The organism is Haliscomenobacter sp., from assembly GCF_041740695.1.
Classification (GTDB): domain Bacteria; phylum Bacteroidota; class Bacteroidia; order Chitinophagales; family Saprospiraceae; genus Haliscomenobacter.
Genome location: NZ_JBGSLK010000029.1, coordinates 1 through 57,671, shown reverse-complemented (window position 1 = coordinate 57,671; position 57,671 = coordinate 1). Strand labels below are relative to the sequence as shown.

Here is a 57,671-nt window from a genome sequence, read left to right as displayed (position 1 = left end):
GTAACTCGCTTCTATTTTAAGGATACCTGATAGTTTATTTACGTCATTTTCAACGTGGGAAGCACAAGCATTGCAGGTCATCCCTTTTACATCAAAAGTAACCGCTTGAATATCCGAGGCATCGACGATGAGCACTTCCTTTTTGTCATTAGAAGGGTAGAAAATAGGTGCGTATTGTGGAAATGCCAGCATCAAGGCCGAAAACACTGTTACAATACCCAGGAACTTCTTGGTTTGCCAAAAACTGGGCTTTTCATCTTCTTCACAAGCGCATTGAATTTCTTCGGCTGTTCGTGGTTTGAGCTTCTGATACCAGGCAAAGCCCAAGACCAAAACCGTAATTCCGATGAGATAAGGTCTGGCTGGTTCCAGCCACGAAAAGGTGGAAGCCATACCCGATGCCCCGGAAATAAAGGCCAATACAGGGGTGATGCAGCAAAGTGAAGCTGCGATGGCCGAAAGCACTCCTGCTCCAACGAGTGAGTTGTTTTTCTTGTTCATGTTGTTACTTTTTTTGAATGATGAACGATGTGTTTAAAAAATGGCCTGAGCAAGCCGAGTTGTTCGACCTTGAGTGAATAGAAAATGGTTTGCCCTTGCCTTCTGGCTTCAATGACGTTTCCATCCTTGAGTTTTCTCAAGTGCTGCGAAATGGCAGGAATACTCATCTTGAGAATGTCCGAAAGATCACATGGACAGAGTTCGTTTTCTTCTTCCAATAGGAATAAAATCTTCAACCTTACTTCATTCCCGGCTAGGGCCAATAAACTGCTCAATTGATTGAATGCCTTATCATTGGAATCAAGCACTTTTCGGCAATTTTCTATCTGAACTTTGTCGGCAAGTATTCTAATGCAAGATTGATTGTTTTCCATAAAATACCTGGTTAAGACTGAATCTTTCAAGAGCCATGTTAAAGGAATGGCTATATAACGACCACAAGGTATCATTATTTAGTTATTTAAGCAAATACTTAAATGTTTTTGAAATTGCTTCACTTTATTACCGACAATAGTTCGTTTTTTGCCAACTCCCTATAAAACGCCAAAAACACCACCCCATATTCCACCCCCAAAAGCCAGTAGTTTTCTTTGAAAGCCACATTGCCATAGGCCGAATAGCTCAGCATCACACTTAAACTCCAAATAAGTACAAATCGAAAAGGTGTAAAAATACTCAGCACCAGAGGCGTAATGACATACCAGGGATGAACCGTGGTGGACATAAAGAAATAAAGGGAAAGCACCAGCAACATGTTCTTGAATACAACCTCAAGGCTGAGGTTGTCCTTGGATTGGGAAAAACGCAGGATCATCCACATGACCACGAAAGGAGTAATCCGCCCAATGACCGGGATGAGATTGTACCCGGTGAGTACATAACCGAGCCCTCTCAAAAGGTAATAGATACTGGCGTTGAACTCAAAATTGACAAACCACAACGCAATGGTATTGGCATAATTTAAAAGAAAAGCACCGGACAAAAAAGGTAAAAACAGCAGCATTAAAGTGATTCCAATTAGGGCATAAAATCGGATTATTTTCTCCCGACTGAAATAATGCCACAAAATAGGGAGTAGCATCAAAGGCACCAGTTTGACTGCAATGGAAAAAGCCATGCTGATGGCGGAAAGGGACTGCTTTTGTTTGACCATCCAGTAAAACGACAGCAACAAAAAGAAAATCATCACGCCTTCAAAATGTAGATTTCCACTGAGTTCAATGATGACCAGCGGGTTCAAAAAGTAGTAAAAAAGGTTGATTTTAGGCAGATTAAAATGCTGCAAGATTTTCTTTCCAAGAAGGTAAGTCCCCACATCCGCTCCAATGATGATGATTTTGAATACCATTACACTGCTCATGATGCTTTTCCCGGCCAACAGTGCTGCAAGAGCAAAAAAGAACTGGTTGATGGGGGGATAATTGCTGTAATGGCCTGCACTGAGTGTACCCATCCCTTCGTGAAGGATTTGGGCTTCAGGCATCAGAAAACCACTGGTATGGATAAGTTCATTGGGTAAATGCAAATAGGGGTTGTAACCCTGTAACAACAATCGGCCATCCCAGATGAAGCGGTAAAAATCCTGGGATAGATTGGGTACAGCGCCGATCAGCAATATCCTGAACAGGATGCCAAGAGCAAATAAAGGGTTGGGGTCTTTGGGAAAAGCTTTTACCAAAAACCAAAAGCATAAAAACAGGACGCAGTATAGACTGATCAGCCCCGTAAAGTTGCTTCTTGGCAGCTGATAAGCAAACAGATAGTAGCCCATAGCACTGACTATGAGAAGTATTGATCTAGCCATTTTCACCAAGAAAAGGATTGTGTGTGACTACGATTTACCAACCTCGATACTTCGGTGCTTTGATCCCATTCAGGCGTAGATATACGAGCAACTGGCCCCGATGATGGGTGTGGTGATCGTGCATCAACGCAATGATTTGTCTCCGACTCATTGGTCCGGCAAAAAAACTTTTGGTGACGGACAGAGAGTCTGGAGAGGTATGGGCAATCGCTTCTTGCGCAAATGCGAGCGATGCTTTAAGCAATTCAATGATTTCAACAGGGGTAAGCTCTTTTTTACCCTTCAACGGATGATTGAATTTTTGCTTTGCCAGGTAATCCCCAGCCAGCCAGGTCATGTTTTCTCCAATATGGACCAATTGTTGGCCAAAGCTGCGTTCTTCGTCCATTGGTTTAAAATCAAATTTTTCTAAGGGCATCGCTTGAGCAACTTCAAGTGTATAGCTTGCCGCGTTTTGCCATTTTTGAAGGGTTTCCTTCAGAAAAAGCGAATCCTGAGCATACAGTTGGAAGCTAAAAACGGCAAAGAGTGAAAGGAATACCGTGTTTTTCATGTCTTGATTATTTAATGCCCATTGGGGCGGGTACGTAGTTCTTTCAAAATGATCCCAATTATTTTTAGGCCAGCTAAAACCGAGCCTTTTATCGTTCCCGATACTTTACTTTTTCCTGCTGCTCTTTTGCGATAGCTTACCGGGACTTCGGTACAAGATAAGTGCTTTTTTGCCGCCTTGACTTGCATCTCTACCGTCCAGCCATAATTAGGGTCTTGCATTTTCAGTTGTAATAAATCAGGCCATCTGATGGCTCGGAATGGTCCCAAATCTGTGAATCTTACCCCATACAACCATCTTATTAGCAGTGGGGCTAACCAGTTTCCGAAGCGTTGAGGAATGGTCATTGCTTGCGATTGGCCTTTTTTGAGCATGCGGGAGCCTATAACCAGTTGTTTTTTTTCCTTGATGATTGGTGCAACAATTAGGTACATCTCTTCGGGATAATCCGAAAAATCCGCATCCAAAAAGACAATGATGTCTGGTTGTGCTGCCTTCGGGAGCTGCTTTAGGTAGTTTATACCCATTAAACAGGCATTGCCATAGCCTGGCTTGGGCTGCTCTACTACTATCGCACCCAGCTTTTGGGAGATAAAAGCAGTACGGTCAGTAGAACCATTGTTACAGACAATGACCTGACGGACTAAATTCCTGGGAATGGCCTTCAATACCAGCGGTATGGACTCCTCCTCGTTGTAGGCCGGGATCAAGACGTCGATAATGAAGGGAAGATGTGGTTCTCTGTTCAACTTAGTGCTCATCTTCTTTCGGTAACGTCTCTGGATACAATTCACTATACGGTACCATACTATTGGGACCTGTTCGGTGCAAAATATGCTTTCGTTGCAATTGCTCTGGCCGAGTTAATCCAGCCGCAGCCAATAGCTCAACCAAACTGTGGACGGTGTTTTTATGAAAATTTGCCACCCGTACTGCTTTGTCTCCTACATCCAGCCCCTTCATTAAGCTTTTATTTTGAGTAGCCACGCCTACCGGACAGGTATTGGTGTTGCATTGCAACGCTTGGATACACCCCAGCGCCATCATCATTGCGCGGGCACTGTTGCATAGGTCTGCACCTAATGCCAGCACTCGGGCCAGGTGGAAACTGGAAAATATTTTGCCGGAAGCGATGATTTTGATGTCCTTTTTCAGTTGATAAGCATTCAGCGAATCACACACAAAGGCTAGGCCATCGCGCAGAGGTAGGCCCATCGAGTTCGAAAACTCTACTGGAGCTGCGCCTGTACCGCCTTCTCCTCCATCCACAGTGATGAAGTCGGGCTTTATTTTTGTTTCTTGCATCGCCTGGCACAAGTCAATGAACTCGGTTTTGTCACCAATACAGAGTTTAAATCCGATGGGTTTGCCTCCTGATAAATCCCGGAGAAGCTGAATGAAATCCATCAACCCTTTGGCGTCACTAAAGGCAGTGTGATAGGGTGGCGAAAAAACGTCTGTAAATGGTTCCACATGCCTGATCTCAGCGATTTCTTTGGTGTTTTTTGACGCTGGCAAAATTCCCCCATGCCCCGGCTTTGCGCCTTGAGACAACTTGATTTCGATCATCTTGACATTATCAAGCAGGGCGTATTTTTTAAAGGTATCGGGGCAGAATTCCCCGTTTGAGGTTCGACAACCAAAATACCCTGTCCCGATCTGCCAAATCAAATCCCCTCCTGGTTCAAGGTGATAAGGGCTGAGTCCGCCTTCACCAGTGTTGTGAGCAAATCCACCCATCTTTGCCCCCCTGTTCAGAGCCAGGATTGCATTTTGACTCAATGCTCCAAAACTCATAGCGGACACATTTAAGATGCTTGCTGAATAGGGTTGTCTGCATGCCAGTCCTCCAATTAGTACTCGAGGATTGTGCTCAGTCTCCTCTAGCTTTTTAGGGTACATTGAATGGGCCATACACTCATAACCAATTCTATATACATCAGCTTTAGTGCCAAAAGGAGTGGTGTCGGTAGTGTTTTTAGCCCGCTGATAAATCAGGGACCGGAAGATTCGATTGATAGGAGTGCCCTCCGTGTCTGTTTCCACGAAGTACTGCATGATTTCCGGCCTGAATTTCTCCAGAATGTACCGAAAATGGCCAACTACCGGGAAATTGTTTCTTATGGTTTGTTTTTTCTGAACAATATCTCCGATTCCTATGATGATTATAGGCCCCAAAACGACCAAACTCCATAGAATGGGGCGCCAAAAAAAAGCTACACTCGAAACAAGTATTACCATGAAGATCGAACTGAAGATAAATATTTCTCTTGGTTTCATAGGAAAGGTTTGTTGGTGAAATTGAACGTTTGTGCTGGAATGGAATAGTGAATGTCCCTTCACCAACCCCATTTCTCCCAGTCTTCTATCGTGTCAATATCGCTTAAGATTGGCAGCAAGAAACAAGATTTTTTCTGTTCATGTATGCGTTGTAAAGTCATTTCAGTAACCTTGTCGGTGCTCCATTCCATTTTGTGAAACAACCCAGGGCAAGGTTCCCGCATGCCCAGGAGATAATATCCTCCATCCTGAGCAGGGCCCAACACGAAGGGGTGTTCTACTAAGGCTTGAAAAGCATCCCGGAGTAGATCAGCCGTCAGTTGAGGACAATCGCTACCAATGATGACTGCTCTATTGCCCTGCTTTAAGGAATCTTGAAAAGCTTGGTTCATACGAGCCCCCAAATCTGAACCTACTTGCTGATGCTTTACAAATTGCTCTTCCTTCCAGGCATCATGGCGATCAATAAAATCACTGTAATAGAGTTGTCTGTCTACTTCTACGCCCAATACAGTCTGACGTGTATGCTGGCACAGTTTATGGTAAACGGCCAGTGCTGCATCGGCACCAATACTTGCCGCGAGTCGAGTTTTGACCTTCCCGAGCTGAGGATTTTTGATAAAAATGATCAGTTGGTTCATTACTTCTTGGGATTGCCTAACAAGTTACGATAGGTTGATTTGATTTTTTGCGGTTTGGTGCCAACCCGAAACAAAAAAAAGGCAACCATATTGGCAAGCTGAACTTTGAGCCAACTCCTACCCTCATATTTGCGTGCCGACACCACTGCCTCTTTGGGCAGGATGACCATCCGATATAGTGGCCTTGAGCGTCGGATAAAATCATATTCTTCCATTACGCAATATTGCTCGTCATACATGTTGAGGCGAAAAAAGACCTCGCGTTTGATGAAAAAGGTCTTATCTCCGCCTTGGCACCATAGCCAAGGAAAACGGGTGAAAGCTGCATTGATACTCAACATTAAGTTAGGAGAGTCAAAGCGGTATCGATAACAACCCATGCTGTAACCCTGTGCAATGCTGTCTTCAATATCCTGCAAAAAGGTGGGTGGAGGAATGGTATCAGCGTGGATGAAATAAAGTACTGATCCAGTCGATTTTTTTGCCCCTTGGTTCATTTGTATGGCTCGATTAGAAGCGGTAGTAGACCATACTTTTGCACCTGAGTCAATGGCAATTTTTACACTGCCATCCTGACTCCCTCCATCAATTACTATTATTTCCAATAAGCGTTCATCGCTGTGTTGTTTCAAATATTGAATTAGGGTCTCGATTTTTTGTGCTTCATTCAGCACCGGAATGATGATTGAGAAATCCATACGTCCACTGTTAGAACCGTTCCTGTATATAGGTTATGGCCTGGCTAAATGAATAGTTAACTGAAGAAGGTCCATTGCGAACAAAGAAGTATTCAACTGCAGTGCCAGGGTCAACGACAAAAAATGGACGCGAGGAAGGGTCGCAATCGACCCTCAATACCATCTTTTCATGTATTTTAACCAGGTCGTAATGGATGTATTGATTGACATTGCTACCCAGGCGACTTTCTAATAAATTGCTGAAATGCAGCAAATATTTGTCGGCATTAGGGAATTCGTCGGGCTCTATTCCAATGATCTGACCACTGTCCTCCACTCCCACCAGGAGAGTTCCTCCGCGTCCATTTAAGAATGCGGCAATCGTTTTGAGCACGGCTACCTCGATTTTAGGGTCTCTGGCATTCGTTTTGAGGTTTTTTCGCAATGTCGATTTAAATTCCACATGTTCATTCTCACCTTGCTCAATCAAAATTTTTGTCGATACCTGACTCCGGGATTGTACACGCTGTATCAGTTTTCGGGCAATACATTTAACCACCTGTAAGCTGATAGCTGGAGCTATCAATGTAGTGTCGAAAAAACCTGTGGCGTTAATTTCCAATACGGAAGAATGGTTTTTTGACACTGCCGTTGCTAAACGTACCGTGTTGTTGATTACTGCCCAGTCACCAAACAACTGCCCTGGATGTAGTTCTACAGGGTCGCGTCGACTAAAATTTAGCCGCACAATCCCTTTTTCTAGAATAAAAAAGGATTGTGCGGGCTGTGATTCGGAAAAAATGACCTGACCGGGCTGAAACGCTGAAAAAGTGGCGATCTTGGAAAAGGTTTTTAGCTCCTGATCGGATAAACCACTACACTCTTCGTTAAGCCGAAGTAAGTCAACAATCCGATGTTGATGCAGTTGAGTTGGGCTCATCTCAATGACCTTTCTGATTGAGGTAATTCCGTACATGATAGGCCGCGATTACACCTTCGCCCGTGGCTGCGGCTACTTGTGCGGTTGCCCCTTGACGACAGTCCCCCGCAGCAAATACCCCCTCCGTTGAGGTTTCAAAGGAAGGATCCTGGGTTTTAATGAATCCAGCTTCGGTCAAAGTCAGGATTTTTTTCAAAAAACCAGTGTTTGGGCGAAGCCCCACATACACAAATGCTCCATCAGCAGGGATGAGGGTCGTTTCAGCCTGATCGGCCAGTTGAACGTTCAAACCCTGGAGTGAACCGTCCTCGTGCTGGCTGAAACTATGGGGAACGGCATGGTCGATTAAGGTAATGTTTGGGGTGTCGGCTGCTTTATCCAGGTACGTTTTGGATGCACTGAACGCAGTACGGGCAACAATGGTAATCTTTTTGCAAAAGCGGGAAAGGTAGAGCCCCTCTTCTAAGGCACTATTTCCCCCTCCAATGACCACCACTGCTCTATCCCGATAAAATGCACCATCACAAGTTGCACAGAAATGTACGCCATGACCAATTAGGTCGGCTTCACCTGGGATGTCCAGTTTTCGATAGGTGGATCCTGTTGCAATGACAATGCTGCGGGCTTGAATTTCTCCTTCGGTGGTGTCAATGGAAAAAAATGCACCCGTGTGGTTAAAGCTGCGCACTTCACCGCCCACGCGAATGTCTGCCCCGTAGAACCTGGCCTGCTCTGCCATCCGATTCATTAATTCCGGGCCTCCAATATCAATGAATCCAGGATAATTTTGGATTTGATGGGTCAGTGCGGCATTTCCGCCAATGTCTTTTTTTTCCAGAATAATGCTATTAAAATGGTCGCGCTGTAGGTAAATGCTGGTCGTCAAACCCGCAGCACCGCCTCCAATGATCGCGGTATCGTACAGTTGATGATTATTCGGGAGCTCAATCCCCAACAATGCCCGCAATTCGGCATTGCTGGGATTGGCATGGGGCTGTTCATCGATTACCACTGTTGGAATGATCCTTTTACCGTTGTTGACTTTTTCAAGATAGTCTACAGCTGTATGTACTTCATCGATGTCTACTTCGTGAAAAGTAATGTTGTTTTGGGTCAAAAATGCTTTTGCCCGTTTGCAATCAGGACACCATTTAGCACTGTATACTACAATATTGTTTGACATAAACTTGGTTTTATTGATTAGGGCTGTGGTTGCGGCGGGGTACGGCACAACTGCCACCCATCAGGCACATAACATTGAAGGTGGCCTGGGCGATGAGTAATACGCCAAAAAAATAAAACAGGACTTCACCCGTAGTATATCCCTGGAAGAGACTGTAAGCCCCGACGAGAAAGTAGAGGATTCGCTTGATGTTGAGCGTACGAATAAGCATGCTGGTGAAATTTATTGCCGTTTACTGTTTTGGGTCAAGGAATTTTTTGAACTGCCGTTGTCGAATCGAATAGGCGTGAATCGCATACAGCACATTAAAATGGATGGCTATGCCAAAAAGTGTGATGGCTATAAAAATGAGCACCTTATCGTTTTTGGGTGACAGCACCCCATATCCTGATAACAGTGCATTGACAACCAACAGCATCAAACTTATATTCAAAATGACAATCCCCCTACTCAACCGTTTGATTTGTTGCACTTTTAAGGGGATGATCTCCCGGTATGCATCAGGGTTAAGCGAAAGTCTTTGGTTGATTTCGTCAGTTATTCCCAATACCATCCGATTGGAGCTGCTCAGAATGACTGCCATGCTGGGTATAAGGGAAATATTGAGCTGCCAGGTTTCCATCTGCTTTGCCGTTTGTTTCACCTATGTCCGTGAGAAAAACTGAACCGCCTTCCGCGCTACTTTGAATACCGCCCATTCACGCATTTTGAACGGAGCGTCCAATGGGGTCTGGAATAAATGATTCGAATAGTTACTGATTGTTTTTACGGCAATAGCCAAAATGATTTCTAAGATATGATTTTCGCTATACCCTGCTTCCAGAAAAATGCGCACATCCGTTTCCGAGGGGTGGCCTCTTTTGTTGACCATAATCGAAGTGAAATCACTCAGCGCTTTTAGTTTAGGATCAGGTATAATCTTACCATCGCGGATTGCATTGGTGACTTCTACCGGAACCTTAGAAATCATGTCCGCTAACATACTGTGGGCAGCCATGCAATATTCACAGCCGTTTTCGTAGCTGATGGTCAGAAAAATTACTTCCTGCTCAGCTTTGCTAAAACCACTATTCTTTCGAAAATGATCGTAGCCAAATTTGTAGGTGGCCAGCAAACCCGTTGAGTTGCCCATATTGCCGTACATATTGGGCACCATGCCTAGGGAAGCTTTTGTGCTTTCAAAAATGGCCTTAACTTCTTCGTTGGCATCTTGAAGTTTTTTTGGCTGAAGAGCAATTTGATAACTATTTTCCATCCTATGGTTGTTTTTTTTGATTGATAATTTCGGAAGCAATTAAGCTTCTTGGATGGTAGTCTGTTAAAACTGGGAAACCTGACAAAGGTTTGTACTCTTTTTTCAAGTGGATGCCCGGACGAACCAGTAATCGAAGACTGGGTAAGAAATATATTTTTGATATTCAGTTTTTTATACTCAATTGCTTGAGTTGAATCAATGAAGTTTATTTGAAATTTGTACTTGGTTGGTTTGTGCTTGATTCTCATTTTTGCATTGGATAATCTTTCAATTCATCTAGAACTATCTACAGGGTGTCTCCACTGTTTGTGCTCGTGATAGGTTGACTCAACCATGGTCGTTGGTCTTCCTACTGCAATATTTTTTTAACCATACAAGTACTCTAACATGAATTTTACAGTTAAACTCAAACACCTTCTCTGTTTGCTGCTTATCCTCGGTCTTGGATTAGTCAGCAGTTGTAGCAGAGATGAGGAGGATGATGTCCTATCTGCCGACAAGATCACTAGTGCCTTTAGCGCTAAAGTACCGCTTGAATGGAATAAACTTCTGCTAGACATTGACCGTTATTCACCTGGCTATCGACCACCCGCAGTCGCACGCATGATGGCCTATATGGGGCTTGCCGCTTATGAAGCAGCAGTCCCTGGTATGCCCAATAACAACTCAATGTCTACTCATTTCACTGGCCTGTCGGTACCAACTGTTGAGCCAGGAAAGGAGTACAATTGGCCGTTGGCGGTGAATGCGGCATATGCTACGATGTTCAAAGTGTTTTATCCCCATGTTAACACCTTTTACATCGACAAGATCAATTCCTTGGAAACCGTTTTGCAAGTTGAAAATGCAGCCAATGTTTCTAAGGAAGTAAGCACACGTTCGATTGCTTTTGGTAAAGCTGTTGCCGAGGCGGTATACAGCTGGAGCAAAACTGACGCCCAAGGGCACGATGCATTCAAAGACCCTCGCCCAAGCTCTTACATTCCTCCTGCAACTGGTGCCAATGGTGAGAAACTGTGGCAGCCTACTTTTCCTGATTATACGCCAGCATTGTTCCCCTATTGGGGTAAAGTGCGGACTTTTGCATTGAAGGAAAGTGAAAAAATGGCCAAGCCACCACTTACCTGGAGTGAAGACCCCAATTCTAAATTTTATAACCAAGCCAAAGAAGTAAAATTGTGGGTAGACAATGCGACTGAAGAGGATAAGTGGATTGCAGAATTTTGGAGCGATGATATCTTCGAATTAACCTTTGAACCAGCAGCTCGATTGATTGCGATTGCCAATCAAATGGTAGTTGATGAAGAAGTAAGGTTAGATGAAGCTGTTGAGATTTATACCAAATTGGGCTTGGCGCTTAGTGATGCAGCGGTGGCGGTTTGGCATTCTAAGTATGCTTATAATGTAGAACGGCCAGTGACCTATATCCGGCGGGTGATGGACCCCAATTGGAAAACCCTCTTGAATAATCCTCTCAAGAATGTAATTGGAATGTCTCCGGAGTTTCCCGCTTATCCTTCTGGCCATTCTGGGTTTGGAGGAGCAGGGGCTGCTATTCTTACGCATATGTTCGGTACACATGAAATGACCGATGAAAGCCACAATGGCCGTACGGAATTCATCTCAAAAGCACGGACTTTTACAAATTTTGCGGAATTAGGAGTAGAAGATGCTTATAGCCGCTTGCCATTGGGCGTACATTATCGAATGGATTGTGATGAGGGCTTGCGCTTGGGATATCTTGCTGCCTTAAGGGTAACTCAATTGCCATGGAAAAAGTAAAAGCTTTTGTACTAAGTAATTTTTTGCGTCATACTAATGCTTTCTTTTGAAAATAGCCAATTGCTCTACATCTCTTCCTTTCTCAAAAGGGGAGACTGAGTTTAGTGGGTGTCGCTTGTGCATGTTGTTTATGGCTTGCTGTTCCTATTTATGGTGTTAATGAGTAGTAAAACAATCCCAAAGCAGTTCAGCCAGAAACGTGCGACATGCCAAGCGGCTCATCTTTCTCAAGGTGAAACCCATCTAATAGGCTTATTGGCCGAGGATTCATCAACCTAATATTTCTACCTCGTCCACCTCCCAAATGACTGCGAGTGTTCTTCATAGATTGCTTTTCCTGATGCCAATAAGGCTTGAACATATTGTGCTTGAGTATTTAACCGGAGCAAATAACTCTGTAGCTCTTCTTCTGTTGCCAAAGATTTGGCATCAACTTCTAGTTCTTGAACTAAATCATCTAGATTTTGAGTCAATATGTTGAGATTATTTTTATTTTTTAGCGCTTCAAATTCATTCACTTTTGATAAGCTATCCTGTTTTATCTGAAATAAGGGAATATAGAGATTGCAGGAGTCTATAACACTTTTGGCATACACTACTTCTGGTACTTTGTTCCAATTTTTTTCTTTGGTTGAAATGGTATTACAGTTCCAAAGGAGTAAACATAAGAGTACGGAAATTCTGGTTTGTCGTTTCAAGCTCATGGTTTATTTTGCTTAAATTTGTATCCTAAACTTACAACACAAACTCCCTTTTCCATAATATCTTACCAGCCTCTTTTTAAATTTTTCTTTAGGAATAGTTAGAAACATGAATCATCCCGAATTTTTGAAATTCAATCGCTCCGCTATTAGATATTAGTCCGATTTTGGCTGTTCAAAAATTCGAGATGGCTCATTTTTTACTCATGACTTAGCTCAAAAACCGCACTACACTCACGCCAAACACAAGGTGCCCCAATACACTCCCTACCATCATCATGGCCATTGATCCCTCCACCGCTGGCATGGGAAAAATAGCGCCCAGTACGCCCATGGCTACTTGTGCAAAAATGAATGCCAAGAGGCCAAACAAAGCCCCCTTGAGGTAAACGTTGCTGATTTTTTTGAATAGACGGGCAACGAATAAGGCATAGCCTATCGCAAATGTTGCGCCAATGGCAAAATGCATGATCCAGCCCACTGCAGTGGGCACACCCAACATGCCGGATAACATTGCAGGTGGCGACATCTTAGGGACACCCATAGTGGTTGAAAGTAACATAAACAAAGACATAATTGCCGTACCGATTACGCCCGCTATAACGGGCTTCGTGATTTGGTTCATTGTAATGATTTTTTGGTGAATTAATGGGTATTTAAATGTACAATGCTATTGATTGGAGGCTGATTGATGTAGGCCACCTCCCCGCTCAAATATTGGATTCGAACCCTGACGATGGACTTGGCCTGGCCCAGTCCAAAATGTAAAGCAGCGGTTTGGTCGCTAGCCAGCCCTTCTCCGACCAATAAAAATTCAGTCAATATTTGACCAGAAGATAGCTCTACCTGGACTTTGGCCCCGATATTTTGAGCATTTTTAGGCAAAATAACTTTCAGGTAATTCCCTCCCTGACCCTGGTTCAAAAAAGCCAGGCTAGGAGAGTTGATATTGGTCCAGATCAAATCTAAATGACCATCTCCGTTAAAGTCGCTTACGAGTGGGGTGATGCCAAAGTAGAGGTTTTTTACGCCGCTGACTTTTTCGGTTGCACCAAAGGTATGATCCGGACTTTGAATGAGTAGGCGACTCGGTAGCCGGAAAAATTTATTGGGTAAGAGGTCTACGTAATTTTCGGCTACCATCAAGTCCTGAAGCCCATCATTGTTCATATCGGCAAAAACGGCACCCCAACCAAATTCATAATTGGCGATTTTTCTAACTTGGGCTACGTCTTGAAATTTGAAATTGCCATTATTTTGGTACAACAACCACTTTTCATTGAATCGACGAGCATCCTTTATGTCTCCTTTGGCAAGGAATCTGGGTAAGGTGCTCCCCGTGTTGGAAAAAGCAAAATCTATCCGTCCGTCGTTGTTGTAGTCTCCGGCAGCAATCCCCATCGGATAGGCAAATTTCTTGGTAAGTGGATTTTCTTTAAGGGTGAAGCTAAGGTTTCCATTGTTGCGATAAGTTCGAACTTCGCCAGTGTCGTGGGCTACAATCAAATCAAGATTTCCATCGTCATCGATGTCAACCAGGATGGCCATAAAAGTATTGTGTACATAATCCAGGCCTGCGGCGGTCGTAATGTTTTTGAAGCGCTCCTTTCCTTCGTTGAGTAGCAATGCACTGGTCGAACCATAGGCGTAATCTTCAAAGATGGTTTGGCCTTCCATCAGCTCTTTTTTCAGATAAGTCGATAAAAACACATCAAGGTCTCCATCCTTGTCAATATCTCCCAAGGTGATTCCTGTAGGGGTCGATTTCTGATTGATTGGGGTAAGAATGGCTTGATGACGAAATCTGCCTTGTTCATTGTAATACAAGTGCAACCCATCTTCTCGACTTACCATGATGTCCTGAAAACCATTGTTGTCAAAATCAGCAGTGGCCACCCCAATTGAAGTGTACATGCCTTTATCTTTAAAGTTTACTTGTTGGGTTATATTTTGGAAGCCTTTTTTGCTGAATTTAAACAGTGCATCTGCTTGATGTAGACCTCCTCCCAAAAATACTTCATCATGTCCGTCATTGTCAATGTCAACTGCTGCCGATGGCACCAGGGGGATCGACTTTTTGGATGCATATTCATGCGCAAAGGAAAGTGCTATCGGTTCGAAGATAGGGATGCTTGATGCTTCTACCTCCAGCTGGTACTTGGCGACATTGGCATCCCGCCAAAAGAAGCTTGCTCCGAACACCAGTACGAATGCGACTATGGCAAATAAGATGAGAAGTGCTCGTTTAATCATGGTGGGATGGGTTGTACAAGATAATTTGAAATAAAGACAAGCCAAATAGAACTAGATGCGTTACATTCATCAAAACGGGCAGGATATGTCGACCAATTGCAGGTATACTAAAGCCAACTGCGATCCAAAGCAATAGAATGATTGCAGGATTGAATATAGCCATCCATTTTTTGTACGCGGTATTGCCTTTTAGGATAGCCATGCTAAAAAAGATGGAGACCAATCCAATCACTCCACGCAGGATATATACCAACACTTCAAGATGCGTTTCATAATCTCCTAGAATGGATTTGTAAGCTGAGGTTTCGATCTGATCCTGATGTTGAACGATGCTTCCTAAAAATGCTCTAGAGCCAATCCAGACTCCCCCTAGAGCAAAGGCGATAAAGCCTAACCCTAAAACCGCTTGAGCCAAAAGCTTATTTCCCGGCCGCAGCATGTAGTAGATGTGTAGGTAACCTGCAAAGTAAAAAGGTAAGCCTGACAATACCAGGATGTGCCCAATCTGTAAGTGGCTTTTTGGGACATAAATAAAAAAGTGAAAATCGACAACTTGATCTAAAATGTGCTCCGAGTAATGCAAATAATGCTCTCCTAAGCCAACCAATATGCTGGCCATTAGTCCCAAACATCCTAGGAATAGGATCATTTGCTGCTCTTTCATTATTCCTGATTTTTTGCTGATCCTTGCTGTAAAAGGCACTAACAGCCACGATGCAATAGATTGCTCGTGGCCGTCAATGTCCGATAACTTCCTTGTGCATTAACTCTTTTTCCGATTCAACTCCATGTGGATGTTTACATCTACGTCATCGCCTACAACCATGGTAGCTGCCCAGTTACCAGTACCTACCCCATAATCGGTTCTTTTGATCTTCAGGTTTGTGGAAAGCCCAAGGATGAGATTACCCTTCATCATTGGATGTTCCATTTCTCCCGTGACTTTTAAGGGTAGGATAATGTCCTTTGTGGTATTGCGAATGGTCAGTTTCCCGTGAACGAGGTATTCATTCTCCGATTTTTTCACAAATTTGCTGGAAACGAATGACATCTTTGGGTAAGTAGCTCCGTCAAAAAAGTCATTCGATTGTAGGTGCTGATCTCGTTTCTCTTCACCAGTATTTACACTGGGAACCTCTACATTAAAATCAACCTTTGATCCTTTTAAGTTGGCTGGATCAAAATGAACCATGCCATCAAATTTGGAAAATTTACCAGTCACTGTTGAAAAGAAATGGTTGATCGAAAAATTGACAGAGGTATGTGCTTTGTCTACCATCCACATGGTTGCGTCTTGTGCATTAACAGCATACACACTAGAAATGGCCAATAAGGCTAAAAAGGCAATTTTTTTGATTGCTGAAGTCATGATACAGAATTTGAATTGTTTGAAATACAAATGGCACGCTGAAAATGTGCCATTTGCTGAATTGGCATAAACTTTTATGGTGTGAACACCAGGGTGCAAATTGTGTTATGATTCACCGCAAATTTGAGGAGCAAATAGGAAACAGGGGCCTTGGATTGCCCCCATTTCACTATAAAAACACCTAATGGTTAACTTTACACCCTACTTAGCTTCGTTCAAACTCCATTGATAGTCTAAATAACCCAATGGAGTACTTTCCGCTATTTTTATCGCGGCGTAGCGGTTGATAAACGCCTTAACAGACCCCGCATCCCGAACAAAGTCTCCACTGAACCATTTAAAAATCTCGGAGATTTGTACTTTGTCTTTGGTGACCTTGTTCCGAATCGGATCGTTAACAAACTTGCGCATCGCATCGGTTAGTTGAGCGTCTAAGTTCTCCGCTGTAAATGCTTCGTTGCGCAAGGCTGGACATGAATAAGAAGCGCAATTGACCGCTGCATGCACCCGGGCATCCTTAAAGTCTTTGCGCAAAATACCGTGTTCTATGTTGTTCAAGTCGTATACCTTTCCTTCAATCTTGATGAACTTGATGTCCCAAACCGAGTTGACAAAAGCAATGCCTTTTTTAATGTCTTTGATGCTTTTGACAGGATAATGTTGGACAATTAGCTTGACAGTGTAAGCATTGTAGGCATTAATCCAGTACGCCATTTGTTCATCCTTAGACCAGTTTTTATTATTGGGGTGGGCGGACTCAAGTACACTGAGGTATTGATTTAAAGTTAAGCTATCGCGGACAAAACCTTTATAATCGACCCAGCCATTGGGCTTGACGTGTTTTGCGAGCAACGTATTCCATATTTTGTGGGATACAGGCTTCGATACGGAGTTCGTTTTTGAAATTTGACAAAAGGCACATGTCATCGAAAAAACGAGTAGTGTGCTTACTAGAGCACCAATCAACAACTTTCTCATGCTTCTTTTCTTATTGGTTTGCAAGGATAGTCGTTGACTGGGCTTAGTCCTGACAATTTTTTTATGCAATTAATTTTACTTCGCCTTCTTGAATGTGTATCGTCCGCATGGATTCTCCCCGATCGTTGATGTCAACTAAACTTCCTTCCAAACGTAGGACCCCTCTCGGACACACTGCCGAACAAATTCCACATCCTACACAGGAAGCACGTACAACATCCTGGCCTTTTTGCGCATATGCCCTTACATCAATGCCCATTTCACAGGAGCTTGAGCAGTTCCCGCAGGAAATACATTGACCACCATTTACGGTTATTCTGAATCTTGATTTTTTCCGTTGCCAGATACCCAACCAGGCAGCCATTGGACAACCAAAACGGCACCAAACTCTACTCCCTAACAAAGGGTAAAAACCGACCCCCACCACACCGGAAAAGACGGAACCAATCAGGAAAGAGTACATTCCATAAAATCCTTGGGAATAGGAATGCAAAATACTTCGCCCAGTGGCCACATTGATCCACAATAGTGCCGTCATCAAAACGGCGAAAATTAGGACGCTATGAATCATCCATCGCTCGATTTTCCAAGCCTTGAGGCTTTTATCGGATAGATGACGAAAAGGGTCTCCTGCGGTTTCGGCCAATCCACCACAGCCACATACCCAGGAACAGTACCATCTTTTACCAAAAAAATAAGTCAATATGGGGGTGCCAATAAAGAACATCGCCAAGCCAAAAAAGAAAAAGATCGTCCCAATCGTCGTTGCAGAATGACCATTAAATGCCATGGGTGTGCCGTGATAATAGGACAAAGGCCAGAAGTAGGTAAAGTACAATTCTGGTTGTTGGAGCCGAACCATTAACCCTGGTATGATGAAGGAAAAACCGAGTTGGAAAAACATCACGGAAAAGGTGCGGAACTGCTGATAACGATTGCCTCGGTATTTGAATAAAAATTTGATTCCCATCCACAGCACCGCTACAGTGTAGAGTGTACCGTAAACAAACCATTGATTCGATTTTGTGCCCCGCAACCAATGGCTTAAGGGGTCAAATAGTTCAACCAAACCTTTTAAGTATTGAGGAAACCAGTAAAGACAAACATAGAAGCCCGTAATCACAATTCCCGTAAGCCAACCCCATACGCCTCGGGAGCTTAGACTCCTAAACCAAAGTCCGTTGTTCTTAATGCCTTCGGGACGGTTGAGGTATTCTTCGCGTACAAAAATGACCACGCCGCTTAGACTAAAACCTAGTGCAGCTAAAAAAACGGGTACAGGGGCTATCGCAGTGCCTGCTGCCCAGGTAATGAGTAATAAAAGAATACCTACTCCTGCCAGACTTATCGCCAGCTTTTGTTTGGGAGTGGTAAACATAGGACTGGGATTTGCTATCGAGATGGATGCATTTTTCATGATCGCTTTGGATTAATTTGGAAAAAATGGAATGTCAATTGGGCTGCCGCAAAAACTGGAGCACTGAAGTTAGTCCACGTTTTTGTTTTAATCGAAGGTCTTTGCCCGTAATGTGGTTGTAGGCAGAAACCAAATCGACTTCGTGTTGTGGATAAAATTCTGGATCAAAATTGGCGAGCCCCAACTGCTGCAATACTGTCTCGATGTGGGCTTTTGTGCGCAGCCATTTTTCGCATACCTCTTGCCGGTAACGTACACCCATCAGATTGAACCCGACTACTTGCCCCGTCTCACGCTGGTATACAATTCGGATACTTTTTTTTCCATCGCTGTGCTCCCAATACACTGAGGTGTAATGTTCAGGGAAAATTGCTGGAACATCGCCATATACCTGATATTCGATATCCAGGAATTTTGCGGAGTTGAACCAAATGCCCGGATTATATGCTGTGGGTTTTCGACAGATGGTATGTGCCAGCGCTTCCCCCATCATCCGCCCAGTATACCAAATCGCTTCAATGGGTCGACGACCTGCATAGGGCTTACGCATTTCGGCACAATCACCAATGGCGTACACATCGGGAATGTTTGTGCGCAGATAATGGTCAACCAGGATCCCTCGATTGATTTCGAGTTCAGTCTTTTTTAGAAAATCGATGTTGGGACTAACTCCAACGGTCAGTCCAACGTAGCCACACTCGATTTTTTCGCGGGTATTGGTTATAACCGCACAACAACGGTCTCCTTCATCTGGTAAGATGGCCTTTAGCTCAGTATTTAACCTCAAATCAATTCCATGTTCCTTGATGTGCCGATTGATCATGGCCGACTCTTCTTTGGGCAATACAATGTCCCAAAAACTGTTTTCGCGAACGAGTAGGGTTACAGGGATATGCCTGGAATGAAACATTTCCGCCATTTCAATGCCAATCAGGCCTCCGCCCACAATCACTGCCCTTTTTAAACCTGAACTAAATTGCTCCATTTGTTCCAGGTCTTGCCAGTGGTACAGCCCCCCTACGCCTTGTAAATTTTGACCTGGCCAGTCAAATTTATTTGGCTTGGATCCCGTGGCAATAATCAGCTGATCGTAGGTTATTTTTTGTTGCTCTTGGGTAAGGAGTATTTTTTTAGAAAAATCCACCTCCTCGATTCTGGCTCGTACCAGTTGAATGCGATTTTTCTCCCAAAAGTGCTGCTCGTAAGGCTGTACATCTCCTGGTCTTAAATGCCCCATGTACACATACATTAGAGCAGTTCGACTAAAAAAATAATCTCCTTCATCCGAGATTACGGTAATGTTGTGGTTGCTGAGCTTGCGTATAAAACGTGCTGTAGTAATCCCACTGATTCCATTACCAATGATGACAATGTTTTTCATGTAGAATGAGTTAATTTTCCTGTTCCATCTGTTTGGCTAATTTTTCTTTGAACTCATCAGTCAACTTCAGATCTTTTAAATCTTGAGGTTGATCTTTGAGCATAAATTTTTTCATCGCATTGCTAATCATGATGGTCTGTTGTGCGTAGGCATGACAAGCATCGCACATTTTGAGGTGCAACCAAAGGCGAAAACCTTCTACCCTGTTCAACCCAAATGAGTGCTTCTTTTCTACCAGTTCAGTGGCCTTTTTGCAAGACAGCATCAACATGTTTCTCAATCTTTTCATTTCATCCTTGTTTAAACCAAAGTTGTTCTAGACAATAACGGAGCTGTAATTTAGCGCGATGTAAAATTTGCCAATAGTTGGACGGTGAAACCTCCAATTCCTGACAAATTTCATTGCTGTCGCGATCATCGATATACTTGGAGTTGACGGCTACTTGCCAGCGTGGAGGCAGTTCATCCATACATTGCCTGAATACTTTATTAAAATGTACATTGTCCAGCAGATGTTCTGGCTCATCTTGCCAGCTAGATGGGCGATATCTTTGGTCCCAGTCTCCAAATTGATCAAAGTATTCGCCCGGAATTCCGTCGTTGTGATTGGAAAGATCAACAAATGCCGTTTGCCGGAATCGCTGCCGGAAGTAATCGGCAATTTTATTTTTTAAAATAGCATAAATCCAGGTCTTGGCACTACTTCGGCCATCAAATTTAGCCGAATTCTGATGCGCGGCAAGGAAGGTGTTTTGAACTATATCTTCGGCCTCTTCACGGCTCGGAATTCGGCTAAAAGTAAAGCGAAACATCTCGTCCGCATACTCGTAGATCAAAGTTACCAGGTGATTGTTGGATGAATTGGGCATTCTTTTTTATTCAAAGGTAAGGTTTGACGCTCAAAATAAACAGAAAGAAAAGTGGGGCGGATGAGTAAATTTCCAATAAGTCTTAACTACTACAGTTTGTCGAAATCCAGACAACCTGATGCTTTGACCAAAAAGCCGCGCTGAAGTCAAAATAATATTCAGTCCTTTAGTCGTAGGTGCCTCTTGCCCCATTCCTCCAATCCCGCTATCTTTGCTCCCAACAACCAAGCCACTTCAGGCACTCATCTCCACAACCAAGTTTCACCAACCTTAATAATTTTTCATAGCAAAGCACGTTCGGTCTTACCCACCGCAGCCCCCATTCATCATTTATGACTCATCATTCATCACTATTCATCATTGCTATGAAAACCAAATTTCTTTTCCTCCTCTGCCTGGCCACCACCGCCTGCACTCTCGACGAGCGCACCTACTTCATCCCCGTCACCGTCCACGGCCACTGGGCCCCGGCCGACGGTGTCACTTGGTCCCCCGGCTCCACGTGGGTTGACCCCTGGCTCGACTTCGAGGGCATGGAATCCCCCAACTGGTGTTGCAGCACCAGGCTCCAGCTCCAGGCCATCCGTATGCCAGGCTATCGCTATTACGCCGAAGTCTCTCGCCCCATCCCTACCCTACTCCAGGGCTGCGTCGATGTCTACGAAGAGCGCTACGCCGCCGCCTTTGATTTTGAAATCGATCTCCGTGTACCCGAAACCCTCGTGCCATGAAAATGATCTTCCTAAGCATCAGTTTGCTTACCCTGCTCCTGCTGCCGAACCTCTCCGCATCCGGCGCAGCCCTCCGCCAACCCAAGGATTTATCCGTGGGAGGCCACCATACCGCCTCACCCCATGGCTTTAGCCGTGGGAAAATATCCTGGGAGGCATCCCCGCTCCGGGAACCCTCTCGGCCCCAAGAGGCATCTCCCCGTCATACCCATAGCTGCCTTGATTCGCTACCTCCTATCTCCCTCCTCCACGCCTCCATCGACACCTTCCACGCCCACGCCGCCCATTCCTCTCTCCTCGAGCTCCAGGAATCCCGCCGCGGCAACTGGCTCAAGTACCTCCCCACCCTCGGCCTGGCCTACACCCCCACGGGCGCCCCCCGCCCCGGATTCTCCTACTCCACCGCCGTCATCTACCAGGCCAAGAAGGACAAACAAACCCGAGCCGCCAAGCGCCTGGCCATCCTCGAACAAGCCCAAGTCGCTGCCCGCCGCGACAAGGAGGCCCTCCTCCCCTACCTGGAGCGCCACCTCAGCCTTCGCCGCGAACTGGCCGCTGCCCTCCAACTCCTGGAACTCGACCGCGAGCTCCTCTCCTACTGGCAACAAGAACTGGCTGCCAAAAACATCGGCCCCGTAGAATTTCTAGGCAAACGCAAAGACTTTCTGGAAAAAGAAGCGGGCATTGAGCGGCTACGCGATCGGCTCCGGGAGCTGGAGGCCGAGGTGCTGGCAAAGGCACACTTTTTTGAACAATAATTTGCAATTTGTTGGAATTGCAAGTGCTGAAGCATAATTGTTGCGGCGGGACAATAGCGGCTCCTACCGCGACAAACCTTTCCTAAAGCCCAAGGAGAAAGTTTTTTAATGCGACTTTTAAACAAAAAATTGCAGCATTGGGCTGTATTGTATATCTTTGGCAACAAAAGCTAGCATATATGGCAGAGCCATTATTCATCAATCCTTTCACCGATTTTGGTTTCAAGAAAATCTTTGGCGAAGAGCAAAACAAAGATTTACTAATCGATTTCTTGAATGAACTGCTAGCGACTCAAAACCAGCACATCAGCGATTTGGTATTCAAAAAAAACGACCGATCGGGGAGTGATGACCTGGATCGGAAAGTTGTGTTTGATCTGTATTGCGAAAACGAGCAAGGGGAAAAATTCACTGTCGAGTTACAAAAGGCCAAGCAGGCATTTTTTAAAGATCGGATGTTGTATTACAGCAGCTTTTCGGTTCAGGAGCAAGGTCAAAAGGGGGACTGGGACTACCAACTCAAAGCGATTTATGTGATCGCCATCCTCGATTTTATTATGGATGAAGACAATAGTGAGAAAATAGTGGTTAGTAAAAACAAGATGATGGACATAGAACGTTACAAGGTGTTTTATGACAAACTGACCTTTGTAACGCTGCAAATGCCCAATTTTTCTAAGGAAGAACATGAATTGGAGAGCAATTTCGACAAATGGCTGTATGTTATCAAAAATTTACACAAACTGGATCATATCCCCGAAAGAATTCAAGAGCGGGTATTCCAGAAGTTATTCAAAGTAGCTTCATACACTGCCTTAAGCAAAGAGGAAAAAGCCAAGTACGAAGACAGCTTGAAGTATTACAACGATTTGAAAAACTCCTTAGATACTGCCCAAGAGGAGGGCTACCAAGAAGGCTACCAGGAAGCACAGGCAGTATATGAAGCCAAATTGGAGGAAGAAAAACAAAGGGTAGAGCAGGAGAAACAAAGAGCAGAACAAGAGAAACAAAGAGCAGAACAAGAACTCAAATTAAAAGATGAAGCATTGCACTTGCTTGAAAATGAGCTTAAAAAATTTGTGCAAAGTGTCTTGAATATGCAGGATATGGGCTTGACATCGGTTCAGATTGCACAGATCACCAATCGGAGTGTTGCAGAGATTGAGGCGATCTTGCAGGGCGAAGGAGAATGAAACTTGGGCACATTTACATTTTAAAAGTTTATTTTCTTACGATTATACACATCTGAAGACGTGCGAATAATGGTAAGAGTCGTGAGACCATTGGTCTACTTGTTACTCCTACAGCCCCACTCATCAGTTTCTACTATCCCTCCTCAAGCTCCAGGAATCCCGTCGCGGCAACTGGCTCAAGTACCTACCCGCCCTCGGCCTGGCCTACACCCCTAGCGGTGCTCCACGTCCCGGCCTCTCCAGCTCCTGGAACTCGACCGCGAGCTCCTCTCCTACTGGCAACAGGAACTGGTCGCCAAAAACATCGGCCCCGTCGAGTTCCTGGGCAAACGCAAAGACTTTCTGGAAAAAGAAGCGGGCATCGAGCGGCTACGCGATCGGCTACGAGAGCTGGAGGCGGAGGTGCGGGCAAAGGCACACTTTTTTGACTCCTAATATTGTGTATTGTTGGAATTGTTTCTATATTACCACAAAATTGTTGCGGCGGGACTATTAGGCTCCTACCGCAATAAGACATTAACTGGGGTTTAGTTTTACTTAGGCCGAGGTGCTATGCGTCTCGGTTTTTTATTATCAGGAAGTATGGCATCTAAAGCCGCCTTTTCCAGGCACTCCCAGTCACTTTTCCACAAAGAATGGTAACTTTGCAGCATGAGTGGAGTAACTAAATTTGATTATGGAGGTCAGACAATCAGCTTTGAATTTGCTGATGGTAACAAGATGATTAATGCTACTGAAATGGCCAAACCCTTTAGAGGGAAAATGGTAGCGGATTTTCTTCGCTTGAAAAGCACCCAAGACTATATGGGCTTACTGGAGGAGCGATATGGGAATTCCCATATCGCTCCTTCACGTGAGGTATTGAGGGTTATCAAAGGCGGGGATGCTGCCGAAGGTCTGCAAGGCACGTGGATGGAGGAGAAGCTTGCTTTAAAATTTGCCGCTTGGTTATCACCCGAGTTTGAATTATGGGTGTATGATCGTATTCAGGAACTCATCACCACCGGATCAACCCGCCTTCAGGGTATTCCCCCCTCTGGCTTCGCGGCGACCTTGCGCCTGCTTGCCGAGCAGTGGGAGAAGCAGGAACATATCAATGAAAATGTGCGGGAGGAACTAGACAAAACCGCCCAGCGCCTCGATGAGCTGGAGTCCAAGATCATTAGTGTCGATGACCATTACTACACCATCGCTGGCTACTGCAATTTGCATAAAATACCCTGTCCACTTCATCAGGCCAAGGAATGGGGAAAAACCGCAGCGGCATTAAGTCGTCAGAAGGATATTCCCACCGGCACCGCGCACGATGAACGGTATGGCCAGGTTAGGACTTATCATGAAGATGTGTTGAAGGAAGTGATTGGGTAGCTCAGAGCTTATTTCTACTCAGCTTGGTAGAATGCACCCCGGATTTATCAACAAAAAATTGATTATTAATTCAAAATAACTTATTTTTGTAGCATCAAGATTGACCATCTTGACCAGTTTTTTGTTGTTTTTGTATCTACACGAGCCGTCCTTCCCGATGGCTCTTTTTGTTTACCGTGGTGTCAACACTTCTTCCAACTCCACATAAACATCCTCATTCAGCTCACTGTACAGCTGTACGGTATTCCCTCTGAAAGCAGCAATGCTTAAAATGCACAGATACCCCCAGTCGGTCTCTTGGACTAACTCCCAAGGATACCCTATCGTTGCCAGTTCCAGGAAATTGTCTTGCGGGATCTCTGCCCGCACGGTGGCATCCTGATACTTCTGCTGGATGCCAGTAGTGGTACTTACCTCAATCATGGTTTTCTATAGCTTTATATGAAATACAATAGGACAAAATACGGGTATATACTGAGATTTCAAAGCGATATTCAGAAGTGAATATCGCTCTTCAAGCGGTTCAGAGCAAGCTGTTTTAATTCCATGCAATTGCATGGAATTAAAAAGCAGGTTGTGTAAGTAGGGCGATATGTGAATGCCCACACCTTAATATGAGATAGACCCGATAATAAATGTCGCTCGAAATCGAGCGACATTTATTATCGGGTACTTCGTGCAGGGTGGTATTTCAAAGGGGAAGCGCAATCTTTAATAGGACTGCCAGTAACGTTCAAGCTTCCAGAAGTGATCTGGTTCGATGCGCCGAAGGGTTTTAACCAAAGCTGTGTACTTGACCTCGTCAAGTTGAGTCCAATTTGGCAATTGATCATCGAATATCTTGTGACATTTCGAAATTGTTGATAATAGAATCCGGTCAATTGGTGGATGGGCTACCCGACTTAATGCACACTCCGGGTCAGGGATCACGTAGCAAGTTTTGATGTAAACGGCTATGATTTTGGCCGCCCGTCCATAGGTTACCATTTCTTTGGCAGCTTCGCTTTCTAGTCTATTTTTAAGTACCTCAATCAGTTCCTTGGCTAATTTGTTGTGCGTCTCATCGAATGCCTCACTGCTCAACGCCTCCGTATTTAATTCTGATAGTTCCTGTTTTAGGTTAACGTCTTCAATGACTTGAGCAATGACTTCATTCCCCGCAAAAGCTCGTCGAACTGCTGCCGCTGCGGTCCAACAAGCAAATCGATGCAGGTGTTCAGCGTGGTCGTAGTTGGTATTTTTACTCATTATCTTCAGGTTTAGTTGTGCTCAAAGCAATCTGATTGACTTAAGGTAATTAGATGAAGCCTCGGCCATTCCAGCTCATGTCAACCTAATCGAATTTGATAAGGTTAAAACCCTCATCTTCAGCCGATGCTCACATCCGAGCATCGGAAAAACATCCATTATGTATGAGGGCTATTTTATTTCCAAACCTTAAATGTCGCTCGATTTCGAGCGACATTTATTGCTGCAACAATTGATTGCAGAGTCAGGGACGTTTGATAAGGAATATTTTTTTGAGAAAGTATCACCCTGTTGAATTAGTGACTATAAATGTCGCTCGATTTCGAGCGACATTTATTTCAACGGTTACGACCATACTTACTTCAATAGCCTACGTGAAACGTCGGTCATGGCTTTTTGGATATTCGGCAAATCGTCTTCTGCCATTTTTTGCAGCGACCGCGCACGCTCAGAAAAAGAACGACCGTATTCCACTAATTTGGCATTCATGTACTCCAAATTGGCCAACAAAATCTGTTGTTCTGGCGTAGAATAGTCACGGATGTTTCCACTTGCTGATGGATTGCCTCTCCTCCATTCTGCAGCGGTTTGATGAAATACCAACTTGTTGAACAAGTCTGCCTCGGTGGCAAAAGTGTGACGAATTTCATCGTCGCTCATTTGTTCGGTGATGATCTTGTCTTTGATGGCCAGGGTATGCAATTCGTAATTGACCGCAGCAAAAAGCCGGGTACCTTCGCGTACTCTTTCTTCAAAGCGCTCACTACTGAACTTGTATTGCAGATAGTCCTCGATGACCAATAACTCAAATTTGGGGCTGATCCAAAAGGCAAAATCAAAGGCAATTGGCAAAGCGACAAAGGTACCACCATTGCGTCCTCGCTTAATAGAGATACTCTTGGCTTTGGTCTCTTCTACAAAACTGCTAAAACTGGGTGAAAACATATTGCCTTGGTCCAGAGCCCGCAGCACGTAATTGGTCTGGAAGGCGTGGAAATCAAATTCTGTGGAGTTGTGCAGCAATTCCCATTCTCGAATCAGCTCCAAGGTATGCCGCCGCCGCAGGTAGTTGCGAAGAATGGTATTGACATCTTTACTACTACCAATGTTCTTGTCTTCTTTAGCGGTTGGACTCATCAATAGATCACTGATGGCTAGGTAATCTTGAGCCGGTTTTTCTCCAGGAATGATTCGGATGGGATGCTTATCATCAATGTTGAAAATATTGGACATCGCTAATGATTATTTTGTTTTATCTGAGCATTCAAAGCTGATGGGATTTCCATTGCACTCAAATTTTTCAGATTAGAAGTATTGTAACTTATTGGTTTACCTCGATGTGCAAATCTGCATATCGGGAAAATCGTCAATGCGTATTCATTCCTGCCACACCAACGCCCTTCCCCTCTTTCTCCCACCAGGCACTCAAATCCTTATACCCCCGATACCGCCGGTGCTGTGGCTGTACCCGTTCCTCCCCCAGCCGGTAAATCAACTCCAGGGTAGCCACGCCGCCTGCTTCATCGTTGTCCAGGTAACTGTGCACCCGGGCGTAATTCCGCGACTCCAGCAGACTGAATCCTTGTTCCTGAAAACTCAGCGAGTTCAACACCAACACATCCTGCGGCAGTTCTGCACTGATTTGTTCCAAACACAGCCAAGCCAGAAAGTCAAAGAAGCCCTCAAAGATACAACACTGGCTCTTGTCTTTTCCACCCAAAAAACTGATCCCCTTGGCGCCCAGCGAGGTTTTGAAATAGGGATTCCGCAACTCGTAGCCGCCACAGCCGTTGGCAAAGGCCAGACCAAAATATTGTTTCCGGGTGTCCCGGTGGTGGTAGTAGGCTTCTTGTACCCAGTGGCCAACTATACCTGGCTCAATGCCGCGCGATTGGAGGTATTGCCCCAAGGCCTGGTTCTGGAGGGGCTGTACCTTGTCCAACTGAAATTTGTCCCCAGGGGCAGCGGCTACGGCCCCGCTGCTGGGCAGGTTCCATAGACTGGGCCTTGCTGCTCCTCCCCGACCGTACAGCTTTTCCAAAAATGCCATCGCCCGGGCAAAGGAACAGTTTTCGTGCCGCATCACAAAGTCAATCAGGTTGCCCCCGGTACTGTCGCCATCGCCAAAGTCGTACCAAACGTTGCGCTCCTGGTGGATGTGGAAGCTGGGAGTCTTCTCCGCCCGAAAGGGCGACAGGTACCATACGTCGTTGCCACCTTGCCGCGCTTCCGCTGGCTGATGCCCTAATCGGGCCAAGAGGTCGGCTAAGGGAATATTTTTGGCTTCTGGCACGGTCATCTGTCTCGATGTTTTACACAAAGGTAATTGCTTTAATCTTTTTATTATCAATTACTTATCCACGTGTACTTTGGTAGGAAAAAGCACGTGAAGTTTGGTAGCTGCGCACACTAAGCACGTGTACTTTGGTAGAAATCGACGTGTACTTTGGTAGAATGAACGTGCATTTTGGTAGCATCCGCGTGTACTTTGGTAGACTCTCCCGCGAAATCTTCGTTTTGGCGTGAACTTTGGTAGGATTTTGGACTTAACAGCATTCTTCCTGAAATTATCCACATGTACTTTGGTAGCTTTAGATAGGTTATCCACATGTACTTTGGTATAAATCCACGTGAAGTTTGGTTGACAAACCTATATACTCCTATATTCTTTAAATACCTATAATCATTCGCTCGCTTCTGTGGATTTCGGAAACCCTAAATTTTCCCTCCGACAAAACTAAGCAAAATTTTTTCTTGTGAAAAGAAAAGAAATAACAAAGCGTTGACTGCTATTCCTGATAGCTTCTTGCGAGCACGTGAAGTTTGGTAGGGGTAACTCTTGCAGTTACCCTCAACCCTGCCCGCATACCAAACTTCACGTGCCCCGCCTTTTACCTGATGATTTGCCCGACTTATATCACTGAAACCGTCCCTCCAAACCTACCAAACTTCACGTGCTCTCCTGCAACTTAAATCCACGTGTACTTTGGTAGGGTCACCCCTCGAACTTGCCCGATCCCCACCATCTACCAAACTTCACGTTGCTATTTTTTAATACTGATTATCAACAGTTTAGAACACTAAAACCACCCCAAAACCTACCAAAGTACACGTGCTCCCTTACCACTCAAATGCACGTGAAGTTTGGTAGGTTTTCACCCACACAATCTCCAAAACCTCCCTCCCAACAGTGCTCGCAACCCTCCCTTAGGTGCCCTTAGATGTCTTAGGTGGTTCAAAAACCCCGCAGCGAAGCTGCCCAAGTCTAACTTTGTGCCCTCAGTGTCCTCTTATTTTTTTCTTTGTGCTAAAAAAAATGCCGCTTTCGCCCTCAAGTGCCCTTTAGTTCCTTCAGTTTCTTAGGTGGTTCAAAAAAACCCGCAGCGGAGCTGCCCAAGTCTAACTTTGTGCCCTCCGTGTCCTCCTATTTTCTCCTCTGTGCTAAAAAAAATGCCGCTTTCGCCCTCAAGTGCCCTTTAGTCCCTTCAGTTTCTTAGGTGGTTCAAAAAAAAACAGCAGCGAAGCTGCTACCCCCTCTCTCACCATCCACGTGAACTTTGGTAGCCTCTCCTCCCCAACTCCCTCACCAGAGCCAGTTTAGCCATTATCTACCAAACTGCACGTTATAAAATAATTTAATATGTTTTCAACCCTACCAAACTTCACGCTACTCCAACCGCTTATGCGCCACCTCATCAATCATGCTGAACACCTTAGTCGGAATCGGCGGCGGTGAATGAAACAATTTGAAGCCCTTGTTTGGATCCTCTTCAATCCTGGCCCCTGGATACTGCATCAATACATCCTTCATGGTCTTGCGAAACACTTGCTTGAACTTCGAAATTTCGCTATAGGCATGCCCAAATTGATCCCGCAAATTGGTCCAGGCAATGAACTGGGGCCGCTCGTAACTGATCCGGTGCAAGCGTTGTGCCAACCAGGCGTAGATGTCCAGTCCCAACGCACTGTGCGACAAAGCGGCCAGCGCCCGCTCGTCCAGTGGAATGGCGTGCTCCCGCAAACTGTTGAAATAATCATCAGTCAGCAAAATGGTGGAATCCCACATCACCCGCTGGTTCTGATCCTTGGGAAACCATAGGTCAAAGGACTTCACAATTTTTAAGTCGGCCTGGGTGCTGCCTTCTTCAGATACAAAACCGATCGAAAAAGTAGCCACCGAAATGCGCCGCAATTGTTCTTTCACCACCTTGATGGTCCGGCCATCGGTGTTCAATCCCATCTTGCGGATAAACGCCGTCATACTTTCTTCAACGTGGATTTCGGCCTGTTGGCTCTTGATGGCCTCGGTATTGATGTGCGCCAGGATCAAACGGGCTTTGGGCCCATAGGGCAACCCGATCTGGGTGAATTCCTGATTGTTGGGGTCAAAAGAATTCCCGGCTTGTACGGCTAGCGTCGCGGCACCTTGCTTTTGTTGCCACAGGTTGATGTTGTTACCAGGATCCCGATACGGCAAAAAGGTCTGACACAACACGCTGTGCTGAAACATCGCGTCGTTTTTGTCGGCCTCTGTGGTTTTGAGCAACACATGGGTGCCCAAACTTCTTTTTTGAACCTTGCTGAGCGTGGTGATGCTCTTGGCTTTGTTGTCTTCTTCCATGCTGGATGGATTTTGTGGAAAAACTCCGGTTTAGTTTTATTCCTTGTCCTTCTGTTCGTTCAGCGCTGCCTCAATGATCGTGGTCACGTATTCTCGCATGGAGAGCCTGAGTGTGGCCGCCCTCATCTTGAGGGCCACGTGCAGATTGGTAGGCAGGTCAACAGTAAACCGCTTGACTTCCTCGGCTCCTGCTGCTTCGGGCTTGATACCAGGTACGGTAGGACTACTTGTTTCTTGGTTCATAAGCCAATTTGTTTAATTTTGATGACAAGGGCGATAAAAAAATGAGCACTTATTTTTGCCCTGGTGCCAAGATAAACCATAAAAACTTAAAAGCGTAAAAACTTATTTAAGTTTTTACGGAAATCTTTATTTAAGTGCTGATTTGAATTTTGGAGCAAAGCGAAAACGGAGCCACTTCAGCCTAAATGAGTAAGGAACAATTTTTTTAAAAACTTCAAGAATAGTCTCCCCCTCCCAACGAATAATTGCCAAATGCCTACGAATAATCGATAGGTGCCTACGAATAATTGCTCGCCCACTCATTTTACGCACCAGACCCGCATCTTTGAACCGTTCACAAAAAATACCGCTATGAAAAATGCTTCATGCCTTCGCTTCGCCTTTAACACCCTATTGCTGTTATTGACCATGCTGAGCCAACTTCAGGCCAAACCCCAACAATCACCCCTCCCTCAGATTACCTTGCTTCAGCATTTTTTAAAAACAGCCTCCTGGCTTAAGGATTCTCCAGATGAACAGCTGAATAAGGCATTGATCCATGGACTGGAGCTGAAAAGAGGCAGAATCTAACTAAATTTGGACCAATCCATTTTTACGCTTTTCGGCAAAATCCCTACGAATAATCGATAGGTACCTACGAATTCTCGCTACTATTCACATTTCTGTCAGAACTGCCCCATTTTTGAAACACCATTAAAAGACACCTTGCTATGAAAAATATTAAGCCTTCCATTGCTGCCGACCTCTTGATCCTACTTGCTTTTGTGCTTGGAATAAATGGTGGGCTATTGGCTAATCACAATCCTGTTTCAACTAAACCTCAAGAGGAGCGCCAGGCCTTAGTTGCGACTTTTAAACCTTACATCGAAAGTATAGCCTGGGTAAGCGAATTCCTCAAGGGCGATTCCAGCTCTGTCCGGGCACACCAACTCAAACGTGTGCGCAATTTGAGCATCAACTGGCTGGATACCGCCGCCTTTGCTAAAACGGTTCCTGTTGTATGGCAATTTTATTGGCGCGGAGGGCAAAATGATGGGCTATTAGATGTGTTCAAACACAACGTTTTTTACGAAGAACGCCTCTGGCGAGTTCAACAGGTCGCCTATTCCAAAAATATGCTCTTGCTAAAGTTTGGCGACATCTATTCTTCTAAAGTGATCTACATCAATCGCTGGATTAACAATAGATTGGAGATCAGAGTGAGTGCATACGAACTTTTTCCTGAAAAATTTAAAGAACCCATTTCTTGCCTCGTATCGCTGCGTAAACGTGAGCAAGTCAACCACCTTCCTGATTTTTTGTGCGGTGATTTTGTAAACACGATTCAAAAAAAATCGATCACCAAGGTAGAGACCGATGCCATCGAGGCCTTGGGTAAACGTTGGCTCATCCAAAAAAAGGGAGAGATTTTTCTCAACAACCGCAGAGCTTATCGGGTCTATGCGCTGGAAGAAACAACTGGTTTGCCAGGGTACTTCGTTTTTCAGGCAGTGACTAATTTTTGGGTACTCACGCTGAGCCTAGAGGCTTCCAACAGCAATAGGCGACAATCCTCGTATTCCTTGGGTGAAAAAAAAGACCCAACAAAATCCCGGAAATTGGACTACCGCTGGGTATTGCTTTTGTCCTATCTGGGACTAGGCGCTTATCTCTATTACCACAACCGGATGAAAAAACTGGAGCGTGCTCAGTTTCGCACCCACTTGGCCCTCAATGGCCTCCGCGCCCAACTCAACCCCCACTTTCTCTTCAACTCCCTGGCTTCTATCCAGGACTTGATGAACGAAGACAAAAAGGAGGCAGCAAATCGTTATTTCGACGAAATTGCCCGCCTGCTTCGCTACGTGGTAGATAGTTCCAAATATGCTTACATGCCCCTTGCTCATGAGCTTAAGGCTTTGGAAAAATACTGCTCCCTCGAAGCCCTACGCACCCCCTTTCAGTACAGCTTTGTGCTGTCTCCCGACATCGACCAGAACAACACTGAAATCCCCACGATGCTTCTCCAACCCTTTGTGGAAAATGCCATCCTACACGGCCTGCGCCCCGGCACCGACCCCAAAGAACTCAAGATCAGCATTTGGCACGAAAGTGACCACCGCATCGGCGTCTCCATCATCGACAATGGCATCGGCATCGAAGAGGCGCAGCGCCGTGGTCAAAAACACCTGGATACCCGCGATCACCAGGGCTTGGCCACCACCCAACAACGCATCGACCTGCTCAATGAGGGCAAAAAAGAAAAAATCACCCTAAAACTGATCGACCGCAGCCACCTCAAACCCGGACAAACGGGCACCCTGGTGCAGCTATCGATCCCCCTGTAGGGGCAGCCCTTGCGGTTGCCCCCGCCCGAAACACCCCCGCCAACCCACGGATTCATTCGTGGGAGGCAGCCTCCTTGACCTAACCCATGGCTTTAGCCGTGGGAAAAAAACAAACAATGATCCGAGCCATTCACATCGACGATGAACCCCACAACCACCGCATCCTGGTCCGCATCCTGGATGGCACCCAGTTCCTGATCACAAAAATCTCTCCACTGAGGTGCTGGCGGAGCTGAATTAAGCGAAAACGCTAGTTACGGATTATGGCAAAATGCCACGGATACAAGACAAATCCCTACGAATTCTCGATGGCATGAGCAGATTTACCCCTACAACCCCAACTTTGAAGCATCAATAAAAAAACACAGTCATGAAAAACGCTCAATTGATCTACCATACTCCGCTCTTCATCCTTGCAGTAACCCTTTTTTCTATGGGCAGCATCTCCAGAGTCCTGGCCGCCAACCCTCCTGACGGAACTTTGTTGAACCCCAAACAAATCGCCTTGCTCAAACCTTACCTGGAAAGCACCCAATGGTTGCGGGATTCGCTCCATTCGATCTATAAGGAGGATAATTTCTTCGATCCCTTACGCCAATTGAATGAACAAGATTTGCAAAATTTTAGCACCAATCTTAACGTGCCCCAGCACTGGCGAGGTTTTTGGAAAAACACCACCCGAGGAAATGCCATTGATGTGTTTTCAAGTCATATCTTTTTCCAGAATAGTTTGCATCGAGTAGTCTTCAGTGCCGATTTTAGCCATACTTTGATTTGTTTTGTGATAACGCCTGATCTTGAAAGTAAGGTTTGGGTCTTTAGTGGAAAGAGTTCCAACAGTACTTTTAATACGGCCCGGGCTTTTGAGTTAACAACCAATAAATTTGAGATCAACAACAGTTTTTTCATCCAAAAAAACAATCAAACGCCCTTCCCTCCAGCACTGAATGGAAAATACGTCGAAGTCAACAATCAAGTATTGCAAAAAAACCGGGTTGTTGCTGAAATTCTCAACAGCAGCGTGAATGCATTGGATCGCAACTGGAACATCGAGTCTCGGGGTGAAACCTTCATAGATCAACGCAGAGGATACTACATTCTGGCAGCTGATGCCAAGACCGGTACCATGGCCTATTTCCTTTTCCGCAAAATCAGCTTGTACGAAAACGATTGGGAACTCAGGCTCTATACCGAACCCAATACGATAGGCCTTACAGCTGCTGTTTATGTGTTGGGCCAACGTTTTGCCAAACTCAACCAAACGGGGCTCGATTACCGCTGGCTGCTCCTCCCCATCTTGGCCCTCATCCTGGGTTATTGGCTCTACCGCCGTCGGTTACAACAAGTACAAAAACAACAATTCCGGACCCATTTGGCCCTCAATGGCCTCCGCGCCCAACTCAACCCCCACTTTCTCTTCAACTCCCTGGCTTCCATCCAGGATTTGGTCAACGAAGACAACAAAGCTGGGGCCAATCGCTACTTCGACGAAATTGCGCGCCTGCTTCGCTACGTGGTAGATAGCTCCAAATATGCCTACATGCCCCTTACCCAAGAGCTTGAGGCTTTGGAAAAATACTGCTCCCTCGAGGCGCTGCGTACCCCCTTTCAGTACAGTTTTGTGCTGTCCCCTGACATTGACCAAAACAATACCGAAATCCCCACGATGCTGCTCCAACCCTTCGTGGAAAATGCCATCTTACACGGCCTCCGCCCCGGCACCGACCCCAAAGAACTCAAGATCAGCATTTGGCCGGAAAGTGACAACCGCATCGGTATCTCCATCCTTGACAATGGCATCGGCATCGATGAAGCGCAGCGCCGTGGCCAAAAACTCCAGGATACCCGTGAGCACCAGGGCTTGGCCACCACCCGACAACGCATCGACCTGCTCAACGAGGGCAAAAAGGAAAAAATAACCCTCAAAATAATCGACTGCAGCCACCTCAAACCCGGCCAAACGGGTACCCTGGTGCAGCTATCGATCCCCCTGTAGGGGCAGCCCTTGCGGCTGCCCCCGCCCGAAACAACACCGCCAACCCACGGATTTATCCGTGGGAGGCCACCTGCTTGACCTAACCCATGGCTTTAGCCGTGGGAAAACAAAAACACAATGATCCGAGCCATTCACATCGACGATGAACCCCACAACCACCGCAGCCTCGCCCGCATCCTGGCCGAAACCTGCCCCCAGGTACAAATCCTCGGCCAGGCCAGCAACGCCGCCGAAGGCCGCGCCCTCTACCTCCAAACCCAGCCCGACCTCATCTTCCTCGACATCGAGATGCCCGACCAAAATGGCTTCCAGTTCCTGGAATCCATCCACCCCGTGCGTGCCGAAGTCATCTTCGTCACCGCCTACGACCAATACGCCCTACGCGCCATCAAGTTCGCCGCCCTCGACTACCTGCTCAAACCCATCAACGTCACCGAAGTCCAGGCTGCAGTAGCCAAGGTGCAGGAAAAGCTGCTGGCTCGCTGGGGCAATCTCCAGCTCCAGCAGCTCCTCGACAACCTGCGCAACCCGCAGCAGCAACCCAAAATCGCCCTGCCCTCCATCGAGCGCGTCGACTTCGTGGAACCCGATCAAATCCTCCGCTGCCAATCCGAAAACGCCTACACCTTCGTGTACCTCCTGGATGGCACCAAGCTTCTGATCACCAAATCTCTCCGCGATTTCGAAAACCTACTCGCCGACCACGGTTTCCTGCGCACCCACCAGTCGCACCTGGTCAACCGCAAGTACGTCCGCTCCCTCCTCAAAAAGGATGGCGACAGCCTCTTGCTCACGGATGGAACCGTTATCCCCATCTCTACCCGCCAAAAAACGGAGGTGCTGGCGGGGCTGAAGTAAGCGCACATTTATTTTTTTTGCCTCACTCAAAAAAAATCGGCACTTTTTTAAAATATAAGCCCTGCTCAAACGATCCACTATATAGAGCACCCTATGGAAACTGACACACCGCAATGCAAACATTTGAAATCCTGGATGAAACAGCACGAAAGAGTGCTCCAACATTTCATCTGGAAAAAGGTGAAGGATCAAACTTTGATGGAGGACATCCTCCAGGAGGTTTGGACCAAACTTCTGGAACATCCGGCTCCAGAGCACATTCAGCGTTTGCGCAGTTGGCTACTAACCGTTGCCCTCAACCTGGTTTATGACCGCTTGCGCCAACGCAACCGCTTGTGCTCAATCCCGCTGAATGTTGACCCGGAGTTCGGCCAATCCATCAATCCTACACGTTGGGTAGAGCCCAGCTCACCCAGCGACGCACTGGAACGGCGTGAATTTTGGGAGGCCCTGGAGGCTGAACTCATGCGACTGCCTTCCGCACAGCGCGAGGTCTTTGTCCAACATGAATTGGAAGCCGTCCCCTTCAAGGAATTAAGCCAAAGAATGGGAACTTCCATCAATACCCTGCTCTCGCGTAAGCGTTATGCAGTCCTGCAATTGCGCAAGAGGTTCATTTATTTTACAACAAAATAAAACCAATTCGCCAACCCATGGATTTATCCGTGGGAGGCAACCATACCGCCCCACCCCATGAATTTATTCGTGGGAAAAAAAACATCCATCTCCATTCCAACACACACTATTGTTTTTGTCCAGCTATACAGGTCGTCTTTTTATTTATTCCGCCAAAGTTCGGAACAGGCCGCGCTTTGGGGAGCGAAAAAGGAAATATGAAGGAAAGAGGTACACCGTGTTACTATTCCCATCATCGTACCTCGTACTTCATTCCTTCGTACCTCCCCAAGCGCCCCCCTGTATGGGTTCGATCCCCATGACGGAACCGAAACCGCCAGGATACCTGGCTTCATGGAGATGATTTGATTCGGTCTATCCGAGCCCCGTTGCCCAAAGCAGCGGGACTCGTAGACCTTTCCCGAGTGACCAGTTTTTTGAATGACCCACGACAAATGCCGGGAGCTACCTCCCAATTCGTCATTCGTCATTCGAAAAACTCGTCACTCCCCAAAGAAATTGCTATGAAAACACCATCCGAGAAGCTTACAAACTACTATGAGCAAACCAGTAAGTACAGTGTCAAGTGGGCCAAAAGCAGGAAACTGCTGGAGGCCCAGCTTTTGACCTACAACACTGGCAAAGCCCTCCACCAGCAACTCCGCAGCGCCCACCAGGCCCTCGCCGAGAAGCTCCTCTACCTCTATTCCGTGGCCCTACACTACCACCAAGGCTACGTAGGCCTCCTGGTTCCAGGCACCACTCCCCTACCCGCCCTCTGGGTCAACAACGTCCAGCTCTCGCAAATGCTCAACTGCTCCGAGCGCACCATCCAAAACCTACGCCTTCGCCTCCGCACCGCCGGCATCATCACCCGCGAGGTTTGGCATGGCACCAACAGCCAGTACGAGCTCTTCCTCTCGCCCCAGGTCCTCCACCTCCAGCTCGGCGGCGATCCCAGCAACCAGGTCGACGCGTTTTTTGCCACCCCAGCCCCCACTTGCTCTGCCCCCCAAGCGCAAACTTTACCGCATACTGTAACCAGTAAAACTATTCTAGAAACTAATAAATTAAATAAATTAAGCGGCGCGGATTGTCAACAAGCGCCTGCGCCTGAGTTGGGTGCGGAGCCTGACCCCGATAGCCAGCCCCTGGATGTGGTTAGGGAGCCTCAAGAGCTTGTTGAAAATCCGCAATCGGATAGTATTCTGGATACCGCTCTGGAACTTTTTTCTGGTTACGAAACCACCAGCGACACCCCCTCCGGAACTACCCCCCCCGTTGCGGCGGCCCCCCCTAAATCCCCTGAATCCCCCAAGCGCCGCAGGCGCCCCCTCCCTAAGGTGACCCCTAAGGTGCCTGAGGTTCCTAAGGTGGTGAACAAAACAAGCAGCGAAGCTGCGCCAAATTCCCCCACGCGCGAAGCGCGCAATCGTCGTGTTCGTCGTGACGTCGTGGTGAATAAAACCAGCAGCGAAGCTGCGCCCTCACTCACCTTACCTACCCAACTCCCCCTAACCCTAGAATCTGTTTACCTCGGCCTCCCCCCCGCCGACCGCCTCCAGCTCGATCGTCAAGTCAGCCGCATGGCCTCCGTAGCCTCCGCCACCCTCTACGCCGACCAATGGATCTGCGACCAGGAACACGACCGCCTCCGCATCGCCCTGGCCGAATACCTCCGCTACGCCCCCGCCGCCAACTACACCCGTGGCGCCAACGAGGTCGTAGAACGCATCCACCTGGTCCGCCGCTGGATCGACTCCGGCCTGGCCAATGGCCAAAACCGCTGGGTACCCCTCCCCAGCCTCTACTTCGATGTGCGCAATGCCAAGGGCTTCAAAGCCACCAAAACCTGGTTCAAAAAGCACCAACAAGCCAAAATCGCCATCAAAGACCGCGAACTGGTCACCAAAGCGGTCAATTTCTACCTGGCTAGCCTCCGCCCCGAGGCCACCATCGCCCCCACCGAGGCCTACCGCCGCGTCACCCAAACCCTGGGCAAACGCAAAGCATCCTTGGTACAATTATTCCAACAAGAAATCCAAAATTCCGTCCCTCATGTCCAGCAACACCGCGCAGCGTAAAAACAAGCCGAAGGCTTGCGACAAAGGCCGCTTCAAACTCGGCGTCCGTTTCCTCAACAACCTGGAAAAGGTCCATTACTTCTGGTCCAACCGCAACCAGGACACCCGTGGCATCAGCGCCTTCCGCTTCCGGCAACTAGTCCTCTCCAAACCGGAATGGATCGGCAAAATCGCCTGGGCCGCCATCTACGACGACGGCCAACGCATCCACGAATTCGCCCCCGACCACGGCTGGCGCTAACCTCTCGTACGGGCGACCCTATGTGGTCGCCCTCTTGTGCGACACACCCCCAATCCCCAGACTCAACCCACCCTAAGATGCCCTTAGATATCTTAGATGGTTCAAAAACCGCAGCGAAGCTGCCCCCCGTGCGCAGCACCCCGTCAACACCTAACTTTGTGCCTTCAGTGTCCTCATATTTTTCCCTCTGTGCTAAAAAAAATGCCGCTTTAGCGACCCCCAAAACCCCAAAAAACCAATACCTTCCCCTAAAGTGCCCCTTTGGTTCCTTCCGTGCCTTAGGTGGTAAAAAAAAACCGCAGCGAAGCTGCCCCCAAAATTTTTCAACCCTCAACACCGAGACTATCCACATGAAAACCACCTACAAAGTCAAACGCCTCAAAGACGGCCGCTTCAAGTTCACCCTCGACGACGAGCTCCGCAGCATCCTCTACAACGCCACCGCCTCCGTCCTCCACTTCAATGGCGACGAACTTCCAGACTACCTCTTCGCCCTCCTCCACGAAACCCTCACGTTGTTGGAAGATACCCTGGAGCCCCGACTGCACAAAAGCCAGGTGCTGGCCATGTTGCAATTCGCCAGCAAATACATCGACCAGCCAACCCAGGTGCTGATTGTGGGCATGGTGCAAGAAGCAGGAAGGAAATAAATCCCGGCTCCTTTCTGAGCGCAAACGCTCTATGGTTATACTTGATTTAATACTTGGATTAAAAGAAAAGACTCAATCATCACCAATGCTTACTGCTGTATCCTAACTACTTCAAATTCCCAGGTTTTTGAATATCTATCTAATTTGAGTAAAAAACCAAACTGTTTTACCGCCAGTGACAGTGAATTAAAATTCACACTTTTTTGGCCATTGAGCAAACGGCTCAGGTAATTGGGACTACATCCATATACTTCGGAAAACTTAGCCTTTCTGATTTTAAACAGAACTAAGAAGTCTATTAAGCAGGCTCGCAAGAGTTCGTGATATTCGGCTCTTTCGGCACTTTCCTGCGCATTACTTAGTGCTATGACACTATTATAGTCGATGGCAATTGGGTAAAGTGGGGTGGCCTCCTGATCCGGAGCAGCTTTAAAATCAGGATGCTGATTCAATAGTTCCAGTACTGACTCCAACCGCTGATATAGTTCAATTTCCAGTGGGCTTCTTTCGTCTTTGGTACCTTCAGCGTGTTCTACTTCCTGAAGCATGTTGATGAAGATCATGGATTCAACTACTGGCCCATAAAGTTTATTGACCCAATTTTCTTCAGGGAGTATCTTATTGTGATTGTACATCATTATTGATTTATCGGTCAAGATAAAAATATTTACCTTTTGGTGCAATTTTTTTTAAAACCACCGGCCATTTTTCCATTTCACTGCGACTGCGACGAGCCCCCTCGTACGGGCAGCCCTACGTGGTTGCCCTGCGCTCATTCCAAAAAAACAATTTCACCTCCTTTCTTTGCCCCTCCCACCCCATTTTCCTATATTTGACAAAACAGAAATTTACCGCCTCCTCAGGCACCCAAAACACAACCCTACCCTTATGGCAGGCAATACCGCAGAAGCGCTCCGGCGTATCCAAGAAAACAAACGGACGAAATCCAAAATCCTGGACTTGAGTGGCCTGGGGCTGACTGAGCTGCCAGAAGAGCTGTGGGATTGTGTGTGGGTGGAGGAGTTGGGTCTGGGGCATTATTGGTCTTGGAATGGGGAAAAAGAGAACTGGATTTTGGAATATGATGATGCTAAAATCGCCAACCGACTCTCTAGTCTTCCCAACTCCATCTCGAAGGTGAAGCATTTAAACAAGCTTTATTTAGATGATAATCCAATTAACGACATCAGCGTGTTGATTAACTTGGTTAATTTGACTAATCTTTCCTTGAATTCCACATCCATTAGCGACATCAGCGTATTGAATAGCCTGGTCAATTTGACTGATCTTTCTCTGAGTTCCACGTCCATCAGCGACATAAGTATGTTGAGTAGCCTGGTTAATTTGAATTATCTTTACTTGAGTTCCACGTCCATTAGTGACATCAGCGTGTTGAGCAGCCTGGTTAATTTGACTAGTCTTTCTTTGAGTTTCACGTCCATTAGTGACATCAGTGTGTTGAGCAGCCTGGCTAATTTAACTAATCTTTACTTGAGTTTCACGTCCATTAGCGACATCAGTATGTTGGGTAGCCTGGTTAATTTGAGGAATCTTTCTTTGAGTTCCACGTCCATTAGCGACATCAGCGCGTTGAGTAGCCTGGTTAATTTGACTAATCTTTCCTTGAGTTCCACGTCCATTAGCGACATCAGCATGTTGAGTAGCATGGTTAATTTGACGAATCTTTCCTTGAGTTCCACGTCCATTAGCGACATCAGCGTGTTGAGTAGCCTGGTTAATTTGACTACCCTTGACTTGAGTGAAAGTTCTATTGCCTATTTCCCTTTTGATCTCCTCTTTTTACCCAAGGTTGAATACTTAAACCTCCAGGACACCCATTGCCTCAACATCCCTTCCGAACTTACGCACAAAAGCAATGCCCTACTCGACCTCAAAAACTACTACGCCGATCTCGAAAAAAACGCCTAAACTACTTATAACGCTAAAATCATCCCTGTGGGGAATCACAAATCAGTAAAGGCAAAACTCAGATAGCTTCTACCACTGGTGAAATTCTGGAATTGGATCCTTATTACCCGCTACTTTCTTCCAGGTATCCTGATCAGGATAACGACCAAGAGTCACCAGGCTTGAAAGAGCTCTCCGACCGCGAATTAGGACTCCAACTTTTAATCCCAACCGCACCCCCTAACCCCTTGGAAGGCCTCAAACTGCTTGTAAAAAAAGAATTGATCAATGAAGGCATCGGAGCCGCCATCATCTGTCTGGAAACACACCTACACACCGATTCAACTCCTGCCACCGATTTAATTGTCATCAGTAGCCAATTCCAAGAATTCAACCGAAATGTGGCCAAGGGTTTACACAGTGTCGATGAACAGTACTTGCTTTCCAATCGCATCAGGAATCAGGTGGTGGCGTTGTTGACTACCATCCAAGAGGCTGATCTGAAATAATTTGAAGTTGACTTGGGTATTGGGATAATACGCAGCTTCTTACAACTCCAACAATTTTCTCCCTTCTCTTGCCCCTCCCACCTCATTTTCCTATATTTGACAAAACACAAATTTACCGTCCCCACCGGTACCCAAAACACAACCCTACTCCTATGACAGCCAACATGGAAGAAGCGCTCCAGCGTATCCAGGAAAACAAACGGACAAAATCCAAAATCCTCGATCTGAGCCGTCTGGAGCTAACCGAGCTGCCAAACGAGTTATGGGAATGTGTCTGGGTGGAGGAACTGAACTTCGGGCGGAGCCATTATTGGAATGAAGAAAAAAATGCTTGGGATTACTACGAAGATAGAGGAATATGTTCCAATCGTTTATCCAGTCTTCCTCTGAGCATCTCGAATTTTAGGCATTTAACCCTCCTCTTTCTAGATGCTAACCCTATTACTGACCTTGCCCCTTTGCGCCTTTTAACCCATTTGAAATCCCTTGACTTGAGTGACACCTCCGTGTCCGACCTTAGCTCCTTGAGCGCTTTGGTCAATTTGACTACACTTAATTTGATTTACACTCAAGTGTCTGACCTTAGTGCTTTGACTCCCTTACTCAATCTGAACTCCCTGTATTTGAGGTTTACCAAAACCACCGACCTTAGCCCCTTAAGTTCTTTGATCAATTTGACTACACTTAATTTGAGTTATACTCATGTGTCTGACCTTAGCCCCTTGAGTTCTTTGACCAATTTGAGCCATTTGGACTTGGGTCATTCACATGTGTCAGATCTTAGCCCCTTAAGCTCATTGCTCAATTTGAACTACCTGGATTTGAAATTTAGTTCAGTACACGACCTCGCACCACTGAGTTCTTTAACCAACTTGGACTCCCTTTACTTAAGTGCTACGGCCGTGTCCGACCTTGATCCCTTGGGTTCTTTGCTCAATTTGGAGTTCCTTTTCCTGGGTGGCACCTCAGTATCCAATCTTGAACCTTTGTGCCATTTGCGCAATTTGAAGTGGCTGGAACTAAGTGCAACTCCAGTCTCCTATTTCCCTTTGGAGCTACTTTTTTTACCCGAACTCGAAATGCTGGAACTGGACTATACGCACTGCCTTAACCTCCCCTCGGAGTTCACTAGCCTATCTAATGCCCTTCCCGCTCTCCTTGACTATTTCACCGAACTCAAAAAAAACGCCTACCCCTCCTACGATGCCAAACAAATCATCATTGGCAATGGCCGTGTTGGCAAAACGAGCCTGCTCAAAGCCCTCTATGGACTCGACGACTTCAACCCCGCTGAAGACTCCACCCACGGCATCCAGCTATTCGACACCACCCTCACTCTCCCCGAAAAACAAGCTACTGTCAATCTCAGCCTTTGGGACTTTGGCGGCCAGGAACTCTACCATGCTACCCACCGCATTTTTATGCAATCCAGCGCCCTGTATTTAGTCGTTTGGGATCCCGCTACCGAGTCCAACCCTGGTGAGGAAACCGTCCAGCTCCATGGCCAGGATTACACCTTCCGCAACTACCCTCTCAGTTACTGGCTGAGCAATGTGCGGGCATTAAGCCCTGACTCCAAAATCATCGTCGTCTGCAACAAGTGCGACGACGGCCAGGAACATTTTCCACTCGATCTTCAGGAACTTAAGGCAGTATACCGCATCGATTCCTTCATCAGCATCAGCGCCAAAACCGGTTATGGCATTTCTACTTTGCGCCAACGCATCCAATACCTGCTGGATCGAATGCCCGAAATGGGGATGTATATGCCGGTTTCCTGGCGAAATGTACGCGAAAAACTGACTGACCTTCGTGGCTCCCAGCCATGCATTTCCTTGGAGGAATTCCAGAATGTTTGTGAATCAGAGACAATCTGGGAAGATTCAATGCATACCCTGCTTTACTTTTTGCACCAAGCTGGCTTTTTGTTTTGGCACGAAAAATACCTTAAAACTCATATTATCATTGATCAAAAGTGGGCGCTGGAAGCCATCTACCAACTCCTCGACCGCAACGGCTGGTACCCTCTCCTCAAAGGTAATGCCCTCCGCCAACGCAACGACCTTGCCAAATGTTGGAGTGCCTACACTCCCGTGCAGATCGACCTTTTTTTAGACCTGATGCAAACCTGTGAGCTAGCACTCAGGTTAGAGGATGAGGAAAGTGACAACCCCCACTTCCTCATTCCTGAATTCCTGCCAGGTAAACCGGCCCCCGCTGTTGCCGACATTTGGGGGGCAGACAAAAGCCCCATTTATCATTGCTGTTTTTATAATCCTTTCTTTTATCCTTTCATTATTCAGCGTTTCATTGTACGCTGTGCCAAACTGGCCGAACGTTATGACCTGCTTTGGCACACTGGACTTCTGCTCAAGGTGGATGGTACCATGGCTTTGGTACGAATATATCCTGAAATTGGTGATATTCAGATGCAACTGCGTGGGGCCAACCCGGCAGATTTACTGGAGCGAATCATCAATGAAATCAAAGATCTTCAGATGACAGCCGATGATGAAGGCTTCTTTCTTTCTGTGAGTGGAGATCCCGATGAATGGGTGCCCCTGCCGGAATTGCAGGATGAAATCAATGACGACAAAACCCACATTGCCTCTACCACTAGGAAAGTCCTTGAAATAGCCCCCTTCCATATTCTGCTCACTCCTAACCAGCAAGAAGAAGAGAATCAAAATGCTCTGGGTTTAAAGGAGTTGTCAGACATTGTTTCTGGTGCTCAATTGCTAGAACCTATCGAGCCAACTTCTCCCCTCGAAGCCCTCAAAAACCAGGTCAAATCCAAACTCATCGACGGCATCCCCGCTGCCATTACCCTCCTACGCCAACACATCGCGACCAATACCTCCACATTCGACGACCTGATCCTCATCCATGGCCAATACCAACGCTACCACGAGGATTTAACCCTCTATGATGTACTTAGTGCTGAAGAACGCAGGATTGGCTACAACCGCATCCAAAAGTCGATTTTGGAGCTGGTAAATAGCTTGGAGGAAGGCGATATAAAAGACTAGCGCATTGCCCCCATTTTTACAAACTTTTACTCCCACCCAATTTGTATTTCCCCCAACAATATGTACTTTGTCAATCCTTGGAAAAAGCCTCAACCAGAGCCCTTCAAAAGGATTAAAAAACGAAATAAAATTGTTGTAACCTTTTCCTTACAATTTCGTATATAACCTTCGGAAGACCACGTATTCCCAATACCGAGCAAACGAACAACCCAATGCACATTCAAATAGGTCAGATCGTCAAAAACTTAGTACCCAGTGAACCGGTAACCATCAACCACATCCAAACCTTGGGTGAAAAAATTTCCTTGAAGTACACTGGCGTAAATTCCAATCGAACCAGTTCTAAAATACTATCTCCTGACCAATTTGCACAACTCGAAGTACTCACAGCACAAGGCTCTTTTAATTTCAAGGGTGATCCTACCCGCTTCGCACTCTTTGCCGAAGCCGAACGCATCAATTCTGCTTATCAATTCGACCCCCTCTTTGCGGTCAACTGCAGCATCGTCGACCCGCTCCCCCATCAGGTAGAGGCCGTGTACAAGTTTTTGCTGCCCTTGCCCAAAATCAGGTTTCTGCTGGCCGATGATACGGGTGCAGGTAAAACCATCATGACCGGTCTCCTCATCAAAGAGCTGATGATGCGGGGACTCATCGAACGGGTGTTGATCGTAACCCCCGGCGGACTGACCAAACAATGGCAAGAGGATGAAATGGGCATCAAGTTCAATATTCCCTTCACGCTGGCAAATCGAAGCCTGTTTTCCTCTGATCCCAACATTTTTCATACCGCGCCGCGGATCATCACTTCCATTGATTTCATCTCGCGGGAAGATGTGCTCAACGTGGTGAGCAATTCCCATTGGGACTTGATTGTATTTGATGAATGTCACAAGTTGTCGGCCTACGATTACGGAACCAAACAGTACCTTTCTCAGCGCTACAAGGCTGCACAAGTGCTGTCGCAGCAGTGCGAGCACATTCTTTTGCTTACGGCTACGCCGCACCGGGGTAGAACCGATACGTTTAAGAAGTTGCTGCAACTCTTGGATGAAGACATTTTTGCTACCGATGAAATTGCTTCGGCCCGGATCAGGGAACTGGAACACAACGGCATCAACAAGTTTTTCATCCGCCGCTTGAAGGAAGACATGAAGGACTGGGAGGGCAATCCCCTGTACAAAAACCGCTATACCCGTACGGTCGCCTACCAACTCACCCCGGAAGAGAAAGAATTGTACGATGCGGTGACGTCTTACCTGACCAAACGTAAGGAGGAAGCCTCTGAAACCAGAAACATCCACGTTTCACTGGCTTTGACCGTGATGCAACGCCGCTTGGTCAGCTCCATTTTTGCCATCAAAAACACGCTGGAACGGCGCTGGAAGGCCCTGCAAGGGATCGTTGATGAACTGACCAATAACCCTGGCCTTTGGAACCAACGCCACAAGATCGACGCCATCTTCAACCAGGTCGAAGACATTGAAGATTTTGAAGACCTGGAGGACGATGAAAAGGAGGCACTCGAAGGAATCCTCGCCGACCCCAAGAAATTCAAGCTATTCACTACGGCTAAAAACCCCCAGGAGCTGCGCCAGGAAGCCAATGAAGTGAAGAAGTTATTTGAAATGGCCCAGTCCCTCTTCAATCGGCACCAGGAAGAGAAGAAATTTCAGGAACTACAAGGTTTACTCAAGTCCCAAGGGGTACTCGAAAAGGGTGAAAAATTGGTCATTTTTACCGAGCATAAAGACACATTGCTCTACCTCGAAGAACGACTCACCAAAAGTGGGGGCTACAAGGTGGCTACCATCCACGGAGGCAAGTTGGTGGATGAACGCCGCCAGGCGCAGTGGGATTTTGCCAAACCGGATACCCAAATCCTCATTGCCACCGATGCGGCGGGGGAAGGGATCAACTTGCAGTTTTGCCGCTTGCTCATCAACTGGGACATTCCCTGGAACCCCAATCGCCTGGAACAGCGCATGGGCCGGATTCACCGCTATGGCCAGAAACAGGATGTTTTGGTGTTCAATATGGTGGCCAACAATACCAAAGAGGGCAAAGTGCTGGAGCGTTTGTTGACCAAACTGGACATCATTCGGGACAGCATGGGCGATGACCGCGTGTATGATGTAATTCAAGATGTTTTTGAGAATGTCAATCTCGATGCCATCATCAACTCGGTTTTTAATGGGGAAACTACCGCTTTGAACGACCTATTGGATCAGGATGTGGAGCAACTAAAGCAGAAGTTTCAGCAGGAAATTCAGGAGCAAAAGAATAAACTGGCGCACAGTACCGTCGATTTTAAGGATGCACGTACCTTAAAGGAGAATTCCGATGAGAAACGCCTTCAGCCGATCTACGTTCGACTGTTTTTTGAAAAGGCTTTCAAATACCTGGGTGGGGAGTTTACCGAATTGCGTCCCTCCATCTATCGCATCGACAAACTTCCGGATGAAGTGGCCCTTGCGCTCAAAAACGACCACAACATCTTTGCGGATGCCATTCGACAGATTCAGTTTTGTTTTGACAAACAAGTTTTTCTGGACTACCAAAATATCGGCGACCTGGGTAAGGTACACTACATCAACCCGGGCAACGCGATCTTTGATTGCCTGGTCAAGGTGGTGCGCCACAAGTTTCGGGAGGATATGCTGAAAGGCACCATCCTCATCTCTCCGGATGATCAGGAGGACTATTTTGCGTTTTTCGTCAAATCGCAAATCATCGATGATCGGGAAAGCAAAAGGGAGGACAGTGTGGCCGATGAGCGTTTGGTGATTGTGGCGCAAGCTAAAGATGGGAGTTTTCAGCTGACCTCCCCCGCCAAGTTCATTGATTTGCACCCGCCCCTGGACTTCAGCAAACCCATCGAACCCCCTCCTGCGGCCAGCAGTACCGAGGTGATTGAATGGAGTTATCTGAACATCACCCAGCAGCAGTTTGATGACACCAAAGCCCACATTGAAAAGGATGTAGCCGATCGGCAGTCGTACCTGGAAACGGCGTTTACGCAGGTCATCCTCGATCTGCAAAGCCAGATTCAAGAGCTACAGGGCAAGGTGCTGCTGGGCGACCAAAAGGTGCAGGAAAAGATTGTTAAAAAACAGGAACGCATCAGCGAACTCATCCACAAAAAGCAGGCTCGACTGGCCAATTTGGAATTGATGACCCAATTGAGCCCCAAAGAACCGGATATCCTGGGTTGTGCTTACGTGGTTCCCCTGACGCAGGTGGAATACCTGGGGCATTACGGCATGAGTAGAGACGATGAGGCCGAAGCGATTGCCATGGAAACCGCCATGAATTACGAACGTAGTGTGAACTGGCAGCCCACTGATGTAAGCGCCAACAATGAAGGCTACGACATTCGTAGCATCAGCCCCGAGGGTTTGAAACGCTACATCGAAGTGAAGGGACGAAGTGGAGCGGATGGCAGTGTCATGCTCAGTGAGAATGAATGGAACCGCTTGGCTCAGTTGGGTGAATCAGCTTGGTTGTATATCGTGATCCTATGCAAAAGTGATCCAACGCTTTATCGAATCCAAAATCCCGGAAAAGGCTTAAAATTTGAACTAAAATCAAAAGGTGTACAATATTTTTTACCCATGAACGAGTGGATTTTAAAAATTAAATGACATGAACAATCAAAAAGAAACTATTCGCAAGTTTGTGAATTACATCAACAATTCATCACATCTTGGTGGATTTTGGCTACCAAATATCCAACGGCCATTTGTTTGGAAAGAAGAACAGATTGAGAAGTTGTATGATTCTATTTTAAGGGAGTATCCAATTGGGACTTTGTTAGTTTGGAAAAATAAAAACAAAATTAAACACCGTAAATTCATTGACAATTGGATTGATGGCCTAAATCTTTTACATTTTTTTGTGCCCATCAATGAAACTCCTAAAATGCTTGTCCTAGATGGACAACAAAGGATGCAAAGCCTTTATATTGGTTTAAAAGGTAGTTATAATGGCAAAGAATTGTATTTTAATGTGTTAAGTGGAGAGGCTAAAACTCCAGATGACCGAAAATTCCTGTTTAAATTCTACAAGGAATCACTTGGCTTCCCCTGGGTGAAATTCAGTACGCTAGTTTTTCCAGACAAAAGAACCAAGGAGTTTAAAGCAGAAATTCGACTTTTAGCTGGAAAAGACTTAGATAATCAGGCTGATGACCGCATTGAAGAAAACATTGAAATTATCCGTAAAACTTTTTGTCAAGACGACAACATCCTTTACCAAGAAGTTGATAGCATTGATAGACCCTCAGCTTATTCCGAAGACGATATCGTTGAAATTTTCATCCGCGCGAATTCAGGCGGTACAAAGTTGGATAAGTCTGATTTGTTGTTCTCATTATTGGTATCTTCTTGGGATGAAGCCAACGAGAACATGACTACTTTATTGGACGAATTGAACAAGGACGGTTATGACTTTGGTAGAGATTTTGTCTTAAAGACCTGTCTTGTTCTCTTTGAAAAAGGAGCCAGTTATGAAGTTGCAAAATTTAGAGACGGGGATACCAAACAAAAAATTGAAGAAAATTGGGAGCGTATTTCAAATGCAATCAAAGATGTGAAAGACTTCATCAAAGGAAGAACCTTTATTCAGAATGATAAAGCACTTACCTCTTACCTTGCACTTATTCCACTAATCTATTTCCGGTATCATTATCCTGAAAAATGGTCGTCAACGCCTAAAATCAATGAATACCTTGTCCGTACCATGTTGATGGGAGTCTTTAGCGGAGGCCCAGACGGACTTATAGACAAGCTTGTGAAAAAAATAAAAGAAGACTCAGGCTTTGTAGTTTCAAATGTTTACGGCGCTATTCGAGATGACAATAGAACATTGGAGCTGACTTTGGATAACCTTTTAAACCTTTCCTATACAGATCGGAGAATCCACCTTTTGTTCAATCTGTGGTATGACTTTAATTATACGCCAGCCTACAACCAAAATGCACCATCAATTGATCACATATTTCCCCAGTCAATATTGAAAAAGGTAAAAATGATGAACCCAGAAACGGGTCGAAAAAGCCTTACCCAGTATCCGCAACCAGTTAGGGATCAATTGGCAAACTTAATGTTGCTCACCAAACAAGAGAATGGAGCAGGGAATAAATGGGATCAGTCTCCAGAACGATGGTTTGCAGGGAAAGATCAAACGTATTTGGACTTACATTTAATCCCAAATAATCCTGACCTTTGGAAACTCGAAAATTTTGAGCAATTTTTGGATGCTCGAAAGCAATTGATCCTTAAAAAGTTTGACTACTTGCTAACCAAGACCCAATGACCCAAGCCAAAAAGCTCATCGAAGTAGCCATGCCGATCAAGGAAATATCGGCTGAAAGTGTGCGCGACAAATCGATCCGGCATGGGCACATTTCAACCCTGCACCTCTGGTGGGCGCGGCGCCCTCTGCCCGTTTGCCGTGCTGTAGTGTTTGCTAGCTTGGTTCCCGATCCCATGGATCCGCATTGCCCCCCGGCTTTTAAGGATGCAGTTACTTTATTGCTGGGTAAAGACGCCAACCCTGGTGATCCGTACAGCACTTATGCCGACATTCCCTGGACGGTCGTGTTCGATCCGATGGAGGACAACCTCCGCAACCGCCTCCAGCTGTTCATCGGCAAGTTTACGCCAGACATGCAGCAGCACCTATTACACAACAAACCCAAACCTGCTGCGGGCAACCAACTGACCGATTTCAGCCTCATCAAGTGGGACAATAAGAACAATGAAACCATCATCAACAAGGCCCGCAAACTGATTTGGGTGGCCCACAATGCGGCTGCGGGCCAATCAGCTCAGGAATTGCTCGCCGATTTTGATCGGCATTACGCCAACATCAAAAAGGCCGAGGATGAACTGTACCGCTGCACCGATCGGCACCTTGCGGCTACTCCCATCCAGCTCAAAGAAACCGCCCTGCAAGCGGCCATTGCTGCTTTTTTGGCCAAAATGCCCCGAGTGTTTGACCCCTTCGCGGGCGGCGGTGCCATTCCGCTGGAAGCGGCTCGCTTGGGTTGCCATACTTTTGGCAACGACATCAATCCTGTGGCGCACATCATTCAAAAAGGCAGCCTGGAGTTCCCGCAGAAGTACGGCAAACCGATCACCTACAGCAAGGCTGCCTTCATTGAGCTGTACGGGGAAGACTCTTGGCAAAACCTGCCCCAACAAAACCGGGTGGTCGAGAATGGCCATCCTACTGGAGCGCTGGTGCACAACCGCCTGTCCTTTGATGTGGAGTTTTATGCCAAAAAACTCCTGGCGGAGACCGAAAAGGAGATCGGCCATTTGTATCCCGCCGATGAAAAAGGCCATAAACCCATTGCCTATTACTGGGCTAGAGTAGGCACTTGTAGCAACCCCAGTTGTCGGGCCGAGGTACCTTTGCTGAAAGGGTTTTATTTGGCGAATACCAAGACGAAACAAGTTTACCTGAAGCCAAAAATTGACAACAAAACCATCAGTTTTTCCGTAGAATCAGGTGAAACTGATGAAGAAGGTTTTGTACACTCCAGAAAAAATCTTCGTTGTCCGGTCTGTGGAAACAATACGAGCAATAGTGACTTGAAAAAACAATTTTTAACTGGAACAATCAAACAAACCATGCTGGCGGTGATCGAGGATTCACCTCAGGGCAAACAGTATCGAATTCCTACTGCGGCAGAGGGCAAGATTCTTGAAAGTGTGCCCAGTGAGATAGAAAGTATAGATGAAAAACTGGCCATCGGCAATACAAAACAGTTTGATTTGTGTCCTTGGGGATTTGAAACGGTTGGAAGCATGTTTTCACCACGTCAACTCCACGCGCTGCAAACCCTTACCCAAAAACTCCAAGTCCTCAAACAAGAATTGAAAATGCTGGAGGAAGAATACCAGAAAGCAGTTGTGACGTATTTGGGGATCTTGATTGATCGGGTAGGCATAGTCAACACATCTTTTGGTCGATGGCATACAAGTGGTGAAAAGCTTGAACACCCATTTTCGAAACAAGCAATTGCCATGACCTTTGATTACCCTGAATCTAATATGTTTTGCAATTCTACTGGTAGTGCACTAAATCAAATAGACTGGCTTATTCGGTATATTGAGTCTGAATGTAAATGTCCTTTTTCAACTGATTCTATCAATGCCAGTAGTGGCGACAAATCCCAATTTGCTGATAAGTATTTAACAGCAGTTGTAACCGATCCTCCCTATTATGATGCCATTGCTTATGCTGACCTGTCTGACTTTTTCTATGTATGGCTTAAACGCTCCTTGGGTGATGTTTATCCCTTGAACTTCGCTACTCCTCAAACTCCCAAAAGTGAGGAGTGTACCGCCTTGAAACACCACCACCAAAATGACAAACAAGCAGCCAAGCTTCATTTTGAAAACAAGTTGACCCAGATTTTTGACGCCATTGAGCACCAAACCGCAGACATTGTCAGCATAATGTTTGCCCATCAAAGCACCGAAGCCTGGACCACCTTATGCAATTCTATTCTTGGGGCAAGGATGAACATTACCGGAAGCTGGCCTATGGATACTGAAATGGCCAATCGTAGCATAAGCCTGGCTGGTGCTGCACTGGCTTCTTCAGTTACCGTCTCTGCCCGACCCGCCCAAAAAACCGGCTATGGCGATTATAAAACGGTTAAAAAAGACATCCAGCGCACCGTAGCCCGGGAAGTCGACGAACTCTATAAACTCGGCTTCCGTGGTGCCGACCTTCTCACTGCCTGTTTTGGCCAGGCCGTAAGTGAATTTGGCAAATACCAAAAAGTAGAAAAAGCCGACGGCAGCGAAGTTACCGTAGCCGAACTACTGGAGATGGCCCGCGAAAGTGCCTTCAATGCCTTGCTCAAGGGATTTGATGGAGATGATTTTACCAAGTTTTACATCGGTTGGTTGCAATTGTATGGTTTTGTGGAAAGTGATTTTGACGATGCAGCCAAATTCAGCCGCGTGGGCCTGAGCATCAATGTGCAGGAGCTGTTCACAGAGCACATCTTGGTGAAGAATGGCAACAAACAGACCCTGGCTACTTTTGCCCAGCGCCTGGCCGCCGATCCCAATTGTGGCCTCAAAGGAGACGAAATTCTGTTGAACCAGGTGCACCGGGCCATGGCCTTGTACCAGGGAACCCAGCGTGCTGCCTTGCTGCAATACATCAAAAAAGTAGCCTCAAGCTCCGAGAGTGCATTTTGGAGGGTGATCACCTCGATGTGCGAAGTGCTTCCCCCTGGCAGCGATGACCACAAACAAGGAACTGGACTATTGAGCAACAAAGAAAGTTTGATCCGGGAGAGTAAAATAGCTGAACAACAAACCCTTTTTGAATAGCATCACCATGGCAACAACCCAATCCCACCAAGATAATTTATTCAAAGCCTTCGGTTTGTTTATCGAGGCGTTCCGGCCGTATGTCGTGGAGCTGCTTTCCAAAGAAGCTGGTGAGCGTTGGCCCGCCTGGTTTGTGGAGGCTTTGTATCCAGCGCAGCAGGACAGTTGGAACACCGGATTGCGTTCGGGGAGTACCCCCGAGGCTTTGATCGATTATCCTTACCTCAAGCCTTTTGCGCTAAAATACCGCGAATTGTTGAGAAGCGAATTTGGCAAAGAGGTCAATAAACTGGCTACCCGGCTGGAAACCATCTACGAGGTGCGCAACAAACTGGCGCATTTTCAGGAGATCAGTGAGGATGACTTTTCTGAAGTGTTCATCAACATGAAAAGTATTGCCCGCTCGATCAAGATGACCGAATTGGAGCAAGCGCTGATCAACCTGCAGGAAACGAAAACCCCTCTAGTTGCGGCTACTCCAGTGCCGAAGACAGCAGCAGGGTCCTCCGCGCAGGCTCCCTGGTTTCGGGTGGTATCGCCCCACCTCGACATCAAACAGGGTCGCCTGGATGAATCTATTTTTGCGGCGAATCTGGCCGAGGTCGCTTTGGGCAACGGTCGTGAGATTTACAATAACCCGGTGGTATTTTTTTCCAAAACATATTTTACCGCTGGACTTAGAAATGTGGCCAAAACCGTCATCCAGGGACTGAATGGCCAGCAAGATGCCGAAAACCGGGTCATCTCCCTGCAAACTGGCTTTGGGGGAGGAAAAACGCATACCCTGATTTCGCTTTACCACCTGGGGAAATGGGGCAAAAAGGCCACCCAATCGGCCTATGCACAGGAATTGCTAAAGCATTCCGGAGCGCCGGATTTTGATAGTGCCAACATTGCCGTTTTTACCAATACTACCAATGATCCTGCCAATGGCAGAACCACCGACAATGGCACCCTCATCCAAACCATTTGGGGGGAATTGGCCTACCAGCTGGGTGGTTCTGCTGCCTATGAGCTGGTGCGCAAGAATGACGAACAGTTGATCGCTCCAGCGGGCTTGTTCAAACAGGTGCTGGAAAAATGCAAACCTGCCCTGATCTTGATTGACGAGTTGGCCGACTATTGTGTAAAGGCTTCGGCCAAAAAAGCGGGCAACAGCAGCCTGGCCGATCAAACGATCAGCTTCATGCAGGAGCTGACCGAAGCGGTAGCGAGTACAAACCACTGTGTAGCGGTAATCACGCTGCCCGCTAGTCCGCAAGAAGTGGGCAACACCCCCGAAGCGCAGGCCATCCTGACTTCTTTGCAAAAACGCGTGAGCCGGGTTGGTGCCGATACACAACCGGTTGCGGATGATGAAATTTATGAAGTGATTCGTCGACGGCTATTTGAAGACATGGGCGATGCCCAGGTCATGGAGTCGGTGGCTGCGCAGTATTTGGAGCTGTACCAGCAGTTTCGAGCCGAGCTTCCTGCGCACGCCATTAAGTCGGAGTACAAACAGAAAATCCTCAAGTCTTATCCTTTTCACCCGGAGTTGATCGATGCCTTCCGCATCCGTTGGGCCAGTCACCACGATTTTCAACGCACCAGAGGCGTTTTGCGCCTGCTTGCGGCCATTGTGAGCGACCTTTGGAAACGGCAGCAGTCGCTTCCCGGCAACAATTTATTGATCCACCCTGGCGTAGTCAATTTTGCCAATTTGGACGCCTTGTCTGGCCAGCTCAAAAAGTTGTACGGCAATGGCTATGATTCGGTCATCGCGGCGGATGTTGCCGGATCTTCATCCAATGCCTTTAAGATCGACAACAACAAAGCGGAATATGGGCAATGGTACCTCACACAGTCGATTGCTTCCGTCTTTTTGATGAACTCCTTCGGCAATGAGGGGGCCAATAAAGGGATTTCGGTTCCGGAGTTGAAATTGAATCTGTTGACGCCCGAAGGCTTCAACCACAATAGCATCAATGGTGCCCTGGATGAATTGGAGAACAATGCCTATTACCTGTATTATGCCCAGGCTGGCGGTACGGGTAAACGGTATTGGTTCAATACTAAGCCCAACATCAACATCCTCATCAACCAGGCCAAAGGCGACATCAAAAACGAGGACATCAATGCCGAAATCATCAACAGGATCAACCTGAAGACCAAGAATGTCCCCCTTTTTAATGTTTTGGTGAACCCTACCCTGGAGCTTCCGGAACAGACCAAACCCACCTTACTCATCCTTAGCCCCGAGCACCTGGTAAGCCCGGGTGGGGTCAGTGGAAATACCGCTGCTTTGATTGAAAAGATCGCGACCAAAAAAGGCAATAGTGAGCGAATTTACCGCAACACCATGCTGTTTTTGATCTGCTCTGAATTGGGGATCGGCAAACTGCAATCCACCATCCGGGAATTTTTGGCCTGCCACAAAATCACCCAGGAGTACCAGGGACAGTTGGAACGGGAGCCAAAAGAAGACCTGAAACGCCGCATGGACGATGCTTCCCAACAAGCAGAGTCGGCCCTGGTGGTGGCGTATTCGATCCTCATCAAGTACGCGGTAAAAAATGGAGTGAGCCAACTACAGGTCAAGCAACAATTCAAATCCAGCCTCGATCAGCAAATCAGCGTCATCATCGATGCCCTGAAAGAAGAAGAATGGTTGTTGAAAGCCGTTGGGGTTAATACCTTGCGGAACAACAACCTCTTGCCCACAGTGGAGCATGCCCTCAAAACGAAAGAGGTCTACGACGCTTTCCTGCGCTTTGACGACAAGCCCATGATCACGGGTCCCGATGCAATCAACGAAAGCCTGCTGAGGCATTGTACCAACGGGGAGATTTGTATCGCCGCGGGTGATGGCAGCACGTTCACCAAGTTCTTTTTTAAGGAATCGGTGCCCTTCTTTGACGCCACTGCCGATTCGTATTGGTTGGTGGACAAATCGCTTATCCCGCCACCACCCGCTGTCGACACTCCCCCACCCTCGGCCATTTACCCCGAAGGTGTTCCAACTGGAGAGTTTAATGACCCTGGAGTACCTTCTTCCCCAACTGATGGGCTAGATGAAGCGATCAAAAAATTCAACGCACTGGTGATTTCCGGCAAGGTTCCCTTGGAGCGCTACACCGAATTGTTCAACTATTTCATCACGCCTTTTGCCATGAATGGCAATAAAATCGAGATCGAGGTGAAATTCAAAATCAAGGCTTCCGAAAGTAGTCCCCTGGATGAGAGCAAACAGCAGTACAAATCGGCTAAGGAGGCGGCGAGGCAGTTGGGGCTGGATTTTTGGGAGGAGTAGATCGTGATGTGGGTTTCAATTTGCAAAAAAAAACAATCGTTTAATGATGTTGAGCTATATTGAAAATATTTTACCAAGAATCAAGCAGTTCAGTGCCACACTTGAACGCAAGGAATTCTTTGTAGATACTCCTTGGGTGATCATTGACGATCAAAAAAAACAGCAGAAGTATATTTTTAGACGTAATGGAGATTTGATAATGTCACTGAATGGCACTGTCTCATTGGGGCATTGGGAGTATATTTCTGCTGCGAGGAGTTTATTGATTGATCGAATCAATGATAAAATTTTGCTAAACCAAAATTTTGTTGACCCAGCAGTAATGGTCCTAAATCTAGATGGGCATAAAGATGGATATTTCATTTTGGCTAATGAGTTATTAATTCCCGATTTAGACGTAAGTGGTTATCTTCAAAGATTGTACTATTTAAAAAACAATATAGCGACAAGAAAACTTAAATCTGGAGAATTTTTAGAGTTAATCACTTTTAGCGGCATTACTTCAGGAAGCACCGTTGCCATCAATGGACAGCCAGTTTCAGATTGCTTTGTAGAATTAGCGGAATCGGATAAGAAATATGATATGCGTAACTTATAATACAAACAGGGGAAAAATTACCATTGAGAAGCAAGAAGGATTTAATCCTGCAATTGGAGACTTTGCCTATCAAAATGACACAGTTGCCCCAGACGGAAAGTACAAACTTGGTTTTTTATGGTATATTTTTGTCAAAGATGGAAAGATAATCAAAACATCCTCCTTTTGAGAAAAAAAGACCTATAAGTGGTTTCCCCATCATAAAGGATTATGCGTTACGCATCTACTCATCTATGAACGACGATATTGTGATTCATTACAGGGCAAACCTGGGATTTTTGGAAGATAAGTGCAGTGCATCGTTGTGTTGATTATGAAGGGTGTAATTCAAATTGTCGCACCTCATCATTAAGCTGCGGATTTCCTGAAAATATTAGTGATGAGATCGAATTTTTGGCTGCGTAAAGCGACCCTAAGTTTGATCATCTTATCGCAACCATCATCAGACCAGCGTTGCC

Annotated in this window: 51 protein-coding genes (1 of these 51 running past the window's edge); 21 read left to right on the top strand and 30 right to left on the bottom strand. The window is 46.4% G+C overall.

Annotation, left to right across the window (positions count from 1 at the left end; all coding sequences use genetic code 11):
* The 13 genes from merTP to ACEW9O_RS06615 form a co-directional block, all read right to left on the bottom strand.
* On the bottom strand, positions 1-501 hold the 5' portion of the coding sequence (gene merTP, locus ACEW9O_RS06675) for a mercuric transport protein MerTP (protein WP_373549364.1). It extends 105 nt beyond the left edge of the window; 501 of the gene's 606 nt are visible here — the first part of the coding sequence; its start codon is at positions 499-501; its stop codon lies off the left edge, out of view.
* Positions 498-875, bottom strand: coding sequence for an ArsR/SmtB family transcription factor (locus ACEW9O_RS06670; protein WP_373549363.1), 378 nt, complete (start codon positions 873-875; stop codon positions 498-500). Before ACEW9O_RS06670 ends, merTP begins: the two co-directional genes overlap by 4 nt.
* A gap of 119 nt (positions 876-994) precedes the next feature.
* Complete coding sequence (locus ACEW9O_RS06665; protein WP_373549362.1) at positions 995-2,272, bottom strand: mannosyltransferase; 1,278 nt, start codon at positions 2,270-2,272, stop codon at positions 995-997.
* A gap of 67 nt (positions 2,273-2,339) precedes the next feature.
* Entirely contained in the window at positions 2,340-2,858 is a 519-nt protein-coding gene (locus ACEW9O_RS06660; protein WP_373549361.1) for a DinB family protein, read from the bottom strand.
* Positions 2,859-2,869: 11 nt separating this feature from the next.
* Complete coding sequence (locus tag ACEW9O_RS06655; RefSeq protein ID WP_373549360.1) at positions 2,870-3,619, bottom strand: glycosyltransferase family 2 protein; 750 nt, start codon at positions 3,617-3,619, stop codon at positions 2,870-2,872.
* Positions 3,609-5,138, bottom strand: coding sequence for an FMN-binding glutamate synthase family protein (locus ACEW9O_RS06650; protein WP_373549359.1), 1,530 nt, complete (start codon positions 5,136-5,138; stop codon positions 3,609-3,611). Before ACEW9O_RS06650 ends, ACEW9O_RS06655 begins: the two co-directional genes overlap by 11 nt.
* A gap of 59 nt (positions 5,139-5,197) precedes the next feature.
* A complete protein-coding gene (locus ACEW9O_RS06645; protein WP_373549358.1) occupies positions 5,198-5,779 on the bottom strand; it encodes a TIGR04282 family arsenosugar biosynthesis glycosyltransferase in 582 nt (193 codons plus the stop codon).
* Entirely contained in the window at positions 5,779-6,477 is a 699-nt protein-coding gene (locus tag ACEW9O_RS06640) for a TIGR04283 family arsenosugar biosynthesis glycosyltransferase (RefSeq protein ID WP_373549357.1), read from the bottom strand. The genes ACEW9O_RS06645 and ACEW9O_RS06640 overlap by 1 nt, the downstream gene beginning before the upstream one ends.
* A 10-nt stretch (positions 6,478-6,487) precedes the next feature.
* A complete protein-coding gene (locus ACEW9O_RS06635; RefSeq protein WP_373549356.1) occupies positions 6,488-7,432 on the bottom strand; it encodes an RNA-binding domain-containing protein in 945 nt (314 codons plus the stop codon).
* Positions 7,398-8,579: an FAD-dependent oxidoreductase gene (locus ACEW9O_RS06630; protein WP_373549355.1), complete on the bottom strand. Its 1,182-nt coding sequence runs from the start codon at positions 8,577-8,579 to the stop codon at positions 7,398-7,400. Before ACEW9O_RS06630 ends, ACEW9O_RS06635 begins: the two co-directional genes overlap by 35 nt.
* A gap of 10 nt (positions 8,580-8,589) precedes the next feature.
* The gene (locus ACEW9O_RS06625; protein ID WP_373549354.1) at positions 8,590-8,790 is read right to left on the bottom strand and encodes a hypothetical protein; all 201 of its coding nucleotides are present in this window, start codon (positions 8,788-8,790) and stop codon (positions 8,590-8,592) included.
* Between the two features lie 21 nt (positions 8,791-8,811).
* On the bottom strand, positions 8,812-9,201 hold the full coding sequence (locus ACEW9O_RS06620; RefSeq protein ID WP_373549353.1) for a hypothetical protein: 390 nt from the start codon (positions 9,199-9,201) through the stop codon (positions 8,812-8,814).
* A gap of 21 nt (positions 9,202-9,222) precedes the next feature.
* The gene (locus ACEW9O_RS06615; RefSeq protein WP_373549352.1) at positions 9,223-9,834 is read right to left on the bottom strand and encodes a carboxymuconolactone decarboxylase family protein; all 612 of its coding nucleotides are present in this window, start codon (positions 9,832-9,834) and stop codon (positions 9,223-9,225) included.
* Between the two features lie 387 nt (positions 9,835-10,221).
* Here ACEW9O_RS06615 and ACEW9O_RS06610 point away from each other — a divergent pair, with 387 nt between their 5' ends.
* A complete protein-coding gene (locus tag ACEW9O_RS06610; protein ID WP_373549351.1) occupies positions 10,222-11,616 on the top strand; it encodes a phosphatase PAP2 family protein in 1,395 nt (464 codons plus the stop codon).
* A 284-nt stretch (positions 11,617-11,900) separates the two neighbouring features.
* Here ACEW9O_RS06610 and ACEW9O_RS06605 read toward each other — a convergent pair whose 3' ends face one another.
* From ACEW9O_RS06605 to ACEW9O_RS06560, 10 genes are all read right to left on the bottom strand, one after another.
* Positions 11,901-12,314 carry a hypothetical protein gene (locus tag ACEW9O_RS06605; protein ID WP_373549350.1) on the bottom strand — a complete coding sequence of 138 codons (414 nt, stop codon included), beginning with the start codon at positions 12,312-12,314 and terminating at the stop codon, positions 11,901-11,903.
* Positions 12,315-12,528: 214 nt separating this feature from the next.
* Positions 12,529-12,942 (bottom strand): DUF6789 family protein, encoded by a 414-nt coding sequence (locus ACEW9O_RS06600; RefSeq protein WP_373549349.1) that lies wholly within the window; start codon positions 12,940-12,942, stop codon positions 12,529-12,531.
* Positions 12,943-12,962: 20 nt separating this feature from the next.
* Positions 12,963-14,570, bottom strand: a complete 1,608-nt coding sequence (locus ACEW9O_RS06595; RefSeq protein WP_373549348.1) for a CRTAC1 family protein — start codon at positions 14,568-14,570, stop codon at positions 12,963-12,965.
* Positions 14,563-15,234, bottom strand: a complete 672-nt coding sequence (locus ACEW9O_RS06590; RefSeq protein WP_373549347.1) for a DUF6796 family protein — start codon at positions 15,232-15,234, stop codon at positions 14,563-14,565. Before ACEW9O_RS06590 ends, ACEW9O_RS06595 begins: the two co-directional genes overlap by 8 nt.
* A 99-nt stretch (positions 15,235-15,333) precedes the next feature.
* Positions 15,334-15,939: a YceI family protein gene (locus ACEW9O_RS06585; protein WP_373549346.1), complete on the bottom strand. Its 606-nt coding sequence runs from the start codon at positions 15,937-15,939 to the stop codon at positions 15,334-15,336.
* A 201-nt stretch (positions 15,940-16,140) separates the two neighbouring features.
* Positions 16,141-16,791, bottom strand: coding sequence for a DUF547 domain-containing protein (locus tag ACEW9O_RS06580; RefSeq protein ID WP_373549345.1), 651 nt, complete (start codon positions 16,789-16,791; stop codon positions 16,141-16,143).
* Positions 16,792-16,978: 187 nt separating this feature from the next.
* A complete protein-coding gene (locus ACEW9O_RS06575) occupies positions 16,979-18,334 on the bottom strand; it encodes a 4Fe-4S binding protein (RefSeq protein ID WP_373549344.1) in 1,356 nt (451 codons plus the stop codon).
* A gap of 34 nt (positions 18,335-18,368) precedes the next feature.
* On the bottom strand, positions 18,369-19,715 hold the full coding sequence (locus ACEW9O_RS06570; RefSeq protein ID WP_373549343.1) for an NAD(P)/FAD-dependent oxidoreductase: 1,347 nt from the start codon (positions 19,713-19,715) through the stop codon (positions 18,369-18,371).
* A gap of 10 nt (positions 19,716-19,725) precedes the next feature.
* On the bottom strand, positions 19,726-20,004 hold the full coding sequence (locus ACEW9O_RS06565) for a hypothetical protein (RefSeq protein ID WP_373549342.1): 279 nt from the start codon (positions 20,002-20,004) through the stop codon (positions 19,726-19,728).
* Between the two features lies 1 nt (position 20,005).
* On the bottom strand, positions 20,006-20,584 hold the full coding sequence (locus tag ACEW9O_RS06560; protein ID WP_373549341.1) for a sigma-70 family RNA polymerase sigma factor: 579 nt from the start codon (positions 20,582-20,584) through the stop codon (positions 20,006-20,008).
* Positions 20,585-21,117: 533 nt separating this feature from the next.
* Between ACEW9O_RS06560 and ACEW9O_RS06555 the strand changes: the two genes are divergently transcribed.
* The 4 genes from ACEW9O_RS06555 (at position 21,118) to ACEW9O_RS06540 (ending at position 24,634) form a co-directional block, all read left to right on the top strand.
* Positions 21,118-21,315, top strand: a complete 198-nt coding sequence (locus tag ACEW9O_RS06555) for a hypothetical protein (RefSeq protein ID WP_373549340.1) — start codon at positions 21,118-21,120, stop codon at positions 21,313-21,315.
* Positions 21,312-22,073: a hypothetical protein gene (locus ACEW9O_RS06550; protein ID WP_373549339.1), complete on the top strand. Its 762-nt coding sequence runs from the start codon at positions 21,312-21,314 to the stop codon at positions 22,071-22,073. The genes ACEW9O_RS06555 and ACEW9O_RS06550 overlap by 4 nt, the downstream gene beginning before the upstream one ends.
* Positions 22,074-22,252: 179 nt before the next feature.
* Positions 22,253-23,266: an Rpn family recombination-promoting nuclease/putative transposase gene (locus tag ACEW9O_RS06545; protein WP_373549338.1), complete on the top strand. Its 1,014-nt coding sequence runs from the start codon at positions 22,253-22,255 to the stop codon at positions 23,264-23,266.
* 651 nt (positions 23,267-23,917) lie between these two features.
* Positions 23,918-24,634: a KilA-N domain-containing protein gene (locus ACEW9O_RS06540; RefSeq protein WP_373549337.1), complete on the top strand. Its 717-nt coding sequence runs from the start codon at positions 23,918-23,920 to the stop codon at positions 24,632-24,634.
* Between the two features lie 171 nt (positions 24,635-24,805).
* Here the strand turns inward: ACEW9O_RS06540 and ACEW9O_RS06535 are convergent, their stop codons facing one another.
* From ACEW9O_RS06535 to ACEW9O_RS06510, 6 genes are all read right to left on the bottom strand, one after another.
* Positions 24,806-25,057 (bottom strand): hypothetical protein, encoded by a 252-nt coding sequence (locus tag ACEW9O_RS06535; RefSeq protein ID WP_373549336.1) that lies wholly within the window; start codon positions 25,055-25,057, stop codon positions 24,806-24,808.
* 288 nt (positions 25,058-25,345) lie between these two features.
* Positions 25,346-25,882, bottom strand: a complete 537-nt coding sequence (locus ACEW9O_RS06530) for a hypothetical protein (RefSeq protein ID WP_373549335.1) — start codon at positions 25,880-25,882, stop codon at positions 25,346-25,348.
* A 357-nt stretch (positions 25,883-26,239) separates the two neighbouring features.
* Positions 26,240-27,115 carry a KilA-N domain-containing protein gene (locus ACEW9O_RS06525; RefSeq protein WP_373549334.1) on the bottom strand — a complete coding sequence of 292 codons (876 nt, stop codon included), beginning with the start codon at positions 27,113-27,115 and terminating at the stop codon, positions 26,240-26,242.
* 133 nt (positions 27,116-27,248) lie between these two features.
* Positions 27,249-28,181 (bottom strand): CHC2 zinc finger domain-containing protein, encoded by a 933-nt coding sequence (locus ACEW9O_RS06520; RefSeq protein ID WP_373549333.1) that lies wholly within the window; start codon positions 28,179-28,181, stop codon positions 27,249-27,251.
* A gap of 1,368 nt (positions 28,182-29,549) precedes the next feature.
* Positions 29,550-30,503: a replication protein RepA gene (locus ACEW9O_RS06515; RefSeq protein WP_373549332.1), complete on the bottom strand. Its 954-nt coding sequence runs from the start codon at positions 30,501-30,503 to the stop codon at positions 29,550-29,552.
* A 36-nt stretch (positions 30,504-30,539) separates the two neighbouring features.
* Positions 30,540-30,746 (bottom strand): hypothetical protein, encoded by a 207-nt coding sequence (locus ACEW9O_RS06510; RefSeq protein WP_373549331.1) that lies wholly within the window; start codon positions 30,744-30,746, stop codon positions 30,540-30,542.
* A gap of 351 nt (positions 30,747-31,097) precedes the next feature.
* Between ACEW9O_RS06510 and ACEW9O_RS06505 the strand changes: the two genes are divergently transcribed.
* From ACEW9O_RS06505 to ACEW9O_RS06470, 8 genes are all read left to right on the top strand, one after another.
* A complete protein-coding gene (locus tag ACEW9O_RS06505; protein WP_373549330.1) occupies positions 31,098-31,316 on the top strand; it encodes a hypothetical protein in 219 nt (72 codons plus the stop codon).
* 140 nt (positions 31,317-31,456) lie between these two features.
* Positions 31,457-33,073 carry a sensor histidine kinase gene (locus tag ACEW9O_RS06500; RefSeq protein WP_373549329.1) on the top strand — a complete coding sequence of 539 codons (1,617 nt, stop codon included), beginning with the start codon at positions 31,457-31,459 and terminating at the stop codon, positions 33,071-33,073.
* 370 nt (positions 33,074-33,443) lie between these two features.
* Positions 33,444-35,069 (top strand): sensor histidine kinase, encoded by a 1,626-nt coding sequence (locus tag ACEW9O_RS06495; RefSeq protein WP_373549328.1) that lies wholly within the window; start codon positions 33,444-33,446, stop codon positions 35,067-35,069.
* A 117-nt stretch (positions 35,070-35,186) separates the two neighbouring features.
* A complete protein-coding gene (locus ACEW9O_RS06490; protein WP_373549327.1) occupies positions 35,187-35,927 on the top strand; it encodes a LytR/AlgR family response regulator transcription factor in 741 nt (246 codons plus the stop codon).
* A gap of 135 nt (positions 35,928-36,062) precedes the next feature.
* Complete coding sequence (locus ACEW9O_RS06485) at positions 36,063-36,563, top strand: RNA polymerase sigma factor (protein WP_373549326.1); 501 nt, start codon at positions 36,063-36,065, stop codon at positions 36,561-36,563.
* A gap of 503 nt (positions 36,564-37,066) precedes the next feature.
* Positions 37,067-38,626 carry a hypothetical protein gene (locus ACEW9O_RS06480; protein ID WP_373549325.1) on the top strand — a complete coding sequence of 520 codons (1,560 nt, stop codon included), beginning with the start codon at positions 37,067-37,069 and terminating at the stop codon, positions 38,624-38,626.
* On the top strand, positions 38,601-38,867 hold the full coding sequence (locus ACEW9O_RS06475) for a hypothetical protein (protein ID WP_373549324.1): 267 nt from the start codon (positions 38,601-38,603) through the stop codon (positions 38,865-38,867). The genes ACEW9O_RS06480 and ACEW9O_RS06475 overlap by 26 nt, the downstream gene beginning before the upstream one ends.
* Positions 38,868-39,217: 350 nt before the next feature.
* Positions 39,218-39,517 (top strand): hypothetical protein, encoded by a 300-nt coding sequence (locus ACEW9O_RS06470; protein ID WP_373549323.1) that lies wholly within the window; start codon positions 39,218-39,220, stop codon positions 39,515-39,517.
* An 89-nt stretch (positions 39,518-39,606) separates the two neighbouring features.
* Here ACEW9O_RS06470 and ACEW9O_RS06465 read toward each other — a convergent pair whose 3' ends face one another.
* Entirely contained in the window at positions 39,607-40,173 is a 567-nt protein-coding gene (locus ACEW9O_RS06465) for a hypothetical protein (protein WP_373549322.1), read from the bottom strand.
* 232 nt (positions 40,174-40,405) lie between these two features.
* Here ACEW9O_RS06465 and ACEW9O_RS06460 point away from each other — a divergent pair, with 232 nt between their 5' ends.
* The 8 genes from ACEW9O_RS06460 (at position 40,406) to ACEW9O_RS06425 (ending at position 57,213) form a co-directional block, all read left to right on the top strand.
* Positions 40,406-41,446, top strand: coding sequence for a leucine-rich repeat domain-containing protein (locus ACEW9O_RS06460; protein WP_373549321.1), 1,041 nt, complete (start codon positions 40,406-40,408; stop codon positions 41,444-41,446).
* Positions 41,447-41,538: 92 nt separating this feature from the next.
* On the top strand, positions 41,539-41,934 hold the full coding sequence (locus tag ACEW9O_RS06455; protein WP_373549320.1) for a hypothetical protein: 396 nt from the start codon (positions 41,539-41,541) through the stop codon (positions 41,932-41,934).
* A gap of 152 nt (positions 41,935-42,086) precedes the next feature.
* Positions 42,087-44,963, top strand: coding sequence for a COR domain-containing protein (locus tag ACEW9O_RS06450; RefSeq protein ID WP_373549319.1), 2,877 nt, complete (start codon positions 42,087-42,089; stop codon positions 44,961-44,963).
* 212 nt (positions 44,964-45,175) lie between these two features.
* Positions 45,176-48,607, top strand: coding sequence for a helicase-related protein (locus ACEW9O_RS06445; protein ID WP_373549318.1), 3,432 nt, complete (start codon positions 45,176-45,178; stop codon positions 48,605-48,607).
* A 1-nt stretch (position 48,608) separates the two neighbouring features.
* Positions 48,609-50,279, top strand: a complete 1,671-nt coding sequence (locus ACEW9O_RS06440) for a DUF262 domain-containing protein (RefSeq protein WP_373549317.1) — start codon at positions 48,609-48,611, stop codon at positions 50,277-50,279.
* On the top strand, positions 50,276-53,323 hold the full coding sequence (locus ACEW9O_RS06435; RefSeq protein ID WP_373549316.1) for a DUF1156 domain-containing protein: 3,048 nt from the start codon (positions 50,276-50,278) through the stop codon (positions 53,321-53,323). Before ACEW9O_RS06440 ends, ACEW9O_RS06435 begins: the two co-directional genes overlap by 4 nt.
* Before the next feature lie 7 nt (positions 53,324-53,330).
* A complete protein-coding gene (locus ACEW9O_RS06430) occupies positions 53,331-56,615 on the top strand; it encodes a DUF499 domain-containing protein (RefSeq protein WP_373549315.1) in 3,285 nt (1,094 codons plus the stop codon).
* A gap of 43 nt (positions 56,616-56,658) precedes the next feature.
* Positions 56,659-57,213, top strand: a complete 555-nt coding sequence (locus ACEW9O_RS06425) for a hypothetical protein (RefSeq protein WP_373549314.1) — start codon at positions 56,659-56,661, stop codon at positions 57,211-57,213.
* Positions 57,214-57,671: the final 458 nt, after the last annotated feature.

Excerpts from the sequence above, each read along its gene's own strand:
- ACEW9O_RS06485 (WP_373549326.1), top strand. The coding sequence starts at position 36,063 with ATGAAACAGCACGAAAGAGTGCTCCAACATTTCATCTGGAAAAAGGTG.
- ACEW9O_RS06500 (WP_373549329.1), top strand. The coding sequence starts at position 31,457 with ATGAAAAATATTAAGCCTTCCATTGCTGCCGACCTCTTGATCCTACTT.
- ACEW9O_RS06670 (WP_373549363.1), bottom strand. The coding sequence starts at position 875 with ATGGAAAACAATCAATCTTGCATTAGAATACTTGCCGACAAAGTTCAG.
- ACEW9O_RS06645 (WP_373549358.1), bottom strand. The coding sequence starts at position 5,779 with ATGAACCAACTGATCATTTTTATCAAAAATCCTCAGCTCGGGAAGGTC.
- ACEW9O_RS06445 (WP_373549318.1), top strand. The coding sequence starts at position 45,176 with ATGCACATTCAAATAGGTCAGATCGTCAAAAACTTAGTACCCAGTGAA.
- ACEW9O_RS06590 (WP_373549347.1), bottom strand. The coding sequence starts at position 15,234 with ATGAAAGAGCAGCAAATGATCCTATTCCTAGGATGTTTGGGACTAATG.
- ACEW9O_RS06515 (WP_373549332.1), bottom strand. The coding sequence starts at position 30,503 with ATGGAAGAAGACAACAAAGCCAAGAGCATCACCACGCTCAGCAAGGTT.
- ACEW9O_RS06425 (WP_373549314.1), top strand. The coding sequence starts at position 56,659 with ATGATGTTGAGCTATATTGAAAATATTTTACCAAGAATCAAGCAGTTC.
- ACEW9O_RS06435 (WP_373549316.1), top strand. The coding sequence starts at position 50,276 with ATGACCCAAGCCAAAAAGCTCATCGAAGTAGCCATGCCGATCAAGGAA.
- ACEW9O_RS06460 (WP_373549321.1), top strand. The coding sequence starts at position 40,406 with ATGGCAGGCAATACCGCAGAAGCGCTCCGGCGTATCCAAGAAAACAAA.
- ACEW9O_RS06610 (WP_373549351.1), top strand. The coding sequence starts at position 10,222 with ATGAATTTTACAGTTAAACTCAAACACCTTCTCTGTTTGCTGCTTATC.
- ACEW9O_RS06630 (WP_373549355.1), bottom strand. The coding sequence starts at position 8,579 with ATGTCAAACAATATTGTAGTATACAGTGCTAAATGGTGTCCTGATTGC.
- ACEW9O_RS06550 (WP_373549339.1), top strand. The coding sequence starts at position 21,312 with ATGAAAATGATCTTCCTAAGCATCAGTTTGCTTACCCTGCTCCTGCTG.
- ACEW9O_RS06475 (WP_373549324.1), top strand. The coding sequence starts at position 38,601 with ATGTCCAGCAACACCGCGCAGCGTAAAAACAAGCCGAAGGCTTGCGAC.
- ACEW9O_RS06565 (WP_373549342.1), bottom strand. The coding sequence starts at position 20,004 with ATGAAAAGATTGAGAAACATGTTGATGCTGTCTTGCAAAAAGGCCACT.
- ACEW9O_RS06585 (WP_373549346.1), bottom strand. The coding sequence starts at position 15,939 with ATGACTTCAGCAATCAAAAAAATTGCCTTTTTAGCCTTATTGGCCATT.
- ACEW9O_RS06640 (WP_373549357.1), bottom strand. The coding sequence starts at position 6,477 with ATGGATTTCTCAATCATCATTCCGGTGCTGAATGAAGCACAAAAAATC.
- ACEW9O_RS06615 (WP_373549352.1), bottom strand. The coding sequence starts at position 9,834 with ATGGAAAATAGTTATCAAATTGCTCTTCAGCCAAAAAAACTTCAAGAT.
- ACEW9O_RS06635 (WP_373549356.1), bottom strand. The coding sequence starts at position 7,432 with ATGTACGGAATTACCTCAATCAGAAAGGTCATTGAGATGAGCCCAACT.
- ACEW9O_RS06505 (WP_373549330.1), top strand. The coding sequence starts at position 31,098 with ATGAAAAATGCTTCATGCCTTCGCTTCGCCTTTAACACCCTATTGCTG.
- ACEW9O_RS06600 (WP_373549349.1), bottom strand. The coding sequence starts at position 12,942 with ATGAACCAAATCACGAAGCCCGTTATAGCGGGCGTAATCGGTACGGCA.
- ACEW9O_RS06625 (WP_373549354.1), bottom strand. The coding sequence starts at position 8,790 with ATGCTTATTCGTACGCTCAACATCAAGCGAATCCTCTACTTTCTCGTC.
- ACEW9O_RS06620 (WP_373549353.1), bottom strand. The coding sequence starts at position 9,201 with ATGGAAACCTGGCAGCTCAATATTTCCCTTATACCCAGCATGGCAGTC.
- ACEW9O_RS06530 (WP_373549335.1), bottom strand. The coding sequence starts at position 25,882 with ATGAGTAAAAATACCAACTACGACCACGCTGAACACCTGCATCGATTT.
- ACEW9O_RS06650 (WP_373549359.1), bottom strand. The coding sequence starts at position 5,138 with ATGAAACCAAGAGAAATATTTATCTTCAGTTCGATCTTCATGGTAATA.
- ACEW9O_RS06520 (WP_373549333.1), bottom strand. The coding sequence starts at position 28,181 with ATGACCGTGCCAGAAGCCAAAAATATTCCCTTAGCCGACCTCTTGGCC.
- ACEW9O_RS06510 (WP_373549331.1), bottom strand. The coding sequence starts at position 30,746 with ATGAACCAAGAAACAAGTAGTCCTACCGTACCTGGTATCAAGCCCGAA.
- ACEW9O_RS06540 (WP_373549337.1), top strand. The coding sequence starts at position 23,918 with ATGAGTGGAGTAACTAAATTTGATTATGGAGGTCAGACAATCAGCTTT.
- ACEW9O_RS06575 (WP_373549344.1), bottom strand. The coding sequence starts at position 18,334 with ATGAAAAATGCATCCATCTCGATAGCAAATCCCAGTCCTATGTTTACC.
- ACEW9O_RS06555 (WP_373549340.1), top strand. The coding sequence starts at position 21,118 with ATGGAATCCCCCAACTGGTGTTGCAGCACCAGGCTCCAGCTCCAGGCC.
- ACEW9O_RS06595 (WP_373549348.1), bottom strand. The coding sequence starts at position 14,570 with ATGATTAAACGAGCACTTCTCATCTTATTTGCCATAGTCGCATTCGTA.
- ACEW9O_RS06570 (WP_373549343.1), bottom strand. The coding sequence starts at position 19,715 with ATGAAAAACATTGTCATCATTGGTAATGGAATCAGTGGGATTACTACA.
- ACEW9O_RS06560 (WP_373549341.1), bottom strand. The coding sequence starts at position 20,584 with ATGCCCAATTCATCCAACAATCACCTGGTAACTTTGATCTACGAGTAT.
- ACEW9O_RS06495 (WP_373549328.1), top strand. The coding sequence starts at position 33,444 with ATGAAAAACGCTCAATTGATCTACCATACTCCGCTCTTCATCCTTGCA.
- ACEW9O_RS06470 (WP_373549323.1), top strand. The coding sequence starts at position 39,218 with ATGAAAACCACCTACAAAGTCAAACGCCTCAAAGACGGCCGCTTCAAG.
- ACEW9O_RS06655 (WP_373549360.1), bottom strand. The coding sequence starts at position 3,619 with ATGAGCACTAAGTTGAACAGAGAACCACATCTTCCCTTCATTATCGAC.
- ACEW9O_RS06525 (WP_373549334.1), bottom strand. The coding sequence starts at position 27,115 with ATGTCCAATATTTTCAACATTGATGATAAGCATCCCATCCGAATCATT.
- ACEW9O_RS06545 (WP_373549338.1), top strand. The coding sequence starts at position 22,253 with ATGGCAGAGCCATTATTCATCAATCCTTTCACCGATTTTGGTTTCAAG.
- ACEW9O_RS06535 (WP_373549336.1), bottom strand. The coding sequence starts at position 25,057 with ATGATTGAGGTAAGTACCACTACTGGCATCCAGCAGAAGTATCAGGAT.
- ACEW9O_RS06450 (WP_373549319.1), top strand. The coding sequence starts at position 42,087 with ATGACAGCCAACATGGAAGAAGCGCTCCAGCGTATCCAGGAAAACAAA.
- ACEW9O_RS06665 (WP_373549362.1), bottom strand. The coding sequence starts at position 2,272 with ATGGGCTACTATCTGTTTGCTTATCAGCTGCCAAGAAGCAACTTTACG.
- ACEW9O_RS06440 (WP_373549317.1), top strand. The coding sequence starts at position 48,609 with ATGAACAATCAAAAAGAAACTATTCGCAAGTTTGTGAATTACATCAAC.
- ACEW9O_RS06430 (WP_373549315.1), top strand. The coding sequence starts at position 53,331 with ATGGCAACAACCCAATCCCACCAAGATAATTTATTCAAAGCCTTCGGT.
- ACEW9O_RS06480 (WP_373549325.1), top strand. The coding sequence starts at position 37,067 with ATGAAAACACCATCCGAGAAGCTTACAAACTACTATGAGCAAACCAGT.
- ACEW9O_RS06660 (WP_373549361.1), bottom strand. The coding sequence starts at position 2,858 with ATGAAAAACACGGTATTCCTTTCACTCTTTGCCGTTTTTAGCTTCCAA.
- ACEW9O_RS06490 (WP_373549327.1), top strand. The coding sequence starts at position 35,187 with ATGATCCGAGCCATTCACATCGACGATGAACCCCACAACCACCGCAGC.